This is a genomic window from Janibacter sp. Y6 (assembly GCF_040900765.1).
In the GTDB taxonomy this organism is placed as follows: Bacteria; Actinomycetota; Actinomycetes; order Actinomycetales; family Dermatophilaceae; genus Marihabitans; species Marihabitans melonis.
This window is the reverse complement of the sequence record NZ_JAKLYZ010000007.1, coordinates 1-54016: the sequence shown is the minus strand read 5'-3', so window position 1 is coordinate 54016 and position 54016 is coordinate 1. Positions and strand designations below refer to the sequence as shown.

General features: G+C 72.4%; 61 protein-coding genes (1 of these 61 cut by a window edge). 29 read left to right on the top strand and 32 right to left on the bottom strand.

All coding sequences use genetic code 11. The annotated features are described in order from the left end of the window. Positions 1 to 1141 carry the 3' portion of an amidohydrolase gene (locus tag L6241_RS14800; protein ID WP_368246883.1) on the top strand. Its footprint begins 53 nt before the window's first position, so 1141 of the gene's 1194 nt are visible here — the last part of the coding sequence; the start codon falls outside the window, past its left edge; its stop codon occupies positions 1139 to 1141. 88 nt (positions 1142 to 1229) lie between these two features. Continuing rightward, positions 1230 to 2477 carry a glucose-1-phosphate adenylyltransferase family protein gene (locus tag L6241_RS14795; protein WP_368246882.1) on the top strand — a complete coding sequence of 416 codons (1248 nt, stop codon included), beginning with the start codon at positions 1230 to 1232 and terminating at the stop codon, positions 2475 to 2477. Between the two features lie 277 nt (positions 2478 to 2754). Here L6241_RS14795 and L6241_RS14790 read toward each other — a convergent pair whose 3' ends face one another. Both L6241_RS14790 and L6241_RS14785 read right to left on the bottom strand, forming a co-directional pair. Then, positions 2755 to 3255, bottom strand: coding sequence for an N-acetyltransferase family protein (locus tag L6241_RS14790; RefSeq protein ID WP_368246956.1), 501 nt, complete (start codon positions 3253 to 3255; stop codon positions 2755 to 2757). Next, on the bottom strand, positions 3252 to 4121 hold the full coding sequence (locus L6241_RS14785) for an SMP-30/gluconolactonase/LRE family protein (protein ID WP_251719596.1): 870 nt from the start codon (positions 4119 to 4121) through the stop codon (positions 3252 to 3254). Before L6241_RS14785 ends, L6241_RS14790 begins: the two co-directional genes overlap by 4 nt. A gap of 80 nt (positions 4122 to 4201) precedes the next feature. On the opposite strand from L6241_RS14785, the gene L6241_RS14780 reads away from it, so the two are divergent. Next, positions 4202 to 4390, top strand: coding sequence for a hypothetical protein (locus tag L6241_RS14780; RefSeq protein WP_368246881.1), 189 nt, complete (start codon positions 4202 to 4204; stop codon positions 4388 to 4390). 206 nt (positions 4391 to 4596) lie between these two features. Continuing rightward, positions 4597 to 6291: an ABC-F family ATP-binding cassette domain-containing protein gene (locus L6241_RS14775; protein WP_368246880.1), complete on the top strand. Its 1695-nt coding sequence runs from the start codon at positions 4597 to 4599 to the stop codon at positions 6289 to 6291. A 46-nt stretch (positions 6292 to 6337) separates the two neighbouring features. On the opposite strand, the gene L6241_RS14770 is transcribed toward L6241_RS14775, so the two are convergent. After that, entirely contained in the window at positions 6338 to 6682 is a 345-nt protein-coding gene (locus tag L6241_RS14770) for a TraR/DksA family transcriptional regulator (protein WP_368246879.1), read from the bottom strand. A 101-nt stretch (positions 6683 to 6783) separates the two neighbouring features. Here L6241_RS14770 and L6241_RS14765 point away from each other — a divergent pair, with 101 nt between their 5' ends. From L6241_RS14765 to L6241_RS14745, 5 genes are all read left to right on the top strand, one after another. Further along, a complete protein-coding gene (locus tag L6241_RS14765; RefSeq protein ID WP_368246878.1) occupies positions 6784 to 6975 on the top strand; it encodes a hypothetical protein in 192 nt (63 codons plus the stop codon). A 64-nt stretch (positions 6976 to 7039) separates the two neighbouring features. Further along, positions 7040 to 7819, top strand: coding sequence for a histidine phosphatase family protein (locus L6241_RS14760; protein WP_368246877.1), 780 nt, complete (start codon positions 7040 to 7042; stop codon positions 7817 to 7819). Next, on the top strand, positions 7812 to 8732 hold the full coding sequence (locus L6241_RS14755; RefSeq protein ID WP_368246876.1) for an NAD(P)H-hydrate dehydratase: 921 nt from the start codon (positions 7812 to 7814) through the stop codon (positions 8730 to 8732). Before L6241_RS14760 ends, L6241_RS14755 begins: the two co-directional genes overlap by 8 nt. Positions 8733 to 8943: 211 nt before the next feature. Beyond that, positions 8944 to 9441 carry a hypothetical protein gene (locus L6241_RS14750; RefSeq protein ID WP_251719603.1) on the top strand — a complete coding sequence of 166 codons (498 nt, stop codon included), beginning with the start codon at positions 8944 to 8946 and terminating at the stop codon, positions 9439 to 9441. Between the two features lie 118 nt (positions 9442 to 9559). Continuing rightward, positions 9560 to 9901 carry a YciI family protein gene (locus L6241_RS14745; RefSeq protein WP_368246875.1) on the top strand — a complete coding sequence of 114 codons (342 nt, stop codon included), beginning with the start codon at positions 9560 to 9562 and terminating at the stop codon, positions 9899 to 9901. A gap of 16 nt (positions 9902 to 9917) precedes the next feature. Here L6241_RS14745 and L6241_RS14740 read toward each other — a convergent pair whose 3' ends face one another. Next, positions 9918 to 10784 carry an endo alpha-1,4 polygalactosaminidase gene (locus L6241_RS14740; RefSeq protein ID WP_368246874.1) on the bottom strand — a complete coding sequence of 289 codons (867 nt, stop codon included), beginning with the start codon at positions 10782 to 10784 and terminating at the stop codon, positions 9918 to 9920. A 92-nt stretch (positions 10785 to 10876) separates the two neighbouring features. Here L6241_RS14740 and L6241_RS14735 point away from each other — a divergent pair, with 92 nt between their 5' ends. Further along, on the top strand, positions 10877 to 11599 hold the full coding sequence (locus tag L6241_RS14735) for an IclR family transcriptional regulator (protein ID WP_368246873.1): 723 nt from the start codon (positions 10877 to 10879) through the stop codon (positions 11597 to 11599). 51 nt (positions 11600 to 11650) lie between these two features. Here L6241_RS14735 and L6241_RS14730 read toward each other — a convergent pair whose 3' ends face one another. The 3 genes from L6241_RS14730 to L6241_RS14720 all read right to left on the bottom strand — a co-directional run bounded on the left by L6241_RS14730 (position 11651) and on the right by L6241_RS14720 (position 13137). Next, positions 11651 to 11944 carry a hypothetical protein gene (locus L6241_RS14730; protein WP_368246872.1) on the bottom strand — a complete coding sequence of 98 codons (294 nt, stop codon included), beginning with the start codon at positions 11942 to 11944 and terminating at the stop codon, positions 11651 to 11653. A gap of 31 nt (positions 11945 to 11975) precedes the next feature. After that, the gene (locus L6241_RS14725; protein WP_368246871.1) at positions 11976 to 12212 is read right to left on the bottom strand and encodes a hypothetical protein; all 237 of its coding nucleotides are present in this window, start codon (positions 12210 to 12212) and stop codon (positions 11976 to 11978) included. Between the two features lie 331 nt (positions 12213 to 12543). Further along, on the bottom strand, positions 12544 to 13137 hold the full coding sequence (locus L6241_RS14720; protein ID WP_368246870.1) for a hypothetical protein: 594 nt from the start codon (positions 13135 to 13137) through the stop codon (positions 12544 to 12546). 346 nt (positions 13138 to 13483) lie between these two features. Here L6241_RS14720 and L6241_RS14715 point away from each other — a divergent pair, with 346 nt between their 5' ends. The 4 genes from L6241_RS14715 to L6241_RS14700 all read left to right on the top strand — a co-directional run bounded on the left by L6241_RS14715 (position 13484) and on the right by L6241_RS14700 (position 17490). Continuing rightward, positions 13484 to 14044, top strand: coding sequence for a SigE family RNA polymerase sigma factor (locus L6241_RS14715; RefSeq protein ID WP_368246869.1), 561 nt, complete (start codon positions 13484 to 13486; stop codon positions 14042 to 14044). Next, positions 14041 to 15156, top strand: coding sequence for a hypothetical protein (locus tag L6241_RS14710; protein WP_368246868.1), 1116 nt, complete (start codon positions 14041 to 14043; stop codon positions 15154 to 15156). The genes L6241_RS14715 and L6241_RS14710 overlap by 4 nt, the downstream gene beginning before the upstream one ends. Before the next feature lie 658 nt (positions 15157 to 15814). Continuing rightward, positions 15815 to 16297, top strand: a complete 483-nt coding sequence (locus L6241_RS14705; protein ID WP_354587971.1) for an RNA polymerase sigma factor — start codon at positions 15815 to 15817, stop codon at positions 16295 to 16297. After that, a complete protein-coding gene (locus L6241_RS14700; RefSeq protein ID WP_368246867.1) occupies positions 16294 to 17490 on the top strand; it encodes a hypothetical protein in 1197 nt (398 codons plus the stop codon). Before L6241_RS14705 ends, L6241_RS14700 begins: the two co-directional genes overlap by 4 nt. Before the next feature lie 209 nt (positions 17491 to 17699). Here the strand turns inward: L6241_RS14700 and L6241_RS14695 are convergent, their stop codons facing one another. Together L6241_RS14695 and L6241_RS14690 are read right to left on the bottom strand one after the other, a co-directional pair. Further along, positions 17700 to 18392: a hypothetical protein gene (locus tag L6241_RS14695; RefSeq protein WP_368246866.1), complete on the bottom strand. Its 693-nt coding sequence runs from the start codon at positions 18390 to 18392 to the stop codon at positions 17700 to 17702. Then, complete coding sequence (locus L6241_RS14690) at positions 18389 to 18910, bottom strand: SigE family RNA polymerase sigma factor (protein WP_368246865.1); 522 nt, start codon at positions 18908 to 18910, stop codon at positions 18389 to 18391. Before L6241_RS14690 ends, L6241_RS14695 begins: the two co-directional genes overlap by 4 nt. 232 nt (positions 18911 to 19142) lie before the next feature. Here L6241_RS14690 and L6241_RS14685 point away from each other — a divergent pair, with 232 nt between their 5' ends. Both L6241_RS14685 and L6241_RS14680 read left to right on the top strand, forming a co-directional pair. Continuing rightward, entirely contained in the window at positions 19143 to 19478 is a 336-nt protein-coding gene (locus L6241_RS14685; RefSeq protein ID WP_368246864.1) for a hypothetical protein, read from the top strand. A gap of 38 nt (positions 19479 to 19516) precedes the next feature. Next, positions 19517 to 20020: a hypothetical protein gene (locus L6241_RS14680; RefSeq protein ID WP_368246863.1), complete on the top strand. Its 504-nt coding sequence runs from the start codon at positions 19517 to 19519 to the stop codon at positions 20018 to 20020. A 183-nt stretch (positions 20021 to 20203) separates the two neighbouring features. On the opposite strand, the gene L6241_RS14675 is transcribed toward L6241_RS14680, so the two are convergent. Beyond that, positions 20204 to 20407, bottom strand: a complete 204-nt coding sequence (locus tag L6241_RS14675; protein ID WP_368246862.1) for a hypothetical protein — start codon at positions 20405 to 20407, stop codon at positions 20204 to 20206. A gap of 15 nt (positions 20408 to 20422) precedes the next feature. Here L6241_RS14675 and L6241_RS14670 point away from each other — a divergent pair, with 15 nt between their 5' ends. Continuing rightward, on the top strand, positions 20423 to 21163 hold the full coding sequence (locus tag L6241_RS14670; protein ID WP_368246861.1) for a DMT family transporter: 741 nt from the start codon (positions 20423 to 20425) through the stop codon (positions 21161 to 21163). On the opposite strand, the gene L6241_RS14665 is transcribed toward L6241_RS14670, so the two are convergent. After that, entirely contained in the window at positions 21120 to 22331 is a 1212-nt protein-coding gene (locus L6241_RS14665; RefSeq protein ID WP_123093145.1) for an ATP-binding protein, read from the bottom strand. The two genes, L6241_RS14670 and L6241_RS14665, sit on opposite strands and share 44 nt — an antisense overlap. A 126-nt stretch (positions 22332 to 22457) precedes the next feature. On the opposite strand from L6241_RS14665, the gene L6241_RS14660 reads away from it, so the two are divergent. Both L6241_RS14660 and L6241_RS14655 read left to right on the top strand, forming a co-directional pair. Then, the gene (locus tag L6241_RS14660) at positions 22458 to 23990 is read left to right on the top strand and encodes a DUF222 domain-containing protein (protein ID WP_368246860.1); all 1533 of its coding nucleotides are present in this window, start codon (positions 22458 to 22460) and stop codon (positions 23988 to 23990) included. A 236-nt stretch (positions 23991 to 24226) separates the two neighbouring features. Further along, on the top strand, positions 24227 to 25309 hold the full coding sequence (locus L6241_RS14655; protein WP_368246859.1) for a winged helix DNA-binding domain-containing protein: 1083 nt from the start codon (positions 24227 to 24229) through the stop codon (positions 25307 to 25309). Between the two features lie 116 nt (positions 25310 to 25425). Here L6241_RS14655 and L6241_RS14650 read toward each other — a convergent pair whose 3' ends face one another. Beyond that, the gene (locus L6241_RS14650) at positions 25426 to 25971 is read right to left on the bottom strand and encodes a GNAT family N-acetyltransferase (RefSeq protein ID WP_368246858.1); all 546 of its coding nucleotides are present in this window, start codon (positions 25969 to 25971) and stop codon (positions 25426 to 25428) included. A 174-nt stretch (positions 25972 to 26145) separates the two neighbouring features. Between L6241_RS14650 and L6241_RS14645 the strand changes: the two genes are divergently transcribed. From L6241_RS14645 to L6241_RS14635, 3 genes are all read left to right on the top strand, one after another. Further along, the gene (locus L6241_RS14645) at positions 26146 to 27627 is read left to right on the top strand and encodes an NAD-dependent malic enzyme (RefSeq protein ID WP_368246857.1); all 1482 of its coding nucleotides are present in this window, start codon (positions 26146 to 26148) and stop codon (positions 27625 to 27627) included. A 176-nt stretch (positions 27628 to 27803) separates the two neighbouring features. Further along, a complete protein-coding gene (locus L6241_RS14640; protein ID WP_068271185.1) occupies positions 27804 to 28295 on the top strand; it encodes a MarR family winged helix-turn-helix transcriptional regulator in 492 nt (163 codons plus the stop codon). A gap of 34 nt (positions 28296 to 28329) precedes the next feature. Next, positions 28330 to 29121 (top strand): fructosamine kinase family protein, encoded by a 792-nt coding sequence (locus tag L6241_RS14635; RefSeq protein WP_368246856.1) that lies wholly within the window; start codon positions 28330 to 28332, stop codon positions 29119 to 29121. Positions 29122 to 29166: 45 nt separating this feature from the next. On the opposite strand, the gene xylB is transcribed toward L6241_RS14635, so the two are convergent. The 7 genes from xylB to L6241_RS14600 all read right to left on the bottom strand — a co-directional run bounded on the left by xylB (position 29167) and on the right by L6241_RS14600 (position 37926). Beyond that, positions 29167 to 30621 (bottom strand): xylulokinase, encoded by a 1455-nt coding sequence (xylB, locus tag L6241_RS14630; RefSeq protein WP_368246855.1) that lies wholly within the window; start codon positions 30619 to 30621, stop codon positions 29167 to 29169. Continuing rightward, the gene (locus L6241_RS14625; RefSeq protein WP_368246854.1) at positions 30618 to 31862 is read right to left on the bottom strand and encodes an alcohol dehydrogenase catalytic domain-containing protein; all 1245 of its coding nucleotides are present in this window, start codon (positions 31860 to 31862) and stop codon (positions 30618 to 30620) included. Before L6241_RS14625 ends, xylB begins: the two co-directional genes overlap by 4 nt. After that, positions 31859 to 32929: a zinc-binding dehydrogenase gene (locus L6241_RS14620; RefSeq protein WP_368246853.1), complete on the bottom strand. Its 1071-nt coding sequence runs from the start codon at positions 32927 to 32929 to the stop codon at positions 31859 to 31861. The genes L6241_RS14625 and L6241_RS14620 overlap by 4 nt, the downstream gene beginning before the upstream one ends. 470 nt (positions 32930 to 33399) lie before the next feature. After that, positions 33400 to 34887, bottom strand: coding sequence for a mannitol dehydrogenase family protein (locus tag L6241_RS14615; protein ID WP_368246852.1), 1488 nt, complete (start codon positions 34885 to 34887; stop codon positions 33400 to 33402). Next, positions 34887 to 35750, bottom strand: coding sequence for a carbohydrate ABC transporter permease (locus L6241_RS14610; protein WP_123093151.1), 864 nt, complete (start codon positions 35748 to 35750; stop codon positions 34887 to 34889). Before L6241_RS14610 ends, L6241_RS14615 begins: the two co-directional genes overlap by 1 nt. Continuing rightward, the gene (locus L6241_RS14605) at positions 35747 to 36688 is read right to left on the bottom strand and encodes a carbohydrate ABC transporter permease (RefSeq protein ID WP_083968307.1); all 942 of its coding nucleotides are present in this window, start codon (positions 36686 to 36688) and stop codon (positions 35747 to 35749) included. The genes L6241_RS14610 and L6241_RS14605 overlap by 4 nt, the downstream gene beginning before the upstream one ends. Beyond that, positions 36685 to 37926 (bottom strand): sugar ABC transporter substrate-binding protein, encoded by a 1242-nt coding sequence (locus L6241_RS14600; RefSeq protein ID WP_368246955.1) that lies wholly within the window; start codon positions 37924 to 37926, stop codon positions 36685 to 36687. The genes L6241_RS14605 and L6241_RS14600 overlap by 4 nt, the downstream gene beginning before the upstream one ends. Positions 37927 to 38165: 239 nt before the next feature. Here L6241_RS14600 and L6241_RS14595 point away from each other — a divergent pair, with 239 nt between their 5' ends. After that, a complete protein-coding gene (locus L6241_RS14595) occupies positions 38166 to 39095 on the top strand; it encodes a sugar-binding transcriptional regulator (protein WP_368246851.1) in 930 nt (309 codons plus the stop codon). Here the strand turns inward: L6241_RS14595 and L6241_RS14590 are convergent. The 6 genes from L6241_RS14590 to L6241_RS14565 form a co-directional block, all read right to left on the bottom strand. Then, positions 39088 to 39948, bottom strand: coding sequence for an Fpg/Nei family DNA glycosylase (locus tag L6241_RS14590; RefSeq protein WP_123093153.1), 861 nt, complete (start codon positions 39946 to 39948; stop codon positions 39088 to 39090). The two genes, L6241_RS14595 and L6241_RS14590, sit on opposite strands and share 8 nt — an antisense overlap. Further along, on the bottom strand, positions 39941 to 41017 hold the full coding sequence (locus L6241_RS14585; RefSeq protein WP_368246850.1) for an App1 family protein: 1077 nt from the start codon (positions 41015 to 41017) through the stop codon (positions 39941 to 39943). Before L6241_RS14585 ends, L6241_RS14590 begins: the two co-directional genes overlap by 8 nt. Before the next feature lie 32 nt (positions 41018 to 41049). Continuing rightward, a complete protein-coding gene (locus L6241_RS14580) occupies positions 41050 to 41586 on the bottom strand; it encodes a hypothetical protein (protein ID WP_368246849.1) in 537 nt (178 codons plus the stop codon). Positions 41587 to 41746: 160 nt separating this feature from the next. Further along, positions 41747 to 42457 (bottom strand): ANTAR domain-containing protein, encoded by a 711-nt coding sequence (locus L6241_RS14575; RefSeq protein WP_368246954.1) that lies wholly within the window; start codon positions 42455 to 42457, stop codon positions 41747 to 41749. Between the two features lie 5 nt (positions 42458 to 42462). Further along, on the bottom strand, positions 42463 to 43866 hold the full coding sequence (locus L6241_RS14570; RefSeq protein ID WP_368246848.1) for an MFS transporter: 1404 nt from the start codon (positions 43864 to 43866) through the stop codon (positions 42463 to 42465). 17 nt (positions 43867 to 43883) lie between these two features. After that, entirely contained in the window at positions 43884 to 44708 is an 825-nt protein-coding gene (locus tag L6241_RS14565; protein WP_368246847.1) for a DUF3152 domain-containing protein, read from the bottom strand. A 36-nt stretch (positions 44709 to 44744) separates the two neighbouring features. Here L6241_RS14565 and L6241_RS14560 point away from each other — a divergent pair, with 36 nt between their 5' ends. Continuing rightward, positions 44745 to 45692: an aldo/keto reductase gene (locus tag L6241_RS14560; RefSeq protein WP_368246846.1), complete on the top strand. Its 948-nt coding sequence runs from the start codon at positions 44745 to 44747 to the stop codon at positions 45690 to 45692. A gap of 77 nt (positions 45693 to 45769) precedes the next feature. Here L6241_RS14560 and L6241_RS14555 read toward each other — a convergent pair whose 3' ends face one another. Continuing rightward, positions 45770 to 46018: a DUF4287 domain-containing protein gene (locus tag L6241_RS14555; protein ID WP_123093160.1), complete on the bottom strand. Its 249-nt coding sequence runs from the start codon at positions 46016 to 46018 to the stop codon at positions 45770 to 45772. 122 nt (positions 46019 to 46140) lie between these two features. On the opposite strand from L6241_RS14555, the gene L6241_RS14550 reads away from it, so the two are divergent. Beyond that, positions 46141 to 46359, top strand: coding sequence for a hypothetical protein (locus tag L6241_RS14550; protein ID WP_191564600.1), 219 nt, complete (start codon positions 46141 to 46143; stop codon positions 46357 to 46359). Between the two features lie 63 nt (positions 46360 to 46422). Here L6241_RS14550 and mgrA read toward each other — a convergent pair whose 3' ends face one another. Continuing rightward, on the bottom strand, positions 46423 to 47493 hold the full coding sequence (gene mgrA, locus L6241_RS14545; RefSeq protein WP_368246845.1) for an L-glyceraldehyde 3-phosphate reductase: 1071 nt from the start codon (positions 47491 to 47493) through the stop codon (positions 46423 to 46425). 158 nt (positions 47494 to 47651) lie between these two features. On the opposite strand from mgrA, the gene L6241_RS14540 reads away from it, so the two are divergent. Continuing rightward, a complete protein-coding gene (locus L6241_RS14540) occupies positions 47652 to 48239 on the top strand; it encodes a hypothetical protein (protein WP_368246844.1) in 588 nt (195 codons plus the stop codon). 17 nt (positions 48240 to 48256) lie between these two features. On the opposite strand, the gene L6241_RS14535 is transcribed toward L6241_RS14540, so the two are convergent. Beyond that, complete coding sequence (locus L6241_RS14535) at positions 48257 to 49180, bottom strand: exodeoxyribonuclease III (protein WP_368246843.1); 924 nt, start codon at positions 49178 to 49180, stop codon at positions 48257 to 48259. Positions 49181 to 49235: 55 nt separating this feature from the next. On the opposite strand from L6241_RS14535, the gene yaaA reads away from it, so the two are divergent. Both yaaA and L6241_RS14525 read left to right on the top strand, forming a co-directional pair. After that, positions 49236 to 50012: a peroxide stress protein YaaA gene (gene yaaA / locus L6241_RS14530; RefSeq protein WP_368246842.1), complete on the top strand. Its 777-nt coding sequence runs from the start codon at positions 49236 to 49238 to the stop codon at positions 50010 to 50012. Between the two features lie 53 nt (positions 50013 to 50065). Beyond that, entirely contained in the window at positions 50066 to 50419 is a 354-nt protein-coding gene (locus tag L6241_RS14525) for an ArsC/Spx/MgsR family protein (RefSeq protein ID WP_368246841.1), read from the top strand. A gap of 5 nt (positions 50420 to 50424) precedes the next feature. On the opposite strand, the gene gdhA is transcribed toward L6241_RS14525, so the two are convergent. From gdhA to L6241_RS14510, 3 genes are read right to left on the bottom strand one after another with little or no spacing between them, the layout of a single operon-like run. Then, positions 50425 to 51765 (bottom strand): NADP-specific glutamate dehydrogenase, encoded by a 1341-nt coding sequence (gene gdhA / locus L6241_RS14520; RefSeq protein WP_368246953.1) that lies wholly within the window; start codon positions 51763 to 51765, stop codon positions 50425 to 50427. 17 nt (positions 51766 to 51782) lie between these two features. Continuing rightward, positions 51783 to 52442: an SDR family oxidoreductase gene (locus tag L6241_RS14515; protein ID WP_368246840.1), complete on the bottom strand. Its 660-nt coding sequence runs from the start codon at positions 52440 to 52442 to the stop codon at positions 51783 to 51785. A gap of 43 nt (positions 52443 to 52485) precedes the next feature. Next, on the bottom strand, positions 52486 to 53100 hold the full coding sequence (locus L6241_RS14510; protein WP_068271126.1) for a hypothetical protein: 615 nt from the start codon (positions 53098 to 53100) through the stop codon (positions 52486 to 52488). 62 nt (positions 53101 to 53162) lie between these two features. On the opposite strand from L6241_RS14510, the gene L6241_RS14505 reads away from it, so the two are divergent. After that, positions 53163 to 53867: a M50 family metallopeptidase gene (locus L6241_RS14505; protein WP_229300049.1), complete on the top strand. Its 705-nt coding sequence runs from the start codon at positions 53163 to 53165 to the stop codon at positions 53865 to 53867. Between the two features lie 40 nt (positions 53868 to 53907). Here the strand turns inward: L6241_RS14505 and L6241_RS14500 are convergent. Beyond that, positions 53908 to 54016: integrase core domain-containing protein (locus tag L6241_RS14500; protein WP_368246952.1), on the bottom strand; the 109-nt coding region annotated here is incomplete at its 5' end.

Genomic DNA, 54016 nt, shown 5'->3' with positions numbered 1-54016 from the left:
AGAGCTCTACCGCGACCTCCACGTCCACCCGGAGCTCTCCCACGAGGAGCACCGGACCGCCGGGCTCGTCGCGCAGCGGCTGCGGGCCGACGGCTTCGAGGTGCACGAAGGGGTCGGCGGCACCGGCGTCGTCGGGGTCCTCGCGGACGGCGAGGGCCCCGTCGTCCTGCTCCGGGCCGACATGGACGCGCTCCCGGTGCTCGAGTCGACCGGTCTCGACTACGCGAGCACGGCGACGTCTGCCGACGGCGAGCCGGTCATGCACGCCTGCGGGCACGACGTGCACGTCACCGCGCTCCTCGGGGCGGCCCACCTGCTCGCCGAGGGGTCGCAGCACTGGTCGGGCACGCTCGTCGCGCTCTTCCAGCCGGGCGAGGAGCACGGCGACGGGGCGCAGCGGATGGTCGACGACGGGCTGGCCGATCTCATCCCTTCGCCCGACGTCGCGCTCGGGCAGCACGTCCTCGTCGCCCCGGCGGGCCACGTCGGCACCCGGTCCGGCCCCGTGCTCAGCGCCGCCGACAGCCTGCGGGTGACGATCCACGGGCGCGGCGCCCACGGGTCGATGCCTCACGTCGCCGTCGACCCGGTCGTCGTCGCCGCGACCGCGGTCGTCGCGCTGCAGCAGGTGGTCTCGCGGGACGTCGCGCCGACCGAGCCGGCGGTGCTCACCGTCGGGTCGATCCGGGCCGGCACGACGGCGAACGTCATCCCCGACACCGCCGAGCTGCTCATTAACATCCGCACCTACGACGACGACACCCGTCAGGTCGTCCTCGACGGGATCGACCGGGTCGTCCAGGGCATCTGCGCGGCGGCCGGGACCCCGCACCCGGCAGACGTCGAGCGCTACCAGAGCCATCCGCTGACCGACAACGACGCCGCCACGACGCAGCGCGTCCACGAGGCCTTCTCGGCGGTCTTCGGCGACGCGGTCGTCGAGCTGCCGCTGCAGTCGGCGAGCGAGGACTTCAGCGACGTCCCACCGCGCTCGGGGTCCCGTACACGTACTGGGGCATCGGGGGCACCGACCCCGAGGTCTACCGCCGGGCGCAGGAGGAGGGCCGCCTCGGCGAGCTGCCGGTCAACCACTCGCCGGCCTTCGCCCCCGTCGTCCAGCCCACCCTCGACACCGGGGTGAGCACCCTCGTCACCGCGGCGATGGCGTGGCTGGCGAAGGGGGAGCCACCCGCCGTGTGACGGCGGTCCGCGCGACTAGGTTGAGCCGCATGTCGAGCGTCGTCCCCCTCTCCCGTGTCCCGAAGATCGTGGGGGTCGTCCAGGCGGGTGGTCAGGGCTCCCGCATGGACGTCCTCACCCGTGAGCGCGCCAAGCCCGCCCTCCCCTTCGCCGGCAGCTACCAGCTCGTCGACTTCGCGCTGAGCAACTTCGGCAACAGCGGCATCCCTGACGTGTGGGTCTCGGTGCAGTACGCGGCGTCCTCGCTCGACCGCCACCTCGCCGGCGGGCGCCCGTGGGACCTCGACCGCACCCGCGGCGGCTACCGCCGGCTCGTGCCGGAGGAGGGGCAACCCAGCGGGTCCGGCGGCTTCAGCGCCGGCAACGCCGACGACCTGCTGAAGATGGGGGCACAGCTGCGCGAGGCGGGCGCCGAGGTCGTCGTCGTGACGAGCGCAGACCAGGTCTACCGCCTCGACATGCGCGCCGTCGTCGCCCAGCACCTCGAGCGAGGGTCCGAGGCGACGATCGTCACCGTCGAGGTGCCGCTCGCACAGGCGAAGCACAAGACGGTCGTCGACATCGGACGTGACGGCGTCGTGCAGGGGCTCACCGACAAGCCGACCACCCCGCCGCACGGGACGATCGCCGCCGAGGTCTTCGTCTACGACGTCCCGGTGCTCCTGCGCACCCTCGACGCGATCCGGCACGAGCGGGCGCAGGCCGACCCGGGTCTGACGGAGGGGATCGGCGACTTCCCCGACCGCCTGCTCCCGCGGCTCGTCGAGGGCGGGAAGACCCACGCGTACCCGCTGTCGGGCTACTGGCGCGACCTCGGCCGGCCCTCTGCCTACCTCGCCGCGCACCGCGAGCTGCTGCGTGGACGGGTCGACGTCTTCGACGACCCCTCGTGGCCGATCCTCACCCGGTCGCCCGAGATGCCGCCGCCGATGATGCACGCGGGCAGCGTCGTCGAGGACTCGATGATCAGCCCCGGGTCGCACGTGCACGGCACGGTGCGGCGCAGCGTCGTCGGACCGGGCTGCGTCGTCGAGGCGGGGGCGGTCGTCGAGGACTCGGTGCTCATGCACCGGGTCCGGGTCGCGTCCGGCGCGCAGGTCTTCGCCGCGGTCGTCGACGACTCGTGCCGGGTCGGCGAGGACGCGCAGGTCGGGGCCCAGCCGAAGCGCTGGCCGCCCTCGGACTCCGCCGTCGTGCTCGTCGGTCGTGAGTCGCACGTGGCGAAGGGGGTCGTCCTCGAGCCGGGCGCCCGCCTCGAGCCCGGCACCACCGCCTGACGTCTTCGCTGGTCGAGGTGCGAGGGCATCGTGCCGGGCGAGACCACCCGGGACGATGACCGAGGTGCCGAGGGTGGCTTCAAAGCTCCTTCGTCGCACCTCAACACCGAGGTCGTTGGTCGCGGTCACCTGGTCGCCGCTCCCGCCTTCGCGACCGAGTGAGCGCGAAACGCCGCTACGCCCGCGACGTAGCGGCGAGTTGCGCTCACTCGACCCGGCCGGCTCCCTGTCGGGGCTCGCTGGCGCTCGGCGCCCGAGCCTCGAGACCACTTCCCCTCTACAGCTCGCGGATGTAGCAGAGCATGAGGTCGCCGGTGCCGGGGTCGACGCAGGAGAAGCCCCACCGCTCGTAGAAGCGGCGGGTGTCGATGTCGACGGCGTCGACGTTGATGTCGAGCTCGACGGCCCCGGCGGCGACGGCGTCGTCGAGAGCGCGACCCAGCAGGGCCGCACCCACCCCTTCGTCGCGCAGCGCCGGTCGGACGTAGAGCTCCTCGAGCTGGACGAGCGGGCCGTCGCCGTACGGGGTCGGGCGGTAGGTGAGGTAGGCGAAGCCGATGTCCTCGCCGCCCTCCCGCGCGAGCAGCACGACGACGTCCTCACGCTCGAGCAGCCGCTCGAAGCGTGCCGCGAGGACCGCGGCGGCCGGTGTAGGCGTGACGAACTCGGTGTTGAAGTCGAAGAGGAGCAGCCCGACGGTGCCCGCGTCGGAGGGACCCGCCCGACGGACCTCGAGGTCCGCCGGGCCGGGTGCCGGGCTCTCTCCCCCTTCGCTCAGAGCGTCGCCGCCTCGATCGTGCCGGCGCTGCGGCCGTCGACGTGCACGGGCTCGCTGCCGGGAGCGGTCATCGCGTAGAGGGTGCGGCCGTCGGGGCCGCCGACGGCGCAGGCGAAGGCGTTCTGCGTGGTCTGGACGGTGCCGGTGACCTCGCCGCCCTCGGCGTAGCGCACGACGGCCGCGCCGAGCGCCGCGGCGACCCAGATCCCGCCGTCGGGGTCGGCCGCGATGCCGTCGGGGGCGACCATCTGGGGGGCGGTCGAGGCCCAGACGCGGCGGTCAGTGAGGGAGCCGTCGGGCTGGACGGTGAAGGCCGTGAGCTGCAGGCGCAGGGTCTCGGCGAGGACGAGTGTGCGACCACCGTCGAGCAGCACCATGCCGTTGGGGAAGCGCACGTCGGGCGCGGCGACGCTCACCGTGCCGTCGGGGTCGACCCGCACGAGGGTGGTCAGCCCGGCCTGCTCGTCTCCGAGGATCGTCTCGACGTCGCGCTCGTCCATGTCGGCGTGCAGGTCGTAGCCGAAGTTGCCCACGTAGGCGCGGCCCTGGTCGTCGACGACCATGTCGTTGGCGTGGAAGCCGCAGTGCTGCGAGATGTCGGCGTGCTCGACGAGGCTGCCGTCGGGCTCGAGACGCAGCACCCGGTGGTCGGTCATCGACACGACGAGCATCCGCCCGTCGGGCAACCAGCCCAGCCCGGAGGGCTGCCCGGGCACGTCGACCACCTTCGTCTCGTCACCCGTCTCCGGGTCGAAGGTGTACACCGCGTGCCGGTAGAAGTCGCTGAACCACAGCAGACCACCCCGCCAGCGCGGACCCTCTCCGAAGTCGAGACCGTCACGGACCACCAAGGACGTCGTCGTCATGGCCGCAGCCTCGCACCAGGGGGCCGTTCGCGGAAGGGAATCGCGACGGTGACCTCTCCGGAGCCCTCGGCCGGAGGCCCATGGCGACCTTCGTCGCCCACGACCAGCACGCCCCGATGGCCCGCGCGTCCGGGCGGGCGATGCGAGGCATCGGGCTGCTCGGCGCCCTCGTCGTCGTCGTCCTGCTCCTCACCGGTGTCCTCGACGTCGACGACGACCGCTCGCAGCAGGACGTCGAGCGGGCCGAGACCGAGCTCTCCCGCCGCTGACTCCCCCTTCGCCCCCCGGATACAAAACCCTGCTGGCTGGGTCTTGATGTGCCAGGACCCCTTCGAGACCCTGCTGGCTCGTCGAAGGGCTGCCAGCAGGGTTTTGTCAGATCGGGGTCGCGACGGGGGACGCCGAAGGGGGGCGACTCAACCGTCGCCCGAAACCCGGGTGACTCCGCCGGCCGGCTCGACCAGACTCCTGCCCCGTGGGACACGTCGACGTCAGCAACATCCGGTACTCCCTGCCCGACGGCAGGCCGCTCCTCGGCGACGTGAGCCTGCGGGTGGGCGAAGGGGCGAAGGTCGCGCTCGTTGGGCCGAACGGCACCGGCAAGACCACCCTGCTACGGATCATCTCCGGCGAGCTCGACGCCCACGACGGGGCGATCACCCGCACCGGCGGGCTCGGCGTCATGGCGCAGCACGTCGGCGTCGTCGGGCGCGGCGACGACGAGCAGACGAGCGTGCGCGACCTGCTCGTCAGCGTCGCGCCGCCCGCCGTTCGTGAGGCCGCGCGGGCGATCGACGAGTCCGAGCTGGCGATGATGGAGCGCGACGACGAGCCCGCCCAGATGGCCTACGCGCAGGCGCTCGTCGACTGGGCCGACGCCGAGGGCTACGAGTGGGAGGTGCTCTGGGACGTCTGCACGACGGAGGCGCTCGGAATGCCCTTCGAGCGGGCGCAGTGGCGCGACGTGTCGACCCTGTCCGGCGGCGAGCAGAAGAGGCTCGTCCTCGAGGCGCTGCTCCGCGGGCCCGACGAGGTGCTCCTGCTCGACGAGCCCGACAACTACCTCGACGTGCCCGCGAAGCGCTGGCTCGAGGAGCAGCTGCAGACCTCGCCGAAGACGGTGCTCATCGTCACCCACGACCGCGAGCTGCTCGGGCAGGTCGCGACGCGGGTGGCCACCCTTGAGCCAACCGCCGCGGGCAGCGTCGCGTGGGTGCACGCCGGCCGCTTCGCGACGTACCACCAGGCGCGTGCCGAGCGGATGGCGCGGCTCGAGGAGCTGCGGCTGCGGTGGGACGAGGAGCACGCGAAGCTCAAGGCCCTCGTGCAGATGTACAAGCAGAAGGCCGCCTACAACTCCGACATGGCTGCGCGCTACCAGGCGGCGCGCACGAGGCTGCGCCGCTTCGAGGACGAGGGCCCGCCCGAGGCGACGCCGTACGTCCAGGACGTGAAGATGCGGCTCACGGGCGGTCGCACCGCGAAGCGTGCCGTCGTCGCCGAGGGGCTCGAGCTCACCGGTCTCATGCGGCCCTTCGACCTCGAGCTCTGGTACGGCGAGCGGGTCGCGGTGCTCGGGTCGAACGGCTCGGGCAAGAGCCACTTCTTGCGGCTGCTCGCCACGGGCGGGTCCGATCCCGACGTCGAGCACCAGCCAGTCGGTGACGTACGCCCGGAGCCCGTCGCGCACAGCGGTGTCGTGCGGCTCGGGTCGCGGGTGCGGCCGGGGTGGTTCGCCCAGACCCACCAGCACCCCGAGCTGCTCGGGCGCACGCTGCTGGAGATCCTGCACCGCGGCGACGAGCACCGGGCGGGCATGGGCCGAGAGCAGGCGGCACGCGCCCTCGACCGCTACGGGCTGGCGCGGGCGTCCGAGCAGACCTTCGCGTCGTTGTCCGGTGGGCAGCAGGCGCGCCTGCAGATCCTCCTGCTCGAGCTGAGCGGCGCGACGATGCTCCTGCTCGACGAGCCCACCGACAACCTCGACCTGCACTCGGCCGAGGCACTCGAGGAAGGGCTCGACCGCTTCGAGGGGACGGTGCTCGCGGTGACCCACGACCGGTGGTTCGCGCGCCGCTTCGACCGCTTCCTCGTCTTCGGCGCGGACGGCCGGGTCTACGAGTCGGACGAGCCGGTCTGGGACGAGGGACGGGTGGCCCGCTCGCGCTGACCCGACGAGCTGCCGGGCCGCAGGGCGAAGGGGGACCGAGCTCCCGTCAGCGCTGGGCCGAGGCGCACCGGATGCACAGCCGCGCGGTCGGCTTGGCCTCGAGCCGAGCCTCGCCGATCGGCTCGCCGCACCGCTCGCACGTGCCGTAGCCACCGCCGTCGAGGCGACGCAGGGCTGCGTCGATCTCGTCGAGGTGATCCTGCGTCTGCCGGATGAGCGAGGTGACCTGCGCCCGCTCGAAGGCGATGGTCGCCCCCTCGGGGTCGTGCTCGTCGTCGGCGTTCGAGTCGCGCGAGGCGTCGACGACCATGTCGAAGTCGCCGGTCAGCGCCGCCAGCCGGCGCCGGGCCTCGGCCTGCTCGGCGTCGAGCCGCTCTCTCGCACCATCCATGCGGCCATGCTGCCACCGCTCACAGACAGCCCACCTCCTCTCGACAGCCGACGCGCAGCCAGCAGCGACACTGTGGCTGCACCCCGACCTGAGGAGCGGCCATGAGCACGATCGAGATCCCGATGAAGCCGGACGCGGACCGCACCGTCCGCGAGCTGATCTTCGAGCTGGGGCAGGTTGAGGAGGCCGAGCGCACGGTGCAGCCGCGGTCCACCGATCCCGCAGATCACCGCCGTCGGGCCACCCTGCGCCGCCGCGAGCGTCAGCTCGTCGCCGAGCTGCGCCGCCGCTGATCTGTCCTGCGCACCCCTCATCGGGGTGAGTCCACGCCCCTGCCCCGGTCCCTAGGGTGGACGGATGCCACTGCAGCAGGTCATCCTCGTCCGCCACGGCCAGTCCGAGGGCAACGTCGCCGCCGAGCTCGCCCAGCGCGACGGCCTCGAGCGCATCGACGTCCCCGCCCGCGACCCCGACGTCGAGCTCTCCGCGACGGGCCGTGAGCAGGCCGCTGCGGTCGGTCGGTGGCTCGGCGAGCTCGCCGAGGCCGACCAACCGGGGGTCGTGTGGTCCAGCCCCTACCGCCGGGCACGCCAGACCGGCGAGATCGCCCTTCGCGAGGCGGACGTCGACCTCGCCCTGCGGGTCGACGAGCGGCTGCGCGACCGCGACATGGGCATCACCGACATGCTCACCGCCGACGGGATCACCAAGAAGTACCCGGAGGAGGCCGAGCGCCGGGCCTGGATCGGCAAGTTCTACTACCGGCCGCCGGGCGGCGAGTCCTGGGCCGACGTCGCCGGACGGGTCCGCGCCGTGCTCGCCGAGCTCGCCACGGTCGAGGGTCACGAGGTCGCCCTCGTGACGGCGCACGACGTCGTCGTGCTGCTCTTCTGCTACGTCGCCGAGGGGCTCGACGAGGAGGCCGTCCTCGACCGGTCACGCTCGAACCCCCTTCGCAACGCCGCCATCTGCCGACTCGTGCGCGACCCCTCCTCCCCCACCGGGTGGGCGGTCACCGACTACAATCTCGACGACCACCTCCGGCGCGAAGGGGTCGAGGTCACCGACCAGCCCGGCGCGTCTGACGAGGTCGGCGGCGGCTCCCGCGACGAGCAGAGCGAGGACGTCGATGCCTGAGCAGATCCCCGACGAGGTCAGCGGCGGGACCCTCGCCGACCCCCGACTCGTGACACCCGACGTCCTGCGGCGGTGGCCGCTGCCCGAGCCCACCGGCTCGAAGTACGGCCGCGGCCAGGCGGTGGTCGTCGGCGGCTCCTGCTCGACCCCCGGGGCGGTCCTCCTCGCCGGGGTCTCGGCGCTGCGGATGGGTGCCGGCAAGCTGCACCTCGGGGTGGCCGAAGGGGTGGCCCCTCACCTGGCCGTGGCCGTGCCGGAGTCCGGGGTCACCGCGCTCGCGCAGTCCGCGTCGGGCTCGGTGACCGGCACCGGCGCCGGGGCGGCTCTCGAGCGCGAGACCGGCCGGGCCGACGCCGTGCTCGTCGGGCCCGGTCTCGACGACCCCGAGGGATCGGCCCGGCTCGTCGCCGAGGTCGTGCCGACCCTCGCCCCGGACGCCCCCGTGCTCCTCGACGCCTTCGGGCTCACGGTCCTGCCCGACCTCGACGACGACGTCCTGGGCTCCCTTCGTGGGCGTCTCGTCGCGACCCCCAACCCCGGCGAGCTCGCCCACCTCCTCGACCGCGACGAGGTCGAGGACGACGACGTGGCCGAGGCGACCGTCGAGGCGGCCCGGCGCTACGACGCCGTCGTCGGCTGCGGTGACTGGGTGGCCTCCGCCGACGGCGCCCTGTGGCGGATGACGACCGGCGACACCGGTCTGGCGACCTCCGGCAGCGGCGACGTCTGCGCGGGCGCCGCGCTCGGGCTGCTCAGCCGAGGCGCCGGCCTCGTGCAGGCGCTGGTCTGGGCGAAGTCGGTCCATGCCGCGGCCGGCGACACCCTCGCCATGCGGCTGGGGCGGGTGGGCTACCTGGCCGGCGAGATCCCCTCCGAGCTGCCCCTCGTGCTGCGCACCCTGCGGGGCGACTGACGAGCGGTGTCGACACCCGTGCCGACGAGGGGACGGCCGTCGTGCACCGGCAGGTTGAGGCCAACGTCCTCTCGGCCCGCCCGGGGCAGGGTGGCGAAGGTGCCGCAGTCGAGTCGTTCGCAGGCCCACCGCCGACCAGCCGTCGGTGCGTCGTGCTGCGTCCTGTGGATATGTCGCACTCGCGATCTGGCGACTTCTCTAGCGTCGACGGATGCTCAGACCACAGCGCCGTCGTCATCCCCATGGCCTCATCCCGGTCGAGGGCCTCGTCCCCGCTCCCGGGTGCCCCGAGAAGACCCTCGCCGACCTGGTCCTCGGCCTCGCGATGGATCAGCGCGCCTTCGGCCCGAGGCAGCTCATGGTCGCCTTCGGCGCTGAGGACGGCCGCTTCCTCGGTCTGCACTACTGCACGCGCACCGATCCCCCCGACGACGCTCTCCGCGCCTGCCTGTGGCACTTCGACTACAACGGCCGGGGCGGTGAGCGACGGGCGGCGGCTGTGGTCCTCTGCGACGAGGCCGTCGTGGTCGGCCCCCCGACGGCCGCCTTCACCGCCCGGTTCGAGGCGGGTCGGCTTGTCGCGGCTGAGCACGACGTCCACCTCGTCGACTGGGTGGCGTGCGACGACGAGCAGTTCCGCTTCGCACGCATGCGCCCGTCGGGCCCGACCCCTGAACCAGGCTGGTGGGATGTCCCGCAGGCATCGTGATGATGGGCCCGACCGGACTCGGACGACGCTCGTGACCCCTTGACGTGACCTGCCTGGCTTCCCCTTCGCTACCCTGGTGGTTGCAGATCGCAACCACTACGGACGAAGGGGTCCGGCCATGACGAAGTACCTCATCTCCTTCCCGAGCTCGGCGATGCGCGTCAGCGCCGAGGAGCTGCGGGCGGTGTCGGAGGACTCCCACGCGGTGATCGAGGAGGCCAAGGCGGCGGGCGTGTACGTCTTCGGCGGGGGCATCGACGAGAGCGTCCCCCCGGTGATCGTCGACGCGGGCGGGGTGGTCACCCCTGGCACCTACCCGCAGACCAGCCAGATCGACGGGGGATACCTCGTGCTCGAGGTGGCGTCCCGCCGCGAGGCCGAGGAGTGGGCCGCGAAGGTCGCCGCCTCGTGCCGGTGCAGCCAGGAGCTGCGCGAGTTCGGCTACGACCCGGCGAGCTGAGCCCCCTTCGCCCGGCCTACGGGCAGACTCGCGCGACGTGGCCGGGTGACCCGGCAGGCTCGAGGGCGCGGTCTCGCAGCACCGTCGAGCGGGGCGAGGTGTCGTCAGCGCACATCGCGGCGAAGGTGCGCGGCAGGTTGTCCGTGTACTCGATGTCGAGCACGCGGTCGCCGTAGACCTGCTCGTACGTCGAGCACTCGCGGTAGGCCGCGCACTCCTCGACGACCGCGAAGTCGAAGCCCGCACGCTCGCGCAGGACCTCGGAGTCCGCGGCCGCGTTCTTCTGCCCCACCGCCAGGCCCTCCGCATGGGCTGCGTCGACGAGCCGCCGCGCGAGCGCGACGTTGTCCTGCTGCTCCAGGGCCCCGCCCGAGCGGGTGTAGCTGTCGAGGTTGTCGAGCTCGACCGCGTCGTACCCGTCGTCCGCGCACCCCTCGACCCACGGGACGAGGACGGCCGCGATCTGCTCGCGCCGGGCCTCGCTCGAGGTGTCGAGCAGCACCTCGTCGGGCCAGTCTGGGTCGGTGACCACCCGGCCGTCGCGCCGCAGCAGCGTGTCGTCCGGCCACAGCTCGCGATCGCCCGGCTGGGTCTGGAAGGCGTTGACGTAGCAGACCGAGTACCGGTCGGGATCGGGTCGGGCGGCCCGGTCGCGGACGACGGTCTGGACCGGTCCCGCCGGCGGGTAGGCCCCGCCGAGCTGGTAGTCGAGGCGACCCCCGGCCGGCGGCAGCGCGACCGCAGACGTCGACTGGGACGACCGACCGGAGGGCGAAGGGGTGGAGCGCGCGGCGTCGGCACAGCCGGCGAGCGCGAGCGCGGCGGTGAGGGCGAGTGCCAGGTAGTGGTGGTGCCGGCGATGCCGGTCTGACCTGGACGACATGGGGCGAGGCTATCCAGGGGTCCTGCGAGCGCCGGGTCGCCGTGGCAGGCGGCCCTCCCTTCGCTGAACTATCGTGTTCACATTCCGCACACATGGGACGAGGGGCTGACGAGATGGCCGACCAGGCGCCGACCGGTGCTCAGACGATCGACCGCGGGCTACGGGTGCTGTGGCACCTCGCCGAGCAGCCGGGCGGGGCGAGCCTGGCCACGCTGAGCCGCGACCTCGACATGAACCGCACGGCGCTGCACCGGCTCATAAAGACCTTCTGCGTGCACGACATCGTGCGGCGCGACGAGAACAAGCGCTTCCACCTGTCGTACGGGCTCGTGCAGCTCGCGTCGCACGTCGACAACGACCTGCACCGGCTGGCCTACCCGGTGATGGCGCAGCTGGCCGACGCGACCGGCGGCACCGCGCACATCATGGTGCCGACGAGCGAGGTCGAGGTGCAGGCGATCAGCGTGGTCGAGCCGCGCAATGCCGCGGTGCACCTCGCCTTCCGCACCGGCCACCGTCACCCGATCGACCGGGGGTCGGGAGGGGTCGCGATCCTCGCAGCGCGTCCGCCCCGTGACGACGACTCCGAGGAGGTCCGCGAGGCGCGACGGCTCGGGTACGCACTGTCCTTCGAGCAGATCATCCCGGGCGTCGCCGGGGTCTCCGTGCCGCTGTCGACCCCGACCCCCATGCCCGAGGCCTGCATCGGCATCTCGCTCGTCGACCGCAACGCCGCCGGTCGCGCCGCCCCGCTCGTCGTCGAGGCCGCCCGCGAGCTCAGCTCGCTGCTCTACGCGCACGAAGGGGGTCGCTGACCCCTTCGCCCCTCCCGCGGGCTCGCCCGGGCGAGGGTCAGGCGGTGCGGCTCATCGCTCGAAGGCGATGGTGTGCGAGGTGTACCTGCCGACGTCCTGCGTGCCGTGCACCAGGAGCAGGTCGGCCTCGTCGTCAGCCGCGACGAAGACCGCCAGATCGGCACCCGGCCACCGCTCCCGCGCGGCGGTGAGGACGCTCGTGACGTCGGGCGCACCTGCCCAGTCGTAGTAGTCGACGCAGGTGTCGAGAGTCTCCGGATGCTCGACCGCCACTCGGACCACGAACCGCGGTGCATCCAGGGCGAGGCGGCCGTCCGGTGAGTCAGTCCACCGGAAGTCCTCCATCAGCCCTCACCAGCGGTCCGACCCGACCCCATCAGCGCTCGCCAGGGCCGATGCGCAGGCTGCGGAAGGCGGCGCGCTGCTCGCGGGTGGTGAGCGCGAGGAGGCCGGACCCGCGCAGCTCACCCTCGAGCCGGTTGAGCGTGCGCGTGACGTGGTCGCGCTCGTCGTCGGCGACGACCTCCCAGAACCTCGGGTCACGCCGGAGGACCTTCACCACCCCGTGCATGTACTGCGCGGATCGTGACGCTCGCAGACCGTTGCGGCTCATCGTGGGGTCCTCCCGCTTCGGGCCCTGGCCGGAGCGGTTCGCGGGCCGGGTGCTGTGCTCGTCGCGAACTCTGCCAGGGCGGACGGCTCGTCGCTGGGGAATGCCGTGATTGCTCCCCCCCCCCCCCGGATCCTGGTGACGGGCGCGTCCGAAAGTCACCGTGCGTCGCACTTTCGAGCAGGGCCCTCAGTGAGCAGGGATTTCGAACGCTCCCGAGGCCGGCCCAGGAGGGTGGGTGATGGCTGCTCGAAAAGGATCGGTTGTGAGTAGCTCTGGCCGGTTGTAGCAGGCGCAAGTGACCGGGATGAGCGGCGCCGCCCGTGGGGGGTTGCTACGTGTCGCTCTCCAGCAGTGATACCGGGTCGATCACCTGACGCAGGTCGCCGAGGGAGGCGATCTTCCTGGGGAACTTGTCGGGCGCGTACTCGGTGCGGTGCAGCGATCCGTCTGCGCGCACCTCGTAGACCCCGACCCCTCCGACGGGGATGAAACGTGCCTCGCCCCGCAGACTGGTCTTCTCCAGGAACGCGACGTAGGTCTTTCCCGGCTTGAGCACCGCGATCTGGCCCTCCATCCCACGGACCGGCAGGACACTGACGTCGATGATGGCGCCAGTGGGTGTCTTGCCCTCGAGGTTCTCGGTGACGGTGAATGGGGAGGTGGAAACCATCAGCCCGCTCTTGCCTTCGTCGTCGGCCGGCTCTTTGGAAGTTTGCCCGTCAATGTGGCCCACGACCACCGCGTCTGATCTCAAGATGAGCTCCTCCAGAGTTTCCACCGTGTAGGCACGGCTTGCGCTCCGCACCTGATCGGTGGCTTGCGACGAGGTCTGCTGTGACGGGATAGGGGCTGCACTGTCGGTTGAGCATCCACCCACCAGCAAGAGCACCCCGCCGATCCCCGCCGCGATTACGTGCTCTCTCATGTTCATCCTCCAAGCTGCCGCCATCCAGTTGGACGTTGGACGCCGATCGGCACAGTGAGGTTCCTTTGCGGCAGACACTGGTTCCGGGCGGCTGCCTAGACGGAGCTTCAACCCCCACCCCCTGGGCAGTCCCGCGCGGACTTTCTAACCATCACTGAGCAGGTAGCGGTCGGTCTCGTGCAGCCGTTCGAAAACCATCGTTTTCGAACGGCGCCACGAGGCCGACCAGAGTCTGCTCAGTGATGGTTCGAAAGTCGGCGCTGGGCGACTCGAAAGGCCACCGAGGGGAGTTTCGGGCACGTGTGCTGGCGCTTGGCGCGGGGACGGTTTGATTCGCGCACCACGGTTGGCTGCAACGGAGCGGCGGTGTTGCTCCGTTGATCGAGAGACGGGGAAGACTGCGAGCTCAGGAGGTGGTGGCGTGGTCGGCTTCGAAGACTTCGTGCGAACCCGGCACGCGGGGCTCGTGAGATACGCGTACGTGCTCTGCGGCGACGCGCATCTCGCCCAAGACCTCGTGCAGCAGGCGCTGTCACGTTCCTACCCCCGCTGGTCTCAGGTCTCGGCCGGTCGACCAGAGGCGTACGTACGCCGAGCGGTGACGAACGCCTTCATCGACGAGACCCGTCGTCCGTGGCGCCGTGAGACCCGAGACGTGCTGCCCGACCGTCCCGACCCGACTGACCACGTCCGTGGTGTCGAGGACCGCGACGCTCTGCTGATAGCGATGACTGGTCTGCCACCAGTGCGCCGCGCAGTCATCGCCATGTCCTACCTCGAAGACCTGCCCGACGACGAGATCGCCGAGGCCCTCGACCTGCCCCGCGCGACGGTGCGCTCCCACCGCGCGCGCGGCTTGGCTGCCCTTCGTGACGTGCTGACCGCCCAGGAGGTGGAGACCCCATGACTCACCCGACCATCGACCCTGACCTTGAAGAGCTGCTGCGTGCGCGCCTGCGCCACATCGCCGAGCAGGCACCGGCCAGTGACAGCGAGGCCGTCCTAGAAACCATCGCGGCACAGCAGACGCGGCGCCCCTGGCGAGCAGCGCTGATCGGGTCGGCCGCCGCCGCTGCTCTCGTCATGGGGTGGCTGTCTGTTGCTGCACGTGATGCCACACCGCCGCCGTCAGATCGCTACACGGTCGGCACCGCTCGGGGTCCGCTCCCCGCGATCCCGGACGGGTGGAGGTGGGAGGCGTACCACGACGTCGCCGTCGCGGTCCCGGACACCTGGGGGTACGGCACCAGCGGCGTCCCCTACTGCGCGGTCAAAGACGTCGCCGAACGCACCACGGTCGGACGACCGGGGGCGGTGCCGCTCATGGGTTGTAGCGGGGGTCTCCAGCCAGACACGGTCGCAGTCGCCGGCACCTTCGTCGACATCAGCCCGAGTCGAGATCTTCGCTACCGGGTACCGAAGGTCACCGACGGTGACACCACCGGTGACCGCACGACGCGGGTCGTGGGTCAGACAGCCATCGAGGTGCAGGCCGCCCAACCCCTTCGCAACCAGATCCTGGCGACCATCACACCGCTGCCCGCCTCGGGCATCAACGGGTGCCGACGCGACGTCCCCCTCATCGACGACCCTTCCTGGCGACCGGCCGCGCAACCGATGCCGGACCCCGACACCGTCGCTGACGTCGCGGTCTGCACCTATGACCTCGGCACCGGCGGAGGCCTACGGGCAGCCACACAGCTCCCCGACAGCGCGATCCGGCGCACCGCCGACGCGATCGCCGCTGCGCCGATCAGTGGGATCCCCGATCGTAAGAACTGTCGCGATGACTACGGCGATCGGATCACCCTGCTGCGGATGGGCGACACCAGCGGCCGCACCCACGAGGTCGTGCTGCGCTACTCCGGATGCGCCCACCGCGGCATCGATGACGGTTCGACCATCAAGTCCCTGACTAAGCAGGCTCCTGCTGACACGCTCTCCGGCGCCCACCAACCCGACGGGTTCGGCATGGAGCTCAGCGACGTCATGCCTGAAGCCGCGCCCAAGACCCGTTAGGTACGGCCAGCGAGCCGCTCGGTGACGAATCGTCAGTGGACCGAGGTTGGGCCACGCCCCTCAATACAGTTGAGAGCGCTCGTACTGTCCTTGCATGCACTCCTCGACGGATCAGCAGCCACCGCAGGAAGATCCAGCGGTCGTTGCGGTCGAGAGCCTGCTCGCGTCCGCTAGTGCTCTGCACCCAGCCGGCCCTTGGCGAGGGCGCGCCCGCCATGTGATTCACATCTGCGCGTGCTGCACCGCGAACGCTTCCCCGGACTGGGTCATCTACGACACCGACGAGGGCATCGGCTGGCGCCGCCGACCCGACGACCTACCGACTGAGGATGAGATCGATGCTCCACGCAGGTTTGACGGCCACGCTGACCCGGCCGACGTCCTCGAATGGCTACGGGGAGAACGGGATCACCCTTGGACGGGCGACCTCGCAGGCGATTCAGACAGCCAGGCTGCCGTCAGGGCGCTACGACGATGGATTCGGACCACCTCGCCGACGGGATGAGACCAGACGCTCATCGACCATCGTTCCCACCGGCGACATTCCACCCGCGGAAGTTCGACTCCTTGAAGATCGTCTCGGGTCGGGCGGTCGTCGAACCAGAGGGTGATGTCAGACCTGATGAGAACTATCGGCTCCCTGCAGCGTCTATAGAGCGTGAGACTGCACGATCGCGACCGCCTAGAGGAGATCTACGCGGCCTTTTACCCCCGCCTGGTGGGTGAGCTGACGGTGGTGGCGGGTTCCCGCTCCTCCGCTGAGGACTGCGCGAACGAGGCGTTCACCCGCTTGGTCCTGCACTGGAACAAGGTGTCCAAGCACGACAGCCCCGTCGCCTGGCTACGCACCGTCGGGTACCGGCTGGCAGTAGACGAGCATCGTCGCTCTCGACGCCAGACACCCACGTCCGAGGCGACAGACGGGGCCGGTCCCTTTAGCCAGCAGTCCACGAGGCACGAGATCTGGCAGGCGATCCAAAACCTCCCCGCAGCACAACGCGAGGTCGTGGTGCTCCGCGCTGTCCACGACCTGACCGACGCCCAGATCGCGGAGGACCTGGCTGTCCCGGTCGGCACCGTCAAGTCCCGCCTGTTTCGGGCGCGGCAAACACTTCGCACCCGTCTGGGAGATCCCTCATGACCCCTTCGACCCGTGACCAGATCCAGGCCCTCATCGACGAGGAGAGCGACCGCGCCCGAGCAGACATGCCGCCGCTGGAGCACTTCATCTCCCGCGCCCGCTCACGTCAGCAGCGTCGGCGCGCTGCGGCCTGCGCTGCCGTGGCTGGCACGGTGCTCGTCATCGGTGGCATCGGGTGGGCTCAAGGGGCCGGGGCACCGACCGGCGAAGCCCCTGCCGCCAGTAATGCGCCCACCCCGGCTGTGCAAATCGACGTCTCGACGTTGCCCGATCACCCAAGACAAGACCACGTGGCTGACCTGTTCGCCAAGGCGTTGAGCTCGCAGGGGCGTTATGGCGGTGGCACCTGGATCGCCGAGGAGAAGACCTTGAACATCTACGTCGCTGGACCAGTGGCTGGAAGGGCTGAAGCGACCGCAGATGCCGAGCGTGCCGCTGAGGAGATCACCCGCGAGACGAACTTCGACGTCGTCGTGCACGAGGGCGGAGCTCGCACCGAGACCGAGCTGGTCGCGACGATGGACGCGGTGTCCGACACCACAAACTACGACCCGGACGGCGTGGTCCAGGTCCGGGGTCAACGCATCGACTTCAGCACGGGCCGGGTCGACGTCGACGTCACCAGCGCCGCCGCCGCCCAGCTGGTGGAGAAGGAGTTCGGCGACGCAGTGCAGGTGCACGTCAAGAAGCCCTACACCCAAGACGAGCTCGACCAGATGTTCGGCATGCCCAACGCCCCGGCGGCCCCGACCGGCTCCAGCACATCACGTCGAGGAAGCCAGCCACCACCGTCCGCATCCGGGACCGCTACCAGCCCCCAAACCGCCACCAGGGTTGCGCCGTTCCCATCGGCAACCCCCGGCTCTGCCTACCTCGCGACAATCGGCGGACCCCTGTCGGTCACCGACTCCGGATGCGCGTACGTCAAGACCGTCGATCCCAGCTACCGCAACGTCGGTCGCCGGTACGTCCTGGCCGAGACCATCGCCGGCTCGTGGACCACCGAGCTGGTCGACGGCACGTGGGTGATCAAGGACGCCGCAGGTACCCAGATCGCCGTCGAGGGCCAGGAAGTCACGATGGGACTGGGGATAGGCCCCGGGACCGTCGACGGCACAGAAGCCTGCAAGGAGCTCCTTGACGATGCACAGCTCGTCGTCCTCCTGCCGCAGGGCCAAGCAGAGGCGGAATAGCTAGACACGGCCCCCAGTCCCACGTCAGCCTCGACCGACCGCGTCGGACCTCACCACCGTGTAGGTGCATGAGCCTGTCCACTGACGATCGTTTTCGAACGGCGATGCGACGCGCGCGAAGACCTGCTCAGTGATGGTTCGAAAGTCGACCAGCAGCGGCTCGAAAGGGACCCTTACGGAGTTCTGAGCGGCCCGCCTTGGGCAGGTACTCAGCGCCCGGTCAGGCCGGCGATCAGGTGGGTGACCTCGTCGTCGGTGGGCATGGCTCCGGCCGAGCGCCAGATCACCAAGATGCCCGGCTTACTTCGCGGGCCGGTGCTCCACGCAGCCCAGGTGGTCATTCCGGCTTCTGCCCAGCCCCCGGTGGTGGGCAATGGTCCCTCCCATCGTCGTAGACCACCAGACACCACGACGGGCTCTCCTCGAGCTGGGTCGAAGAAACCGTCGAACAGGTCGTCCCCTTGCTCGTTGGGGCCTACCACGATCGCCATCTCTCCGCTGCTGGTGACCGGACGGTAGTAGGTCGCGGCGACCGGCATCTCTGTCGGGGCGTTATCGAAGGTCCCTGGATCGGTCACCTCAACACCGGTGGCTGACTCGATCCACCGGTCTACCTCCTCGCTCGAGCAGGTCTTCGGGTCGGCCGCGCATTGCGAGATCTGCACCTCGCCCGCAGCTGGCGGCGCCACGGCATCCTGAAATGTCTGCGTCCCAACGGTCAGCCCGACCGCCAGTGCTGCGGCCGCGCCGAGCCCCGTCGTCGCGGTCCGCCGCCGACGAATGGTGCGGCGACCGGAAGTGACGACAGCGTCGACGTCGACGTCGCTGCTCCCGGCCCTTTCCTCCTGGTCGTCGATGAGCCCCGCGATGAGGTCGTAGTTGCTGTCCTGGGTCGTGTTCATGATGATGTTCCCCTCCGCGCCGACGGCGCGTGCTCTTGCAGGTGCGACCGCAGCCGCGACAGCGCATCGCTCGTCGTGCTCTTTATGGTTCCCTCGCTGATCCCGAGAATGCGGGCGCTCTCAGCTACCGACAGGCCCTCGTAGTGCCGAAGGACAACGCAGGCGCGCTGTCGGTCGGTCAACGCGGTCAGGGCGTTTCGAACGTCGTGACTGGTGTCAGATCGGCTCACGGCGTCCGGCGCGGGTGAGTCGTCGATCTCCGCCACAGAGGTCTCACGCCGCCAGCGACTCGTGCGTCGCTCGTCGATCAGCGCCCTGACCAACGTGGTCCTCGCGTATGCATAGGGAGACTCAACACCGCCCATTCGTGGCCATCTGACGTACAGCCGCTCCATCGCGAGCTGGACGAGGTCGTCCGCTTCGTGGGGGTCTCGACAGATCCCCAACGCCACCCGTCGTAGCCTCGGCATGGCCTCGCCGGCGAACTCGCGGAAGCTCTCCTCCTGCGCACCTCGCACGGCTGCCCCTTCTCATCTGCTCCATCCAGGCGTCACCCGGCCTCACCTAGTAGACGGGCTGACACCGCCTGAGGTTGGGCCGCGCCCCCGATCTTCTCGAGCGCGCCGACTTAGTGACGATCGTCACTGAGCGGTTGTCGAGGGCGGTCGGGCTGTCGAGCCCGACGATCGGACAGGATGGGCCGCTAGTAAACCGGCAGCCAGGCCGCACGACGGCCCGAGGGACGCAGAGATGGTCTTCCACCACCACCGGTACGCCGGCGAGCAGCTGACACGAGACGCCCTCGCGGCGCTGCTGGCGAACCTGAAGCGCCCCTCGTGCGTCCTCGTGGTCGCGACGGTGAAGGGCCCCTACGGGCACGACGAGGTCCGTGCGGCCCCGAACGCCGTTCTCGAAGCCGTTGCTCAGCCGGGGAACCCCGGCTGCCAGCCGCCGTTTGTGAACATCTCCTCGGGCGGGACCTTTGTCGCGCGCGTCGAGCACAACAGCCTCACGGTGCTGGAGCCGGGACCCTGGGTCGACGAGCTGGCCCACCTCCCACATGAGCGGGTGCCCTGGCCTGGCTGAGCACGTACTTCGGCGGTGAGGGCTACCCGCCTCCACAGATGAAGCGCGCGGAGCAAGCCGTCATCGAACTGGCCAAGAGCGAGGGCGAGGCCGTCGCGATCCGACGTCTCGGGGTGGGCGATGTCGACCGCGACGTCGAGGCCTACCTCGAACTACCTGGGTCGCGTGCCTACTGGGTCGCGCACAGCAAGCGTCGCCTGGGGTACTCCCAGCCTTGGGTCGACACCGGCGACCTCGACGCCGACGCTAAGACGTGGTGGGAAGCGTTCGTGAAGAAGGTCAACCCCTCCGCCGATACCGCTGAGCCCAGCGAGTACCTCCTTCGCTACTCGCTCACGGAAGCAGACTCGCTGGGCCTGACCCCCGATGACGTCGAGGACGCCGTCGACGACGCAGTCGCCGCTCACGGCGGAGAGACTGACAACCCCACCGAGACCGGGGACTTCCTCGAGATCCCCGTCGTCGGCAGCACCACCGCCGGGCTAGCGGCGGCGATCAAGGCGCTCCACGACCTGGGCTTGACCTCAGCCCACGCCGCATAACCGAGGCTCGTCGTCGAAGACTGCGCGGCGATCTGCTCGGAAAGATCAACCCACCCTCACTGAGCGGCCCCACCCCGACTTTCGAACCATCACTGAGCAGTCCCACGCCCCGTCGGTCGTCGCCGTTCGAAAACCATCGTCACTGAGCGGACTAGCAACAGCGGTGCGCGGCGCTAGGAACAACTAAGCCTCGCGAGCCAGTTCGGGTCGCAGCCCCAGCAGCGCGAGGAGCGACGCCAGGACTTGAGCGGTGATCAGCGAGCAGATCAGCGCGAGCATGACGATCCAGGGTGGGTTGATCTGAGTGCCAGAGAGTCGCAGCAGCATCGTGGCCGCCGCGACCACGGTGATGGAGCACGGTGCGATGGTGGCCAGGCTGGTGATCACGGTCTAGGTCACGAGTTGCACTCGTCGCACGACATTGCGGTCGGCGCCGATGGCGACCAGTGGCTGCCCGTCCTCGGTCTCGCCGCGGTCTTCGGCGTCATGAACCTCGGGCTGTACGGCGCGATCGAGCGGATCGGGCTCGGGCTGGCCGTGACGCTGGAGTTCGTCGGCCCGCTCGCCGTCGCGGTCGTCGACTCGCGCCGCTCCGGGGGCCTGCTCGCCGCTGCCCTCGCGGGCGTCGGGGTCGTCGTCCTCACCGACCCAGGTCCGACGTCGGACCTGCTCGGGATCGCGATGGCCCTCACCGCGGCGGCCGCGTGGGCCGCCTACATCGTGCTCAACCGCGCCGTGGGGGGAGCGCTGCCCGGCCTGACCGGGACCGCGCTCGCCAGCCTGACGTCGGCCGGGCTGTGGCTGCCCGTCGGTCTCGTGTGGTTCGTCGTGCACCCGCCGACGACGCAGGCCATCCTGCTCGCCGCGGCGTGCGGGGTGCTCGCCTCGCTCGTGCCCTACGTCGTCGACCTGCTCGCGCTGCGCCGGGTGAGCGCGGGCAGCTTCGCCGCCCTGACGAGCGCCAACCCGGTCGTCGCGGCTCTGGCGGGCCTGGTGCTGCTCGACGAGCGCCTCGGGCTGCAGGCCTGGGTGGGGATCGGTCTCGTCGTGACCGGCAACCTCCTCGTGACGATGCGAGGACTGGGCGGTCCCCCTTCGCTCAGGTCTGCTCGCGCAGGTACCGGCCGAAGTGCGGCACGGTGAAGGCGATGCGGCCGCGCTCCCCCGAGTAGATGAGGCCCTTCTTCAGCAGGGCGTCTCGAGCCGGCGAGAGCGACTGCGGCTTCTTGCCGAGGTGCGAGGCGACCTCCGCGGTGGCGACGGACTCGATGTCGTCGAGCTCCTCCCCCTTCGCCGCGGTGTCGGCAGCCAGGTCGGCCATCGCGCGCAGGTACTCGCGCTCCCCCGGCGTCGCGCGCTCGAAGCGCGATCCGAAGAAGCCGACGGCGAGCTCGCTCTCCGCGTCGGGAGCCGCGACGGTGACGTCGTCGGGGGTGATGGGTGACCGGGGAGCCTTGTCCCACACCGACTTCCCGTACGCCTGGATGAAGTAGGGGTAGCCGCCCGTCGCCGCGTAGAGACGGTCGAGGGCCTCCTGCTCGAAGGCTGCGCCCTCGAGCTCGGCGGGCGAGGTGAGCGCCCGGTCGGCGGCCTCGCGCGGCAGCCGGTCGATGCGCACGTAGCGGAAGAGCCGCTCCGAGTAGGACTTGCTCGCCGAGAGCACGGCCGGCAGGTGCGGCAGCCCGGCGCCGACGACGATGACGGGCAGACCGGACTGGCTGATCTCGTGGCAGGCGGCGCACAGCGCGGAGATGTCGTCGGGCCCGAGGTCCTGCATCTCGTCGATGAAGACGGCGACGCCGCGGCCGAGGTCCGCCGCGAGCCCGCCGACGTCGGTGAGCAGCTCGACGAGGTCGATCTCGATGTCGCCGGAGTCGGCGCGCCCCTTGATCGCGGGCGCGTCGATGCCGCCGGTCCACATCTCGCGCAGCTTCGTGCCGGGCGCGGAGTCGCGCTGCCCGAAGGACTTGATGACGCCGAGCACGTGCTCGACCTCCTCGGCCTGGCTGTGGCCGAGCTCGCGGACCGCCTGGTGCAGGGCGCTGGCGAGGGGGCGGCGCAGCCGCTGGTCCGGGCGGGCCTCGATCTTGCCGGTCCCCCACCGCGCGCGGACGGCAGCGCTGCGGAGCTGGTTGAGGAGCACCGTCTTGCCCACGCCGCGCAGCCCGGTGAGGACGAGGCTGCGGTCGGGACGGCCGGCGGCGACTCGCGCGAGGACGACGTCGAAGGTCTGCAGCTGCTCCTCACGACCCGCGAGCTCGGGCGGTCGCTGGCCGGCGCCGGGCGCGTACGGGTTGGTGATCGGGTCCATGAGATCGGACGGTATCCCGATGTCTAGGCGTGTCCCGATATCTCGGTAGCGAGTCGCAGCGAAGGGGTGATGGTCGGGTCTCGCCAGGGCGGCAGCGTTGTCGGTGGTCGAACGTATGTTCTACTCATGGCTCTCGCACCAGCCCTTCGCCCCTCTCCGGACGGTCCGCGTCCGGGTGGGGCCTGCGGTGAGGTGCACGCCGGTCTGGACCGGCTCGAGGCCGACCTCGACGCGCTCGGGCGAGCGTCGGGCGTCACCGCCCGCGAGATGGGCGAGGTGATGCGTGAGCTGACCCGTCTGCTCAACCGGATGCAGGCGCTCACCGACAAGGGCGCAGCCGTCGCCGCGTCGATCGACGTCGCCGGACGGACCGGGGCGCGGTCGACGGGGCAGTGGCTGGCCCAGGTGACGAGCAGCGACCCGCGGGCGGGCTACCGGCAGGCCCAGCGGGCCGAGGGCGCGGGTCTGGCCGCCGTGACGTCGAGCGGGAGCGGGGCGACGGGATCCGGGGCGGTGAGGGTCGGGGCGCAGGGGTCTGGGGCGCCAGGGGTCGGCACGGCGGGCGAAGGGGTGGACGGGGCTGAGCCGCGCGGGCCCGAGGTGAGCCTCACGGGGCGCGCCCAGCTCGCCGGCGACCTGTCGCGCGAGCAGGTCGAGGTCATCCAGACCAGCCTGTCCGCGCTGCCCGACGGGCTGGCGCCGGAGACGGTCCTCGGGTGCGAGCGCGGGCTCATCGAGCTCGCGCAGGGGCACGGACCACGAGACCTCCGCCGCCTCGCGGCACGGGTGCTCGAGCAGGTCGGGCAGCCGGTCGAGGTTGTCGACGCCCACGAGGAGCACCAGGTGCGCAGCGCCGAGGACCTCGCGTGGGAGCGCGCCTCCTTCTGGATCCGCGACAACGGCGACGGGACGATGCACGGTCAGTTCACCGTGCCCACCCTCGCCGGGCAGACGCTGAAGAAGATCCTCGACGCGATGTCCTCGCCGCGACGACGTGGCGCCGCAGGTCCTGACGGCAGCACCGGGGCGGGTGACGAGACGTCGCCCGGCTCGGGCCTCTCAGGGGCGGGCGCGTCAGGGGCCAGCGTGCTGCCGCTCCCGGCGTGGTGCGACCCCGGGCTCAGCCCGCGCGACCGGCAGGTCGCCCGCCAGCAGCGCCAGGGCCAGGACCTCGCCGTGCTCCTCGGGCACCTGCCCACCGACCACCTCCACGAGAAGACGGCGGCCACCGTCGTCGTCACCACCCGGCTCAGCGACCTCGTCGGGGAGACACTGCGCGTCGGGTCCACCGACACGGGCGACACGCTCAGCCCGGGCGAGGTCCGTCGGGTCGCGTGCCAGGCCGGCATCGTCCCCGCGGTCCTCGACGGCGACTCCATCCCGATCGACCTCGGCCGGCAGACCCGCTTCTACTCCTCGACGCAGCGCGTGGCGCTCGCGACCATGTACGACACGTGCGCGGCGCGAGGGTGCGACATCCCCTTCGCGTGGACCGAGATCCATCACGCGCACCCGTGGAAGCTCGGCGGGAGCACCGACCTGAAGAACGGCATCCCCCTGTGCGGCAGGCACCACCGCATGCTAGACCGGGGCTTCGAGCACCGGGTGCTGCGTGAGGGCAGCCGTGTCGTCGTCGAGCTCGCGAGACGACGGACGTAGGGGATGCCGTGGTCCCGAGGCGCGAGGAAGTCACGAAGCGGGGCGACGAGCCTCGACCCGCCGTGGTGCGAGGAAGTGACGAAGCGGGGCGACGAGCCTCGACCAGCCGTGGCCCCTGAGGTACGGAGCGAAGCGGCGAGCCCCGACGGGCCGTCCACCGGCACGTGCGACGAGACAGGAGGGGTCCGCATGACCGAGGTCGTGACGGCGGGGCCGCAGAGGCCTAGGTTCGTGCCATGACGCGCTGGACGGTCGAGGACGTCGCCCGGATGAGGCTGCTCTCGCAGCGGCTCGTCGACCCGATGGGGTCGCCGACGGAGGTGGTGCGGCACCTGACGTGCACGCAGGCGCAGGACTTCCCCGGGTCGACCATGTCGATCGCGCTGCGGACGACGGGGCGGTCGCTCGCCGAGGTCTACGACGCCTACGACGCGCGCGAGATCGTGCGGTCGTGGCCGATGCGCGGCACCCTCTTCGCCGTGGCGGCCGAGGACCTCGGCTGGATGCTCGACGTCATGGGCGAGCCGACCCTGCGCTCGACGCAGCGTCGTCGTCTCGAGCTGGGTCTGCCCGACGAGGTGATCGAGCGCTCCGAGCAGGTGGCCCGCGAGGCGATCCCGGCCGAGGGGCTCAGCCGGTCCGAGCTGCTCGAGGCATGGACCGGGGCCGGGGTGCCGGTCGACGGCGGCCGGGGGTACCACCAGATCGCGCACCTCGCCCTGAGCCAGGTCATCTGCCTGGGCCCGACCCGTCGCGCGGAGGGGCGAGCGGTCGAGCAGCTCTTCGTGCTCAGCGAGGACTGGCTGCCGGCGACGGAGCGGTTGACGCGCGAGGAGGCCGTGACCCGGTGGTTCACGCGGTACGTGCTCGGGCACGGCCCGGTGGCCGAGGCCGACTTCATGTGGTGGAGCAAGTTCCTGCGCCGCGACCTCTCCCCCGTCGCCGACCCGCCGACCACGCTGACGTCGATCGAGGTCGACGGGGTGAGGCACTGGGTCGACCCCGAGGTGCTCGAGACGTACGGCTCGCGCAAGCGGGCGACGGCAGCGCCCCTGCTGCTGCCCGGCTTCGACGAGGTCGTCCTCGGCTACGGCGACCGCTCGCCGGTGATGACCGACGAGCAGGAGCGGGTGCACGTCGTCCCGGGCAAGAACGGCGTCTTCCGCCCCACCGTCGTCCAGGCCGGGCGCGCGCTGGGCACGTGGACCCGGCCGAAGGGCAAGGCCACGACGGTCGACGTCGTCGTCTTCGACGAGGACGGGCTACCCGGGCCGGTGGAGCGAGCGCTCCCCCGCCTCACCCAGGGGTTGCCGCGATGAGCCCGGTCCGACGCTGACCCGTGGAGGCCGGGCTACCTGAGACGGTCGATGAGCCCTTATGACGCCGTCTAGCGGTCAGGACATACGAGTGGAGACGGCGTCATCGACTCGGGTGGTCAGCCACCCGGGCGGTCGGCGACGAAGAGCGTCGTCTCCTCGTCATAGTAGTCGCGGCTGAGGCCGACGCGGGTCATGCCGATGCGCTCGCAGACGGCCTGAGAGGCAGAGTTCGCGGGGTCGGTGACGGCCACGACGCGCGGGAGCCCGGAGGCGAGGACGTGGTCGAGGACGGCACGGGCGGCCTCGGCGACGTAGCCGTGACCGGTGTGCTCGGGGTGGGCGCGCCAGCCGATCTCGACGTCCTGCAGGTCGACGCCCGTCGAGGCCGGGATGGGCTGCAGCATGATGAGGGCGACCGGCACGGCCGGTGCGTCGTCGACGGGCATCGTCTCGACGAGGACCACGCCGAGCACAGGATCCGCGTCGTACCTGCGGAAGCGCTCGATCCGCGCGGGCACGGCCTCGGCCGCGTCGGCGTCCTCGATGACCTGGCGCGGGATGAAGCGGCGCAGCCCGGGGTGCTGGTGCACGGCGAGGACGAAGTCGGCGTCGTCGGGCGTGAAGTGGCGCGTCCGCACGCGCTGGGCCGAGAGGGGGATCACCGCCCCATCGTCACCCAGCCGCGGTGCCAGCGAGGTGGCACGAGGCACGACGCGCGCGAGGGGCCCGACCGGCGAGCGAGGTGGGGCTCGGCCGGCGGCTCGACACGCCCGCGAGACCGCGTGAGACATGAGACCGACTACGCCCCGAGCCCCCGGTGGTGAGACCCTACTCACATGGCCGCCGCTACTCCCTCGTCGTACTCGATCACCGTCCGCCTGCACACTGCGCCCGACCACGCCGTCGTCGGCCAGGTCGCCACCGTCATCGCACAGCAGGGCGGCATCGTCACCGCGATCGACGTCGCGGACTCCCGGCACGACCGCCTGGTCGTCGACGTCACGTGCTCCGGCATCGACGCCTCGCACACCGACCAGCTCGTCGCCGCCGTCGAGGAGGTCGAAGGGGTCAAGGTCCACAAGGTCTCCGACCGCACCTTCCTGCTCCACCTCGGCGGCAAGATCGAGGTCAAGTCGAAGGTCCCCCTTCGCACCCGTGACGACCTCTCGATGGCCTACACCCCCGGTGTCGGCCGGGTGAGCATGGCGATCGCCAAGCAGCCCGAGGACGCGCGTCGCCTCACCATCAAGGGCAACACGGTCGCCGTCGTCACCGACGGCTCGGCCGTCCTCGGCCTGGGCAACATCGGGCCCGAGGCCGCGATGCCGGTCATGGAGGGAAAGGCCGCGCTCTTCAAGCGCTTCGCCGACATCGACGCCTGGCCGATCTGCCTGGCCAGCCAGGACCCCGACGAGATCGTGCGCGCCGTCGAGATGATCGCCCCCGGCTTCGGCGGCATCAACCTCGAGGACATCGCCGCGCCGCAGTGCTTCGAGATCGAGCGTCGGCTGCGCGAGAGCCTCGACATCCCCGTCTTCCACGACGACCAGCACGGCACCGCGATCGTCGTGCTCGCCGCGCTGCGCAACGCCCTGCGCGTCCTCGGCAAGGAGCTCGACACCGCTCGTCTCGTCGTCTCCGGCGCCGGCGCCGCAGGCAGCGCCATCGTCACCCTGCTCATGGCCGCGGGCGCCAAGGACGTCGTCATGTACGACCGCGAGGGCTGCCTGTCCGCCGACGACGACTCGCTGCCGCCGGCCAAGCTCGAGCTCGCGCAGCGGACCAACCCGCGTCGGGTCCGCGGCGACCTCACCGCCGGCCTCGAGGGCGCCGACGTCTTCATCGGCGTGAGCGCCCCGGGCATCCTCAAGTCCGAGTGGATCCGCGACCACATGGCGAGCGACCCGATCGTCTTCGCGCTGGCCAACCCCGACCCGGAGATCGACCCCGCCGAGGCCGCGCAGTACGCCGCGGTCGTCGCCTCGGGCCGCTCGGACTACCCGAACCAGATCAACAACGTCCTCGCCTTCCCGGGCGTCTTCCGCGGTCTGCTCGACGCGGGCGCTGAGGACGTGACGATCGAGATGCTCATCCGCGCGGCCGACGCCATCGCCGGCGTCGTCACCGACGAGGAGCTCAACCGCAGCTACATCATCCCCAGCGTCTTCCACGCCGACGTCACCGACGCGGTCGCCACGGCAATCGCGGGCGACGGCAAGACCACGACCGGCTCGGGCGCCGGCGGCAGCGACGGCCCGGCCGTCACGCGGCCGGCCGTGGACCCGATCGAGGAGGTCGGCACCACGCCGACCGCCTGACCCGCCTGAGCGCCGCCGCGTCCGCCACCTCCACACGCCGACGCGCTGACCGGGCACGACGTGCGCCCCGCCCGGGTCGAGGGCGGGGCGCACGTCTGCCGGCAGGGTGACCACGAGCGACCGCCCCGTCGCCCGCGTCATTTGTTGACAAGACAACTTTTGCGTAGACTGCACGCATGACGACTCCCTGGCTCAGCACCCCGCAGCTGGCCACGTGGGTCCGCACGGTGGCGGTCATGGAGCTGCTCCCCGCCGCGCTCGACGCGCAGATGCGCCGCGAGAGCGCGATGACGAGCTTCGAGTACCAGGTCCTCGCGATGCTCTCCGAGGCGACCGACCGCACGTTGCGGATGACCGCGCTGGCCGCGCAGACGAACTCGACCCTGCCCCGCCTCAGCCACGTCGTGAAGCGTCTCGAGGACCGCGGGCTCGTCGAGCGCAGCCGCTGCCCCAGCGACGGCCGGGCGACGAACGCCTCGCTCACCGACGACGGCGTGCGCGCGGTCGAGGCCGCCGCGCCCGGTCACGTCCGCGCCGTGCGCGAGTACGTCGTCGACGCCCTCACCGAGGAGCAGATGACCCAGCTCGGCGAGATCACCGACGCGATCCTCGGCCGGATCGACCCCGACGGGAAGATGACCTCGCTCTACCACCGGCACGACAGCTGACCGGGGGCGCGCTCCCCCTTCGTAGGCTGGTCCGGTGAGCACCGAGGACCCAGAGATCTTCCGCAAGGACGCCGGCGAGGCGCCCGCCGGCTACACGGCCTGGGAGGCCAGCGGCCTGCTCTGGCTCGAGGAGGCCGAGGAGAGCGGCGGCGCGCGGGTGGTCCGCGTGTACGACGTGCAGACCGACCACCTCGACCTCGAGCGGCTCTCGCCGGTGCCGCCGACGAACTTCCAGGCCGACGCCTTCGGCGCCGCGCTCGCCGCGACGCACGCGGCCGGGGCGCCGGCCTTCGGCTCTCCGCCCGCTCGGTGGACGACCCACGGGTTCCTCGGGCCGTCGATCCGACCGCTGCCCCTGCCGCTGCAGGAGACCTCGACGTGGGGAGAGTTCTACGGCGAGCAGCGGGTGCTCCACACGTACCGGCTCGGTCGCAACCAGGGCACCTTCGACACCGACGGCGACCGCGCCCTCTTCGAGGCGGTCGCCGCGCGGCTGGCGACCGGCGAGCACGACACCGACGACGCGCCCGCGCGCCTGCACGGCGACCTGTGGGCGGGCAACGTCATGTGGACCCGCTCCGGCGGGGTGCTCGTCGACCCCGCCGCCCACGGCGGCCACCGTGAGAGCGACCTCGCGATGCTCATGCTCTTCCGCGGGCCGCACGTCGCGCGCATCGTCGCGGCGTACGACGAGGCGGCACCTCTCGCCGACGGGTGGCAGGAGCGCGTCCCGCTGCACCAGCTGCACCCGGTGATGCTCCACGCCGTCCTCTTCGGCGGGGGCTACGTCGAGCAGGCCCGGTCGATCGCCCGCCGGTACGTCTGAGCCGCAAGGCTGCTGCGCCGCTGGGCTGCTGGGCCCCTGCTACCGCTAGAGCGCCTGGGCGCCCGCGGCGCCCGCGGCGACCTCGCCGAGCTCGGGGTGCCGCGTGCGGAGCAGCTCGGTGTATCGCTCGCGGACCTCAGCGTGCGCCTGCGCGGCAGAGCCATCCGGCTCCCGGGTCACGTCGTGACGCACCGACCACGTCGGCGGCGCCTCTCCCCCGTCGAGGACCCACGCGGCCTGACGCGCGGCCCCGAGGGCGACGTACTCCCCCGACGCCGGGACGACGACGGGCAGGCCGATGAGGTCGGCGGTGATCTGCGGGACGAGCGGTGAGGCCGAGGCACCGCCGATGAGCAGCACGCGTCGCGCCTCGATGCCCGCCTCACGGATGCGGTCGACCCCCTCGGCGAGGTTGCACAGCATCCCCTCGTGCGCGGCCCGGGCCATCCCCTCGCGGGTCATCGCCGCCCGGGTCAGACCACCGAGCGTGCCGGTGGCGGTCGGGAGGTTCGGGGTGCGCTCGCCGTCGAGGAAGGGCAGGAGCGTCAGCCCGCCCGACCCCGGCTCGGCCCGGCCGGCCAGCTCGGCCAGCTCGGCGAGGTCGACGCCGAGCAGCTGCGCCGTCGCGACGAGGACGCGGGCGGCGTTGAGGGTGCACACGAGAGGCAGGAAGCCGCCTTCGGCGTCGGCGAAGCCGGCGATGTCGCCGCTCGGGTCGGCGACGGCGCGGTCGTGCCGGGCGAAGACCGTGCCGCTCGTGCCGAGCGAGACGACGACGTCGCCGGGCTCGAGGCCAAGACCGAGGCCGGCGGCCATGTTGTCGCCGGTGCCCGCGCCGACGAGGAGGCCGTCGGGGGTGCGGCCCGCGGCCTCGCCCGGGCCGAGCACGCGCGGCAGCTCGGGCACGTGGCCGAGCGAGCGGCGCAGGAGGTCGGGCAGGTACTCACCGCTCGCGGGAGAGTAGTAGCCGGTGCCGGAGGCCTCGCCGCGGTCGGTGACCGCGGGGGCGACCGGCTCGCCGCCGTCGAGCATCCGGCCGGTGAGCCAGTCGTGCGGCAGCTCGACCCGGGAGGTGCGCGCTGCGTGCTCGGGCTCGTGCTCGGCCAGCCACCGCAGCTTCGTCACGGTGAAGCTCGCCGTCGGCACCGACCCGGCGCTGTCCACCCAGGCCTGCGGGCCGCCGAGCTCCTCGACGAGGGCGCGGGCCTGGGGCGCGGAGCGGGTGTCGTTCCACAGCAGGGCGTCGCGCACGACCTCGCCGGACTCGTCGGTCGCGACCATGCCGTGCTGCTGGCCGCCGACGGCGATGGCCTCGACGCCGTCGAGCAGCCCACCGCGGGTCGCCTCGCACCACGCGTCCCACCAGCGCATCGGGTCGACCTCGGTGCCGTCGGGGTGGGCGGCGCGGCCCTGCCGCACGACCTCACCGGTCGCGGCGTCGCAGACGACGACCTTCGTGGACTGGGTCGAGGAGTCGACCCCGGCGACAAGACGGGTCACGAGCGGTCCTCCGTGTCGGGGGTGGTGCGGGAGCCGGGCGAAGGGGGCTGCCCGGGCCTGGACGTCGAGGTGTCGGGCGAAGGGGGCTGCCCAGGCGTGGACGACGAGGTGCCGGCCGACGGGGTGCCGGGCGACGAGGTGCCGGGCGACGAGGTGCCGGGCGACGGGGCGTCGGGCGACGGGGCGTCGGGCGACGTGCGGGCCTGCCCCGGCACGACGAGCGCCTTGACGAGGCCGGGGTCGTCGCGACCCGCGGTGAGCGCGGCGGCGGCGTCGTCGAGGGCGAAGGTGCGCACCGGCAGCGCGTCGAGGACGACGGCGCCGGATGCCGCGAGCGCGACGGCGGTCGGCCACGTCCCGGCGTAGCGGAAGGTGCCGGTGACGCTCACCTCGCGGTCCTGCAGGATCGAGAGCGGCACGCTCACCTCGTCGCCGCCCATGCCGACGAGCACGGCGCGGCCGGCGGGCGCGAGCGCCTCGAGCCCGGAGGCGACGGCCGAGGGGTGACCGGAGCACTCGAGGAGCACCTCGACCGGGCCGGGACCCGCGCCCGCGGTCTCCTCGGCGGGGTCGTGGACCCTCAGGCCGAGCGCCGCGGCGACGGCCCGGCGCTGGGGGGCGACGTCGCTGACGACGACGTCGGCACCGGACGCACGGGCGACCTGGGCGGCGAGCAGCCCGACCGGCCCCGCGCCGGTGACGAGCACGCGGTCGCCGAGGGCGACCTCGGCTCGGCGGCAGGCCCAGATGCCGACCGACAGCGGCTCGAGCATCGCCGCGGCGACGTCGCTCACCTCGTCGGGCACCGGGTGGGCCATCGAGGCGTGGATCGCGACGTGCTGCTGCATCGAGCCGTCGACGGGCGGGGTGGCGTGGAAGACCATCTGCGGGCACAGGTTGTAGCGGCCCGACCGGCAGGTCGGGCAGGTGCCGCAGGGCACGCCCGGCTCGAGGGAGACGCGCTCGCCGACGCGGGCCGGGTCCACCCCTTCGCCCACCGCGACGACGCGACCGCTCGCCTCGTGGCCGAGGACGAGGGGCTCGCGCACGACGTGCGGGCCGATGCGCCCGTGCAGGAGGTAGTGGGTGTCGGAGCCGCACACCCCGACGGCGGCGATCTCGACGAGGACCTCGCCGAGCCCGGGGGCGGGCACGGGTCGCTCCTCGACGGCGATGTCGCCGACACCTCGCAGCACCGCCGCGCGCATCGTCTCCGGCACCGCGGCCGCCGCGGCGCTCATCGCTCGTCCCACGTGATGACGACCTTGCCGGCGGCGCCGGCCGCGGCGAGCTCGTAGGCCCGGTCGGCCTGCGCGAGCGGCAGCCGGTCGGTGACCACCCGCTCGGGGTGCTCGCCCCATCGGTCGAGCAGGGTGAGCAGCTCGGCCATGTGGTGCAGAGAGGTCACCCACGAGCCGTGGACCTCGAGCTGCTTGTGGATCATGAGGTCGGAGACGGCGAAGTCGACCGTGCCGCCCTCGCCGACGAAGACGCAGCGTCCCCGCACCGCCGTGCTGCGCAGGGCGGCATGCCGGGCGGCGGGGTGCCCGGAGCAGTCGATGCTCACCTCGACGCCGTGGCCGCCGGTGTGCTCGGCGACGACGTCGTCGAGGGTGCTCGCGTCGGTGATCGCCGCGTCGACCAGACCGAGCTCGAGGGCGAGGGCGGCCCGCTCGGGCGAGGGGTCGGAGCCGATGACGGTCGTCGCGCCGAGGTGGCGACCGAGCATCGCCGCGGCGAGGCCGACCGGGCCGAGCCCGGTGACGAGCAACCGGTCGCGACCGCTCACCCGGCCGCGCAGCAGGCCCTCGTAGGCGGTGCCGAAGCCGCACGAGACGAGCGCGCCGTCGACGTGGGTGAGCGAGTCCGGCAGCGGCAGGCACGAGACGGCGTCGGCGAGCATGTAGTCGGCGTGGCCGCCGTCGCGCTGCCACCCGTGGGCGGCGCGCTGCGCGGAGGTGCACCCGATGGGGTACCCGCGGCGGCACTCGTCGCAGCGCTGGCAGCCGGCGATGTGGTAGACGACGACGCGGTCGCCGACGGCGAGGTCGACGACGCCCGGCCCGAGGAGGGCGACGTCGCCGCACGGCTCGTGGCCACCGACGACACCCTGGTAGGCCTCGGCACCGTGCCCGAGGTGCTCGCGGTAGATCGCCCGGATGTCGCTGCCGCAGATCGAGGACGCCCGCATCCGGAGCAGGACCTGGCCCGGCCCCGGCTCGGGGACGGGCAGGGTCACGTGCTCGACCGTGGAGTCCCCGGGCAGACGCACGCCGGGCATGCTCGTCGGGATCGTCGTGGTGCTCATCTCAGTCATGCTCTCGTGCTCGGCGGGTGGGGAGTGGTCCTGGGGGTCGGTGGTCTCGAGGCTCGCGCCCTGGCGGGCGACTCGCACCTCGACCAGCGAAGGGAGCGAGCAGTCTCGAGGCTCGCTGACGCTCGCACCTCGACCAGCGAGGGGCTGAGGTGAGCGAAGGGGCGGGAGGGTTCGCGGAGCATCAAGCGGACCGGACCGGAGCCGAGGGCGCGCAGCGCCCGAGCGGAGGGAGGACCAAGGCTCCGCGAGCCCTCTCGCGCCGGAGCGGCGGCGGCAGGTGGTCTCGAGGCTCGCTGGCGCTCGCACCTCGACCAGCGAAGGGCAGGTGGTCTCGAGGCTCGCTGACGCTCGCACCTCGACCAGCGAGGGGCGGGTGGTCTCGAGGCTCGCTGACGCTCGCACCTCGACCAGCAACGGCGCTCGCACCTCGACCAGCGAGCCCTCCCCCCGCACCCCGACCGTCACTGCTGGGTGTTGACGCGGCGGACCGCCTCGCGGGCGCCGTCGCGGTGGAGGACCTCGAGGTGCTCGAGGTAGACCGACGTGAAGCGCTCGTCCTGCACGAGGTCGCCGAAGAGCTCGTCGTCGCGCAGGAAGGCGAGCGGGTCGTCGCCGAGCTGGGCCTGGGCCGCGGCGAGCACGCGGTCGCGGCGGTGGTCGACGACCTCGATCGGCTCACCCTGCTCGTCGACACCCTCGGCGTACCGGGCCCAGGCGGCGACGACGAGCGCGCTGCGCGAGACCTCGCCGCCGTGCTCGAGGTTGTGCCGCACGACGGGGAGCAGCCACTTCGGGATCCGGTCGGAGGACTCCGCGCACAGCCGGGCGAGGGTGTCGCGGATCTGCGGGTTGGCGAAGCGCTCGACGAGCGTGTCCGAGTACTCCTGCAGGTCGACCCCGGGCACCTCCGGCAGCGTCGGGCGGCCCTCGTCGCGCATGTACCCCTGGAGGAAGGTGACGAAGTCCCCGTCGCTGCACACCTCGTGGGCGTACCGGTGCCCGGCGAGGTAGCCGAGGTAGCACAGCGCCTGGTGGCTGGCGTTGAGCAGACGCAGCTTCATCAGCTCGTAGGGCTCGACGTCGTCGACGAGCTGGGCGCCGACCTCCTCGACCGGCGGTCGCCCGTCGACGAAGTGGTCCTCGAGCACCCACTGGGTGAAGGGCTCGCACACGACGGGCCAGCCGTCGTCGACGCCGAGCTGCTCGCGCACCGTCGTACGGTCCTCGTCGGTCGTCACCGGGGTGATCCGGTCGACCATCGCGTTGGGGAAGGCGACCTCCGCCTCGATCCAGCCGGCGAGCTCGGGGTCGCGCTGGGCGGCGAAGGTCGTCACGGCGTGCCGGGCGACGTCGCCGTTGCCGGGCAGGTTGTCGCACGACATGACGGTGAAGGGCGCGGTGCCGGCGTCACGTCGTCGGCGCAGGGCCTCGAGGAGGTACCCGAAGGCGGTGCGCGGCGGGCCGTCGCCAGCGAGGTCGGAGGCCAGGCTCGGGTGAGCCGGGTCGAAGCGGCCGGTCACCTGGTTGATGAGGTAGCCGCCCTCGGTGATCGTCAGCGAGACCACGCGGGTCGTCGGCGCGGTGAGCCGGTCGAGGACCGCCTCGGGGTCGTCGGGGGCGAGCAGCGCCTCACGGATCGAGCCGACCACCCTCCCCTCGAGCTGCCCGTCCGGGTGCTTGACGACGAGCGTGTACAGGCCGTCCTGCGCGGTAAGGGTCTCGACGACCCGGCGGTCGTGGTCGAGCAGGCCGACACCGGTGACCGCCCACTCCTGCGCGTCGGTGGCTCCCCCTTCGAGCAGCCGGTCGAGGTACATCGCGAGGTGCGCCCGGTGGAAGCCGCCGATCCCGAAGTGCACCACCCCGGTCCGCAGCGCGGACCGGTCGTACGTCGGCACCGAGACCCGGCCCAGCTGCGGCAGCGCGGACTGCGTGAGAGCCACCGCCATCAGCGCACCGCACCCATCGACAGGCCCTGGACGAGCTTGTCCTGCGCGGCGAAGCCGGCGATGAGCACCGGCAGCGAGACGACGAAGGAGGCGGCGCACACCTTGGCGAGGAAGAGGCCCTGGCTCGTGACGAAGCCGGTGAGGAAGACCGGGGCGGTCTGGGCGACCGTGCTCGTGAGCACCCGGGCGAGGAGCAGCTCGTTCCAGCTGAAGATGAAGCAGATGAGCGAGGCGGCGGCGATGCCCGGCATGACGACCGGCGCGATGATCCGCGTGAGCGTCCGGATGAGCCCGGCGCCGTCGATCTGCGCGGCCTCGAGCATCTCGACCGGCACCTCCGCGAGGAACGAGCGCAGCATCCACACCGCGATCGGCAGGTTCATCGCCGTGTAGAGGATCGTCAGCGCCCAGATGTTGTCGAGCACCTGCAGCTTGCTGGCGAAGAGGTAGATGGGCATGATCGCCGCGACGATCGGCAGCATCTTCGTCGAGAGGAAGAAGAAGAGGACGTCGGTCCACTTCTCCACCGGCTTGATCGACAGCGCGTACGCGGCCGGCAGCGCGAGGACGATGCACAGGACCGTGCTCACGACGCTCGCCGTCATCGAGTTGAGCAGCGGCGGCCACGGCCCCGCGTCGAGGAAGGTCTGGTAGCCCTCCGTCGAGATCGGCGCGAAGAAGCTCGGCGGGTTCGTCGCCGCGTCGGCCTCGCTGTGGAAGGACGTGAGGATCATCCACAGCACGGGGGCGACGAAGAGCAGGGCGATGACCCAGGCGGCGACGCTCAGCAGGACGCCCTTGCGGCTGGGCCCGCTCCGCGGCTTCTTCGTCCGTGCTCCGGGGGTGGCGGTCGCGGTGCTCACTTGTCCTCCTGGAAGATCGACAGGGCCGTGCGCAGGGCGAGAGAGGCGACGATCAGCGTGCCGATGACGGTGATGACGCCGGCGGCCGATGCCCGGCCGTAGTCCTGCCCGATGTAGAAGGTCTCGTAGATGTAGTACGGCAGGTTCGCGGTGCCGAGCCCGCCGCCGGTGATCGTGAAGACGTGGTCGAAGTTCTGCACGACGTAGATCGCGCCGAGCAGCCCGGCGAGCTCGATGTAGCGGCGCAGGTGGGGCAGCGTCATGTTGGTGAAGATCTGCCACGAGCTCGCGCCGTCGATGCGCGCCGCCTCGACGACGTCGAGCGGTCGGCTCTGCAGCCCGGCCAGCAGGATGAGCATCATGAAGGGCGTCCACTGCCACACGAGCGCGACGATGATCGAGATGAGCGGGTTGTTCGTGATCCAGTCCGGCTGCGGTGCGTCGTCGCCGAAGATCGTCGTCAGCATGCCGTTGAGCAGGCCGTACTCGGGGTTGTAGAGCGCGTGCTTCCACAGCAGCGCGGCCGCGACCGGCACGACGAGGAAGGGCGTGATCATCATCGTGCGCACGAAGCCGCGACCCCGGAAGGGCCGGTCGAGCAGCAGCGCGATGCCCAGGCCGAGCAGCAGGCTGAGGATGACGACGCTCGCCGTGAGGATGATCGTCACGACGACCGCGTTGCGCGCGTTGGTGTCGGTGAAGATGTCGACGAAGTTCTGCACCCCGGCGAAGCCGCGGTCGTCGGGGTAGTAGGAGTTCCAGTTCATGAAGGAGATCCCCAGGGCCACCACGAAGGGGAGCTGGGTGAGGATGATCGTGAAGATCAGCGCGGGCAGCAGCGGTGCCCGCCGCGCCCACCGACCGGCCTTGTCGAGGCGCCTGTCGTCCGTGGCGGGCCCCTCACGGTCCACCCGGCGCTCCTGCGTCGTCGCGCTCACTGCTCCTCCTCGCGTCTCTGGTACTTCGTGCTGACGTCCTCCGCGAGGACCTGCCCGTTGGCGAGAGCCTCGGGCACCGTCTGCTTGCCGGCGATCGCCGAGCTGATCTCCTGGCTCACCTGGGTCCCGAGGATCGGGAACTCGGGGATGTCGACGAACTGGATGCCCGGTGCGGGCCGGGGCTGGAGCCCGGGGTTCTCCGGGTCGGCGGACTCGATCGCCTTGAGCGTCGGCTCGGCGAAGGCTCCCGCGACCTCGAGGTAGTCCTTGTTCTCGTAGGTCGAGCGGCGCTTGCCGGAGGGCACGTTGGCCCAGCCGATCTCCGTGCCGACCGTCTCCTCGAACTCCTTGCTGCTCGCCCAGGAGATGAACTCCCACGCGGCGTCCTTGCGCGTGCTCGCCGACTGCATCGACCAGGCCCACGTGTAGAGCCAGCCCGAGCTCTTCGTCTCCTTGACCGGCGCGGCGGCGTAGCCGAACTTGCCCTTGTTCGGCGAGTCCTCGGCCTCGATCGAGCCGGCGGCGGAGGTCGCGTCGTACCACATCGCGGTCTGCCCCTGGACGAGGCTGTTGAGGCACTCGGCGAAGCCGGACTGCGCGGCGCCGGTCTGCCCGTGCTCGCGCACGAGGTCCACGTAGAACTGCACGGCCGCGGTGAACTCCGGGGAGTTGACCTTCGCCGTCCAGTCCTCCTCGAACCACGTGCCGCCGTAGGTGTTGACGACGGTCGTCAGGGGGGCGAAAACCTGGCCCCACCCGGGCAGGCCGCGCAGGCAGATGCCGTCCATGCCCGGCTCCTTGTCGTCGACCGCCGCGGCCGCCTCGGCGACCTCGTCCCACGTGGGGTTGGCCGGCATCGACACCCCGTGCTTGGCGAGCACGTCCTTGCGGTACATGAGGAAGGAGCTCTCGCCGTAGAAGGGCTCGGCGTAGATCGACCCGTCGGAGGACAACGACGTCGCCATCGACTCGAGGATGTCGTCCTGGTCGAAGTCGGGGTCGGCGTCGATGTACTCGTCGAGCGGGGCGATCCACCCGGCCTTGGCGTAGATCGGCACCTCGAAGTTGCTCAGCGAGGCGACGTCGTACTGCCCGGCCTGGCTGGAGAACTCCTGGCTGATCTTGCCGCGGACGTCGTTCTCCGGCAGGACGGTGTAGTTGACCTTGATCCCCGTCTCCTTGGTGAAGTACTCCTCGGTGAGGTTCTGCAGGTCGACCATCTGGGGGTTGTTGACCATGAGGACGTTGATGCTGTCCTGCCCGCCCTCGCCGGCCCCACCTCCCCATCCGGCGGTGCAGCCACCGACGAGGAGGACCGAGAGCGTGGCCCCGATCGTCCGAGATCTCTTGTGCGACACGTCAGTCCTCCGTCGTGGCGGGTCCGGCCCGATGGCCCCTCGTGGCGCTCTCCGTCGAGCGCGGGACGCTCATCTGAGCAGCCGTGGTGCTCAGATGAGTATTGGAGTACCGTGCATCCGTGTCAACCGGAAGCGCGCTGGAGCCGCTGAGCCCCGCGGAGCGGGCCTCGTGCGTCGCCGCTGCCCGGATGCACTACCTCGAGGACCGCAGCAAGACCGACATCGCCGAGACGCTCGGCGTCTCGCGCTTCAAGGTCGCCCGGCTCATCGAGCTCGCCCGGCAGCACGGGATCGTGCGCATCCAGATCGACGACGACTCGTGCGTCGACCTCGACCTCTCCGAGCGGCTGCGCTCCGAGCTCGGCCTGCAGCGCGCCGTCGTCGCGACCGGCGACGTCGCGCTCGCCGCGGCCGACCTGCTCCCCCAGCTGCTCTCCGACGGCGACGTCCTCGGGCTGCCGTGGTCGCGGACCATCGCCCGCATGGTCGAGCAGGTCCACGACCTGCCGGTCGTCGACGTCGTCCAGCTCACCGGCGCCCACCAGTCGCCCGGGATCGACACGAGCGCCGTCGCCATCGCGCGCGCCGTCGCCCGGGTGAGCGGCGGGAGCTCGACGCTCTTCTTCGCCCCCTTCGTCGCCGAGGACGCCGAGGCCGCCGCGACCTTCGCCCGCCAGCCCGAGGTCCGGGCGGCGCGCGCGCAGCTGCGCCGCGTCACCCACGCGCTCGTCGCCGCCGGGGCCTGGCAGGAGGGCTCCTCGACGGTCCACGACGCGATCTCGCCGACCGCCCGGCGCCAGGCCGCCCGGCAGGGCGTCGTCGGCGAGGTCGCCGGCGTGCTCCTCGACGCGCAGGGCCGCGCCGTCGCGAGCGCGACCTACGACCGGCTCGTCACCCTCTCGCTGCGCGACCTCGAGCGCATCCCCCACGTCGTCCTGCTCGCGGCGGGCGCGGAGAAGGCGCAGGTCGTGCGCGCCGCCGTCGCGGGCGGCTTCCCCGAGGCGCTCGTGTGCGACCGCGCGCTCGCGCAGGCGCTGCTGACTACTTGAGGAACTTGCTGCTGCGGCGGTCGGCGAGCGGCTTGCCGCCGGTCTGGCAGGTCGCGCAGTACTGCAGCGAGCGGTCGGCGAAGCTCACCTCGCGCACCACGTCGCCGCACACCGGGCAGGTCTCACCGGTCCGGCCGTGCACACGCATCCCGGCCCGCTTCGCGTCCTTGAGCTCGGCGGCCGGCTTGCCCGACGCCGCCTCGACGGCCTCGGCGAGGACGTGGCGCATCGCGTCGTAGAGCAGGTCGAGGTCGTCGTCGTCGAGCGAGGAGACGAGGGCGAAGGGGGAGAGCCGCGCCGCGTGGAGGATCTCGTCGGAGTAGGCGTTGCCGATGCCCGCGATGACCCGCTGGTCGCGCAGCACGCCCTTGATCTGACCCTTCTGCGCCCGGACGACCTCGCCGAAGCGCTCACGGGTGAAGTCGTCGGTCATCGGGTCGGGCCCGAGCGCGGCGACGCCCGGCACCTGCGCCGGGTCGCTCACGACGTAGGCGGCGAGCGACTTGCGGGTGCCGGCCTCGGTGAGGTCGAAGCCCGACCCGTCGGAGAAGCGCACGCGCAGCGCGATCGGCCCCTTGCCCGGGCGGGCCGTCGCGGCGGGTGCCTCCTCGTACCAGCGCAACCAGCCCGCCTTAGCGAGGTGGAAGACGAGATGCGTGCCGTCGCAGTCGAGGTCGACGAACTTGCCGTGCCGTCGCACGGCGTCGACCGGCAGCCCGGCGAGCGCCTGGGGCGGCGGGTCGTAGGTCTTGAGCACCGTGATGGAGGCGAGCTCGAGGCTGTCGACGGCCAGGCCGTCGAGGCGGTGGGCGAGGAAGTCGACGAGGCCGGTGACCTCGGGCAGCTCAGGCATCAGCGGTCCTCTCCTGGCCGGCGGCGATGGCGCGTCGCAGCACCGGCGCCATCGCGAAGCCGTCGGGCGCGCGCACGACGGGCAGGTCGACGCCGACGTGCTGCTCGAAGTCGTCGGTCGCCACGGGGGTGAAGTGCGAGAGCATCTGCTCGGTCGCGGTGAGCACCCGGATGCAGATCGCGCGGACCCGGTCGGGGCGCTGCTCGGCGAAGGCGCCGTAGATGCTCGGGTCGTGCTGCCCGTCGTCGCCGACGAGCACCCACCGCACCTGGGGCAGGTCGCGGGCCAGGCGGTGCAGGCAGGCCCGCTTGTGGTCCTGCCCGGAGCGGAACCAGCCGGTGTTCGTCGGGCCCCAGTCGGTCATGAGCAGCGGCCCGGGCGGGAAGCCGCTGCGGCGCATGAAGCGGGTGAGCTGGGGCACGGCGTTCCACGCCCCCGTCGAGACGTAGACGACGGGGGCGCCGGGGTGCTCCTCGAGCAGCGAGCGGTACATCGTCGCCATGCCGCGCACCGGCCGGCGCGAGCCCTCGTGCCGGAAGAAGGTGTTGTACGCGGCGATGAAGGGCCGGGGCATCGTCGTCGTGATGATCGTGTCGTCGATGTCGCTGACGAGCCCCATCGTCGTCTCGGGCGCGACGACGAAGACCGAGGCGGTCGTCTCGGCCGCCCGCGGCGACTCCAGGCGCACCTCGTGCCAGCCCGGCTCGAGACCGTGCCCGGTGACGGTGAGGTCGAGCAGGCCCGAGCGGTCGGCCCGGGCGCGCACCTCGCGGTCGCCGACGTGCACGGTGACCGGCTCGCCGATCGCCGGGGTGGTGAAGAAGGCGCGCCACCCGCGTCGCTCGACGTCGGCGTTGCGCAGCTCGAGCCAGGTCGCGCCCGCGTCGGCGGCCGCCGGCGCGTAGGGGCGGCGGGTCATGAGGACGCGCCCGAGGATGCGCACCGACGAGGTCGACCCGTACCCGGTGAAGGCGAGCACCCGGGTGCCCCAGCCGCGGCGGCGCATGACGCCGGCGAGCTGTCGGTGCCACGCGTCCTCGAGGAGGGCGGCGGTGTGCGGGCGCGCCATGGCGTCACCCTAGCCGCGGGCGGCGAAGGGGGTCAGCCCGCCGGGTGCACCTGTCGCAGGGCTGCGTACAGCTCGCGTGCCGAGCTGCCCGGACCGGGGAGTCGATGGATGTCACGGCCGGCGAGGTAGTACAGGGCGTGGTCGGCCGGGTCGCCGAGGCAGCGGGCGATGTCGCGGTCCTCGGCGACCATGCCCGCGACGGCGTCCGAGCCGACGAGGACGCGCACGGCCTCGGCGTCGAGACCGCGGCGGTCGGCGAGCTGGGCGACGACGCCGTGGTCGGCGAGGTCGAGGGCGTCGTCGAGGTGCGCGCGGCACACGTCCTCGACGACGCGCACGGGGTGCTCCGGGCTCGACGCGAGGAGGGCGAGCACGGCGGTGCTCGCCGCGGCGGCGCGCTCGTCCTCGCCGGTGACGACGACCTCGACGGGCAGCTGGCCCTGGACGGCGTGGGCGATGTCGCGCACGACCCCGAGGTCGGCGCGGGTCACCGGGCTGCTCGGGTCGACGACCCACAGCAGCGTCGGCTCGGCGCGACGGGCGCGTCGCGACTCCCAGGTGATCGACACCGGTGCGGCTCTCCTTCGCGGGACCGTCGCGAGGGCCGACCGGGGGGGCCGAGGGCAGGACCGACGGGGACGCTCGCGCGATCCCCGGTTGGCTTCAGGGCAGGGAGAGCATACGAAGGACGGGGGCCCTCGCGCGACTACCCGAAAGGATGTACCGGCGTCAGGACCGGCCGCTCGTGCCGGCGACGACGGATGCGGCGATCTCGCGGAGCTTGACGTTCGTGCGCGACGACTGCTCGCGCAGCAGGTCGAAGGCGCGTGCCTCGTCGACCCCGTGGCGGCCCATGAGGATCCCCTTCGCCTGCTCGATGACCGCCCGCGAGGCGACGGCCTGCTCGAGCTGGCCGACGAGCTCGGTGGCCTCGGCCAGCGCGATGCCGGAGGCGACGACCTCGGCGATGCGCCCCGCCGTCGCGCGCAGCACGGAGTCGTCGGCGTGCGCCACGGCCGACACGCTCGCAGCGTAGAGGTTGAGCGCGCCGTAGGACTCGCCGTCGACGAGGAGCGGGTAGGCGACGAGCCCGCGGGTCGGGGTGGGCTCGATCGCGGCGACGAAGCGCGGCCAGCGCTCGGCGGCCTCGTCGAGATCGGCCCGCACCGAGGTCATCGTGTCGTGGGCCTCGAGGCACGGGCCCTCGTCGAGCGAGTACTGCACCGCGTCGATCTGCAGGGTCATGGCGGTCGTGTAGGCCGCGGTGAAAGGACGCTCCCCGCACACGACGGTCACGCCGACGGCGTCGCACCCGGGGATCGCCGCCCGCACCGTGTGGACGACACCGCTGAGGTACTCCTGGAGGTCGTCGAGGGTGCGCAGCACCGCACCGACGCGCTCGACGAGCGGGGCGTCGGCGCTCGCCGTCTCGGTCTGCATCTCGCTCACAGTCCCGGACCGTACTCCGCGGACCCGCTGGCGCGCTCCCCCTCGCCGCCGTGCGGCCGGGCCGTCGCGCCGTCGGCCGCACGCCGTGCGCGCAGCAGCCGGGGCAGGTCGGCCTCCGGCACGTCGTAGCGCAGGAGGGGCAGCATCGCGGCGGCGCTGCTCAGGGCGGGGACGAGCGTGAGCCAGCGCCACAGCTCCTCGCGCATCGAGGCGGTCACCTCGACCCCCTTCGCGTAGCCGACGGCGCTCACCGCGACGCCGAAGACGAGGGTGGCCAGAGCTCCCCCGAGCTTCGTGACGAAGGTCAGCCCGGCGAAGGAGGCGCCGTCGACCCGCTCGCCGGTGCGGATCTCGGCGAGGTCGGAGGTGTCGGCGACGAGGAGGGTCTGGGTGACGGCATGCACGCCGTTGCACAGGCCGACGAGCGCGAAGAGCGCGGCGACGAGCGGCAGCGAGCCCGGTCCGACGGCGAGCAGGACCAGGCCTGTCGCCGACATCGCCGCGAGGGCGAGCAGGGCGGTGCGTCGACGGGTCGAGCGCCGCAGCACGCGGGGGGCGAGCGCGGCGCCGACGACGACACCGGCGACGAGCGCCCCGCCGAGCGTCGTGAAGACCTCGACCCCGCCGAAGACGACGCTCGCGACGACCGCGCCGCCCACCTGCACGACGAGCTGGCCGAAGCCGAGCACCCCGGAGAGCAGGACGAGGAGCAGCGGGCGGTTGCGCAGATAGCGGCGGGCGGAGGTGCGAAGGGGGACCGGCGCCCGGTCCTGCGCGACCCTCTCGGTCGTCGCGAAGAAGGCGAGGGAGTACAGGCCCATGCCGACGAGGGCGACGAGCAGCGCGGCCCGGCTCCACCCCTGCGCGGTGACCTCGGGCCCGGCGCTCAGGGCGAGGGCGAGAGGGGCGCCGGCGAGGGTCGCGACCGCGAGACCGAGCATCGCCGCCGCCCGGGCCCACGCGACGAGCCGGCTGCGGCTCTCGTCGTCGGTCGCGACGACCGCGGTGAGCGACCACAGCGGCACGTCGCACGCGGTGTAGGTGATGCCCCACAGCAGGTAGACGACGGCGACGAGGGCGACCTGGGCCCCCTCGCTGACGTCGGGGACGCTGAAGAGGGCCCAGGTGAGCAGCGCGACGGGCAGCGCGGTAAGCAGCACGTAGGGCCGGTAGGTGCCCCAGCGGGTGCGGGTGCGGTCGACGACGAGACCGACGAGGAGGTCGTCGACGGCGTCCCAGACGCGGATCGCGGCGATGGTCGCCGTGAGCACGACGACCGCGCGCTCGGAGAGCCCGACGGTGTCGTAGAGGTAGACGAGCAGGTAGAGCCCGAGGAAGGTGTAGACGAGGTTCTGCCCGGCCACGGCGACGGCGAAGCCGAGCCTCTCCCGCACCCCCATCGCGGCAGGCTAGCCGCTCAGCGCAGCACGGAGCCGTCGCCGACGGGGTAGGGCCAGGACCAGCAGCGACCGACGCCGAGGGTCTGCTGCATCATCACCGGGGCGCGGCGGCCGGCACCAGCGCACTCCTCGTGGCCGTAGCCCAGGCCGTGGCCGACCTCGTGGTTGACGAGATAGGTGCGGTAGTCGGCCAGACGACCCTCGTAGGCGGGCGCGCCGGTGAGCCAGCGACGGCTGTTGAGCACGATCCGGCCGCCCTGCCAGCACGACACCTCGCCGCGGGTCTGCAGCGGGGCGCACAGCCGGTCGGTGGTCTGCGGGCTGGCCAGGGTGATCCGGATCTGCACCGGCTCGCCACGGGCGACCCGCCAGGCCGGCACGTGGACGAAGCGGATGCCGTCGGCGCCCCGCCAGCCGCGCCGGTCGACGAGCGTGCTGCGCACGACCCGGGCGAGCTCGTCGAGGTCGACGCCGAGGCCCTGCTCGGCCTGCAGGCTCCACCGCACCACGCGACCGTCGCCGCCGGGGTCCGCCCCGCTCACGGGGACGGGGGCGAGGCGGCCGTTGCCGCTCTCGACGACCCGGGGGTCGGAGGGGGTGGGCGACGCGGTGGGCGGGGGGACGTCCTCCCCCTTCGGGCCCGAGGTCGCCGTCGAGCCGGCCGCCGAGGTGGACGACGACGACGAGGACGTCGAGGCGACCGGCTGCGCTCCCTGCCCCGGACCGGCGCTGCGGGACGCGAGGACGGCGAGGACGAGCCCGACGACGGTGAGGGCGACGAGGACGACCCAGCCCCGGTCCCGCGAGGGGGCCGGCGGCTCCTGCTCGGCCGGGGTCGTCACGCGTCGAGCCTAGGCGCTGGCCTCTACGGTGCGGGTATGAGCATCGACCAGCTGGTCCTCGGGACCATGTACTTCGGCACGCGGGTGGAGCAGGGCACGGCCCACGACCTCATGGACCGCTTCGTCGACGCGGGAGGGCGGATGATCGACACCGCCGACGCCTACTCCTTCTGGACGAGCGAGTCCGGGCGGGGCGGGCAGTCCGAGGAGTGCGTCGGCGAGTGGCTCACCTCGCGGCCCGGCATGCGCGCCCGGGTCGAGCTGGCGACGAAGGTCGGGGCCGAGCCGGACCACCCCTTCGACGGCGAGATCCGCCAGACCGTCGGGCTCGGGCGCGACCACGTGCGCTCGGCGGTCGAGGCCTCGTTGCGCCGGCTGCGCACCGACGTCGTCGACGTCTACTGGGCCCACGTGCCCGACGAGCGAACCCCGGTCGAGGAGGTCGCGCGCACCTTCGGCGAGGTCGTCGCCGAGGGCTCGGCCCGACGGGTGGGGATGTCGAACTTCCCCGTGTGGCAGGTCGAGCGGGCGCGTGCGGTCGCCGCGGCCGCCGGTCTGCAGCCGGTCGACGCGCTTCAGCTGCACACGTCCTACGTCTCGCCCCGGCCCGGTGCCGCCGTGCCGGGCAAGGACAACCCCTACGGCTGGGTGGGGGTCGACACCCTGTCCTACCTCGACGCGCACCCGGGCACCGAGCTGTGGGTCTACAGCCCGCTCGTCCAGGCGAGCTACACGCGGCGCGCCGAGCGGCCCTTCCCCGAGGCCTACGACCACCCGGGCACGACCGCCCGGCTCGCCGTGCTCGACGCGGTCGCCGACGAGAGCGGGCTCGACGCCGGCCAGGTCGTCCTCACGTGGATGCTCGCGCGCGGGTGGCGGCCCATCATCGGGGTGAGCACCGCGGAGCAGCTCGAGTCGGCGCTCGTCGCCGCGCGCGCCGAGCTCGCCCCGGAGCAGCTCGAGCGGCTCGACGCCCCCGCCTGAGCGGGGACGCGGGCCCGCGTGAGCGGGTGGACCCGCCCCGCCCCGCCCCTGGGACAGGACGCGGGCAGGTCGGCCGGTCAGCCGTCCTGGGCGGCCCGGACGTAGGCGACGACGGCGTTCGCGTGACCGTGCCCGAGACCGTGCTCCTGCTTGAGCATGCCGACGACCTCCATGTGGGTCCGGGTCTCGAGCGCGTCGGCGGCCATGTCGAGCCAGTCCTGCACGGGCCGGTCGTACGTCCGCTCGATCGCCGGGAAGTACGAAGCGGGGCCCGTGGGCTTCTCGCCCTCGCCGATGACGGGCGCCTGGACTCGATGAGTCGTCATGACGTGAGGCTAGCGAGCACCTCGTCGCGGCGTCACACGAAGCGCACAGCCGACCCACAAGCACCCGCCCCAGAGTCGGTCGTGCCGCCACCACCGGCGGACCGACCGATGAGGAGATCGTCATGGCCCACCGCACCGCCCGCACCGCAGCCCGGCTCGCCGGAGCCGTCCTCACCGCCTCGGCCGTGGCCGTCGTCGGCCCCGCGGCCGTCCCGGCCTCCGCGGCCGGAGTGGTCCAGCTGGGGCACTCGCCGACCCCGACCTACGCCACCGTCGCCACGGCGAGCGCCGGGCCGGCCGAGCTGCCGCGCTCCGACGTGCGCGTCGTCCGGGTCCGCTGAGCCGACCCCTTCGGGCCGTCAGAGGCGCGCCGTCAGAGGTGTGCTGTCTAAGGCGTGCCGTCCTCAGTGCGCGCTGCTCGGCGCCCAGAGGTTGATCCCGGCCTCGACGGCGTGCTGGTCGATCGCCGTGAGCTCCTCGGTCTCGAAGTCGAGCGACCCGAGCGCGTCGAGGCTGCTGTCGAGCTGCTCGACGCTGCTGGCTCCGATGAGCGCGGAGGTGACCCGCGGGTCGCGCAGCACCCACGACAGCGCGAGCTGGGCCAGGCTCTGGCCGCGATCCTGCGCCATGGAGTTCAGCGCCCGCACGTGGGCCAGCGCGGAGTCGGTGAGCAGCGAGGGGTCGAGCGACTTGCCCTGCGCGGCCCGCGATCCCTCGGGGATGCCGTCGAGGTACTTGTCGGTGAGCATCCCCTGGGCGAGCGGGCTGAAGGCGATGCAGCCCACGCCCTCGACGCCGAGGACGTCGAGCAGGTCCTCCTCGACCCAGCGGTTGAGCATCGAGTAGCTCGGCTGGTGGATGAGCAGCGGGGTGCCGAGGTCGCGCAGGATCGCGATGGCCTCGCGGGTGCGCGGTCCCGAGTAGCTGGAGATGCCGACGTAGAGCGCCTTGCCCGCGCGGACGACCGAGTCCAGCGCCCCCATCGTCTCCTCGAGCGGGGTCGTCTCGTCGAAGCGGTGGCTGTAGAAGATGTCGACGTAGTCGAGCCCCATCCGCTGCAGCGACTGGTCGAGGCTGGAGATGAGGTACTTGCGCGAGCCGCCGCCCTGGCCGTACGGACCGGGCCACATGTCGTAGCCGGCCTTGCTGCTGATGACGAGCTCGTCGCGGTAGCGGCGGAGGTCGCGCTCGAGGTGCACCCCGAAGTTCCGCTCGGCCGAGCCGTACGGCGGTCCGTAGTTGTTCGCGAGGTCGAAGTGGGTGACGCCGCGGTCGAAGGCACGCCGCAGGATGTCGCGCTGGCGATCCATCGGCACGTCGTCGCCGAAGTTGTGCCACAGCCCGAGCGAGATCGCCGGCAGGTCCAGGCCCGAGGCCCCGCACCGTCGGTAGACCATCCCCGTGCCGCTCGTCGCGGCGGCGCCGCGCGCGTAGCGGCCCGCAGCCGCCTGGTACTCGTCCACTCGGTAGGTCATGGCCGCCATCCTCTCGCCGTCGGCGCGGGCGAAGGGGGTGAGCGCCCCCCTTCGTCCAGGGTCACCCCGAACCCGTCGGCGACCTGCGACGTCGTAGGAGGAGAGCCCGCAGGGGGCTCGCGGCGCCCGCCCGGGCGCCGGAGAGGAAGGGGAACGCCATGCGTCATCACCTCATCACCGCCACGGCCGCGCTCGGTCTGCTCGCGCTCGCCGCGCCCGCCGCCACCGCCGCGCCGTCCGCCGCGGCCCCGTCGGCAGGCAGCGGCGCGACCGCGCCGACGTGCAGCGGCAGCGAGGTCACCTCACGGCTGCGCTCGGGCTGGGCCCTGCCCGACCGGGCCCGCCGCACCGCCGAGTCGATCCGCACCGACACCGTCGGCTGCCGCCAGGACGCCCTCGTGTGGCGCACGACCCGCGACCGGACGCGGCTGAGCTTCGGGATCACCACCCCGCGCCAGGCGTGGGCGCTGCCCGACGACCCGGAGCACCGCTACGGATGGACGGCCGTCGCCATGGGCACGCAGTGGGGCACGCAGAAGACCGCCTACGCGACCTACCGGGTCTGGCCCCGCGTCGCGACCCCGTACTGGGCCGACAGCGACGCCGCGTGGGACGAGGTCGTCGACGCCGGTCTGCTGACACCCGCCCAGGCGGAGCAGATGCGCGAGGCCGGCACCGGGTACATGGGCTGGCGGGTCGGCGTCAGCGACGGCGGGAAGTGGGTCTTCGGCATCGCCGGGGACTGACCCCCGGCCGTCCGGGGTCAGGTCGCGTAGTCGACGACGACGGGCGCGTGGTCGCTCACGCGCGCGTCGGCGGACGGCTCGCGGTCGACCCCGGCGGCCACGGCCGTGCGGGCCAGCCGCGGGGTCGCGAGGTGGTAGTCGATGCGCCAGCCGACGTCCTTGGCGAAGGCCTCGCCCATCCACGACCACCACGAGTACGGGCCGTCGGCCGGACCGACGTGCGAGCGCAGCACGTCGACGAGGGTGCGCGGCCCGATGATCGCGTCGATCCACTCGCGCTCCTCGGGCAGGAAGCCCTCGGACTGACGAGCCCGGCGCCAGTTGCGCACGTCGTGCTCGAGATGGGCGACGTTGAGGTCGCCCATGAGGAGGAAGTCGCGCCCGGCGGCGAGCGCCGCCTTGCGCGAGCGTGTGAGCTGGCGCGCGAAGGCGTCCATGAAGTGCATCTTGCGGTCATAGCGCGCGCCGCCGTCGGGCGCCTCGCGCATCCGGCCCGGCTTCTGCAGCTCCGCCGGCAGACCCCCCTTCGGCAGGTAGAGCGAGGCAACCGTGAGGGGACGGTCGGCGAGGTCGACCTCGACGTAACGGCCCTCTGTCGCGTAGCGCGAGATGCCGCGGGCGAGGGTGCCGGGCGGCGCCTCGACGACGTGCTGCTCCTGGCCGGGGGCGATGACGACGGCGGTGCCGTCCCACGTGCGCACCGCGGTCGGCGGCTCACGGGTGAGCACGGCGACGCCGTTGCGGCCGGGGATCTGGCCCGGCTCGTAGACGCAGTGGAGGTCGCCGAAGGCGCCCTCGGGGATCGCCGCGGCGGGTGCGCGGACCTCCTGCAGGGCGACGACGTCGGGGTCGCGGCGGGCCAGCCACTCGCCGAAGCCGCGGCGGTGCGCGGCCCGGATGCCGTTGACGTTGTACGACGCGACGCGAAGGGAGGAGCTCACCGCCCCATCCTCACCGACGTCGCCGACAGCCGGCCCGGCCGGGTAGCGTCGTGGCGTGCTCGCGCTGCTCTCCCCCGCCAAGTCCCTCGACCTCGACTCGCCGCTGCCGACGCGCAAGCACACGCAGCCGCGGATGCTCGAGCAGGCCGAGCAGCTCGTCGAGGTCATGCGCACGAAGTCGCCGGAGGAGATCGGCGACCTCATGGACATCTCCCCCGAGCTCGGGCGGCTCAACGCGCAGCGCTACGAGGACTTCGAGACGCCCTTCACGACGAAGAACGCGCGGCCGGCGATCTACCTCTTCGACGGCGACGTCTACCGCGGGATGGACGCGCGCGAGCGCTTCGACGCCCGCGACCTCACCGAGGCGCAGAAGGTCGTGCGCATCCTCTCCGGGCTCTACGGGGTGCTCCGCCCGCTCGACCTCGTCCAGCCCTACCGCCTCGAGATGGGCACGCGCCTGGCGACAGCGCGGGGCGACTCGCTCTACGCGTGGTGGGGCTCGCAGATCACCGACCTCGTCGCCGCCGACCTCGCCGAGTCGCCCGGTCCGGCGGTCGTCGTCAACCTCGCCTCGCAGGAGTACGCGGGCTCGGTCGACCTCGACGCGCTCGACGCGCGGGTCGTCACGCCTCGCTTCGAGGACCAGGACCGCTCCGGGCGGTGGCGCGTCATCTCCTTCCCCGCCAAGCGGGCCCGCGGCGAGATGGCCGCGTGGATGGTGCAGCACCGGGTGCGCTCGGTGCGGGCGCTGCGCGACTTCGACGGCGGCGGGTACCGCTTCGAGCCGTCGGTCTCGACCAGCGACGTCCCCGTCTTCCGCCGCGGCTGAGCCGGTCGCGGCCCGCCGCGCCGAAGGGGGTCCGCGGCCCTATCGTCGGTGCCATGGCTGAGATCACGCTCCTGCACAACCCGCGCTGCTCGACCTCCCGGCACGCGGTGGAGGTCGCCGAGGGGGCCGGTGCCGATGTCGAGGTCGTCCAGTACCTCAAGGACCCGCTCGACGAGACCGCGCTGCGCGAGCTCGCCGGCAAGCTCGAGGACCCGGTGACCGACCTCGTGCGGCGCGACAGCCACTTCAAGGAGCTGGGCCTGGGCGAGGACGACGTCGCGACGCAGGACCAGGTCGTCGCCGTGCTCGTCGAGCACCCCCGCCTGCTCCAGCGCCCCGTCCTCGTCCGCGGCGACCGCGCGATCATCGGCCGACCCAAGGACCGCGTGCAGTCCTTCCTCGGCTGAGCGGCTCAGACCACCCCGAGGGCGACCATCGCGTCGGCGACGCGGAGGTAGCCGCCGAGGTTGGCGCCCATGACGTAGTTGCCCGGGTCGCCGTACTCGTCGGCGGTCGCGACGCACTGCTCGTGGATCGAGGTCATGATCTCGCGCAGCCTGTCCTCGGTCTCCTCGAAGCCCCACGACTCGCGGCTGGCGTTCTGCTGCATCTCCAGCGCGCTCGTCGCGACCCCGCCGGCGTTGCTCGCCTTGCCCGGCGCGTAGAGCACGCCCGCGTCGCGCAGCACCTCCGCGGCGTCGGTCGTGCACGGCATGTTCGCGCCCTCGGCGACGAGCCCCACCCCGTGCTCGACGAGCCTCTTCGCGTCGCGCCCGGTGAGCTCGTTCTGGGTCGCGCACGGCAGGGCGATGTCGCACGGCACGTCCCAGATCGACCCGTCCGCGACGTGGTGGGCCGAGGCCCCCTTCGCGCTGACGTACTCGGTGAGCCGCTCGCGCCGCTGCTCCTTGATCTCCTGCAGCAGGGCGACGTCGATCCCGGACTCGTCGACGACGTAGCCACCCGAGTCGGAGACGGCGACGACCGTCGCACCGAGCTGCTCGGCCTTCTGCGCGGCGTACGTCGCGACGTTGCCCGAGCCCGAGATGACGACGCGCTTGCCGTCGAAGGAGTCGCCGCGGGTCGCGAGCATCTCCTGCGCGAAGTAGACGGTGCCGTACCCCGTGGCCTCGGTGCGCACCCGGGAGCCGCCCCACGACAACCCCTTGCCGGTGAGCACCCCGGACTCGTAGCGGTTGGTGATCCGCTTGTACTGCCCGAAGAGGTACCCCAGCTCGCGCGCCCCGACGCCGATGTCACCGGCCGGGACGTCCGTGTACTCGCCGATGTGCCGGTGCAGCTCGGTCATGAAGGACTGGCAGAAGCGCATGACCTCGCCGTCGCTGCGCCCCTTCGGGTCGAAGTCCGAGCCGCCCTTGCCGCCGCCGATCGGCAGACCGGTGAGCGCGTTCTTGAAGACCTGCTCGAAGCCGAGGAACTTGACGATCGAGATGTTGACGCTGGGGTGGAAGCGCAGCCCGCCCTTGTACGGCCCGAGCACCGAGCTGAACTCGACGCGGAAGCCGCGGTTGATCTGCACCTCGCCGGCGTCGTCGACCCACGGGACGCGGAAGATGATCTGCCGCTCGGGCTCGCACATCCGCTTGAGCACCGACCACTGGGCGTAGTCGGGCCGGCGGCCGGCGATGGGGCTCAGGCTGAGCATGAGCTCCTGGACGGCCTGGAGGAACTCGGGCTCGCCGGGGTTGCGCGCCGTGACGAGGTCGAGCTGGGTCTGGAGTCGGGGGTGCAGGTCGGGCACGTCGGACCTCAGCCCGCGCGGTGGGCGGCGAGCGCCTCGGCGACCGGGGTGTCACCGGTGTTGAACTCCACGGTGACCCCGCCCAGGCGCACGCCCTCGCGGACGGTCCCGGCGATGACGGCGGCGACGTCGGCCCGCGGGACCTGACCGCCCTCGGTCGCGTCGGCGTCGATCCGCCCCGTGCCGGGGTCGAGGGTGAGCCCGCTCGGGCCGAGGATGGTCCACGTGAGCCGGCTCGAGCGCAGGTGCTCGTCGGCCTCGGCCTTGGACTGGGCGTAGGCGTAGAAGCCGTCGTCCTCGGGGACGCCGTGGTCGAGCCCGGCGCCGTAGTAGCTGACCATGACGTAGTGCCCGACGCCGGCGCGGGCCGCGGCGTCCATGCTGCGCACGGCGGCGTCGCGGTCGACCGCGTAGGTGCGCTCCGGGCTGCCACCGCCGGCACCGGCCGACCACACGACGACGTCGACGCCCTCGAGCAGCTCGGCCATCGCGTCGGTGTCGAGCTCCTGGACGTCGGCGACCTCCGGGTCGGCGCCGGTGGCGGCGACCTCGTCGGCGTGGTCGGGGTTGCGGATGAGCGAGGTGACGCGGTGCCCGTCCGCGACGAGGAGAGGGGCGGCCAGCAGGGCGACCTTGCCGTGTCCGCCGATGATGAGCACGTGTGCCATGAGGGTCCTTCCGCAGGGGATCGGGTCCTCACGACCCTACGACCTAGCTGCGCACGATCGTCGTGCGCACCCTCGTCAGGCTCGGCGTGCGGGGGGTGCTGCTGAAGCCGAAGCGCGGCGGCGGGTCCACCGGGGCGAGTCGGCCGAGGTCGACGCCGCGCCAGCTGCCCGCGACGGCCTCGACGGCGTGCTGGTCTCGCGCGCCGTAGTACTCGCGGCGCCCGCCCCCGGCGGTGCCGACCGTGCGCACCCCGGGGTGGAGGAGACGGGCGAAGGGGTCGGCGAGGACGGCGACGGGACGGCTCGTCGCGAGCGCGGTGGGGATCGGGCGCAGCAGCCGGCCGGTCGCGGTGCGCCCGCCGAGGACGACGTCGAGGACGAGCTCGCCCGCGCTGACGTGCCACCTGCGGCTCGCACCGTCGCCGGTGTCGCGCACGGTCACCGGGCAGTGGACGACCTCGTCGAAGTTGTAGGTCTGCGAGACGTACTCGGCGACCGCCTCGTCCGGGGCGAGCAGCACCCGCTGGTCGTCGGCGGTGGCGAGCATGACGTCGGCGAAGGCGCCGAGCGGCGAGCCCTCCCAGCGCCCCACGACGACCCGGACCCCGGAGGTCGTGCCGACGCCGAGGATGGCGCCGTCGAAGCGATCGATGGCCATCTCGTCATCCTCGCACCGAGGGGCCCCAGGGAGCGGTCAGGGGGCAGCCCTACGGTGACCCCGTGGAGTGGGCCGATCTCGCGCAGCGCTGGTCCCCTGCGGCGCGCACCGAGCTGCTCGCGCCCCAGGGCGTCCTCGTCGTCCTCGCGGTGACCGCGCTCGCCGTCGGCTGGTCCCCCGCCTGGCGGGTCCTGCGGCTCGGCGTGACGCTCGTCCACGAGCTCGGGCACGCCGTCGTCGGGGTCCTCTCCGGTCGCCGCTTCACCGGCTTCGTCCTGCGCCCCGACATGTCGGGCCACACGGTGACCGTCGGGCGCCCGCGCGGCCCGGGCCTGGCCGCGACGACGTGGGCGGGGTATCCCGCGCCTGCCGTCGCGGGGGCGGTGCTCGTGCTCGCCGCCGCCCGTGGCTGGGCCGCACCCGTGCTCACCCTGACCCTCCTCGCCCTGCTCGTCTCCCTCGTCTACGTGCGCTCGGCCCTCACCGGTGTCGTCGTCCTCGCCGTCCTCGCAGCCGGCGGCTCGCTGTGGTGGTGGCGGGACGACGTAGTGCAGCAGCACGTGCTCGTCGGCCTCGGCCTGCTCCTGCTCGTCGGGGCGTGGCGTCACCTCGGCGCCACCGTCCGCTCCCGCGACGCGGGCAGCGACTCCTCGGCGATGGCCCGGCTCACCAGCGTGCCGGGGGCCGTGTGGCAGGGCAGCTTCGCGCTCGTGTGCGCCGGCGCCACCTGGGCGAGCGGCGCCGCGCTCCTCGCCGCCTGGGGCTGAGCCGCACCGACACCCCGTCCTGCCGACTAGGTGTACTCGGTCACGACGTTGGTGACAGGCGGCTGATGGGTGGGAGTCCGCCCAGAGCGGTGTGGCGTCGTCGAGTGTTGTACTGCTCGAGCCAGGGTGCAAGGGCGGCTGCGCGGTCG

What these genes read in the sequence shown, in the direction of transcription:
- L6241_RS14550 (WP_191564600.1), top strand. Translation starts at nt 46,141, where the DNA reads ATGGCCCACCGCACCGCCCGCACCGCAGCCCGGCTCGCCGGAGCCGTC.
- L6241_RS14745 (WP_368246875.1), top strand. Translation starts at nt 9,560, where the DNA reads ATGACGAAGTACCTCATCTCCTTCCCGAGCTCGGCGATGCGCGTCAGC.
- L6241_RS14785 (WP_251719596.1), bottom strand. Translation starts at nt 4,121, where the DNA reads ATGACGACGACGTCCTTGGTGGTCCGTGACGGTCTCGACTTCGGAGAG.
- L6241_RS14710 (WP_368246868.1), top strand. Translation starts at nt 14,041, where the DNA reads ATGACTCACCCGACCATCGACCCTGACCTTGAAGAGCTGCTGCGTGCG.
- L6241_RS14645 (WP_368246857.1), top strand. Translation starts at nt 26,146, where the DNA reads ATGGCCGCCGCTACTCCCTCGTCGTACTCGATCACCGTCCGCCTGCAC.
- L6241_RS14640 (WP_068271185.1), top strand. Translation starts at nt 27,804, where the DNA reads ATGACGACTCCCTGGCTCAGCACCCCGCAGCTGGCCACGTGGGTCCGC.
- L6241_RS14780 (WP_368246881.1), top strand. Translation starts at nt 4,202, where the DNA reads ATGGCGACCTTCGTCGCCCACGACCAGCACGCCCCGATGGCCCGCGCG.
- L6241_RS14680 (WP_368246863.1), top strand. Translation starts at nt 19,517, where the DNA reads ATGAAGCGCGCGGAGCAAGCCGTCATCGAACTGGCCAAGAGCGAGGGC.
- L6241_RS14655 (WP_368246859.1), top strand. Translation starts at nt 24,227, where the DNA reads ATGACGCGCTGGACGGTCGAGGACGTCGCCCGGATGAGGCTGCTCTCG.
- L6241_RS14720 (WP_368246870.1), bottom strand. Translation starts at nt 13,137, where the DNA reads ATGAGAGAGCACGTAATCGCGGCGGGGATCGGCGGGGTGCTCTTGCTG.
- L6241_RS14625 (WP_368246854.1), bottom strand. Translation starts at nt 31,862, where the DNA reads ATGAGCGCCGCGGCGGCCGCGGTGCCGGAGACGATGCGCGCGGCGGTG.
- mgrA (WP_368246845.1), bottom strand. Translation starts at nt 47,493, where the DNA reads ATGACCTACCGAGTGGACGAGTACCAGGCGGCTGCGGGCCGCTACGCG.
- L6241_RS14730 (WP_368246872.1), bottom strand. Translation starts at nt 11,944, where the DNA reads ATGGAGGACTTCCGGTGGACTGACTCACCGGACGGCCGCCTCGCCCTG.
- L6241_RS14740 (WP_368246874.1), bottom strand. Translation starts at nt 10,784, where the DNA reads ATGTCGTCCAGGTCAGACCGGCATCGCCGGCACCACCACTACCTGGCA.
- L6241_RS14590 (WP_123093153.1), bottom strand. Translation starts at nt 39,948, where the DNA reads ATGCCTGAGCTGCCCGAGGTCACCGGCCTCGTCGACTTCCTCGCCCAC.
- L6241_RS14620 (WP_368246853.1), bottom strand. Translation starts at nt 32,929, where the DNA reads ATGAGCACCACGACGATCCCGACGAGCATGCCCGGCGTGCGTCTGCCC.
- L6241_RS14540 (WP_368246844.1), top strand. Translation starts at nt 47,652, where the DNA reads ATGCGTCATCACCTCATCACCGCCACGGCCGCGCTCGGTCTGCTCGCG.
- L6241_RS14755 (WP_368246876.1), top strand. Translation starts at nt 7,812, where the DNA reads ATGCCTGAGCAGATCCCCGACGAGGTCAGCGGCGGGACCCTCGCCGAC.
- L6241_RS14725 (WP_368246871.1), bottom strand. Translation starts at nt 12,212, where the DNA reads ATGAGCCGCAACGGTCTGCGAGCGTCACGATCCGCGCAGTACATGCAC.
- L6241_RS14600 (WP_368246955.1), bottom strand. Translation starts at nt 37,926, where the DNA reads ATGGTCAACAACCCCCAGATGGTCGACCTGCAGAACCTCACCGAGGAG.
- L6241_RS14700 (WP_368246867.1), top strand. Translation starts at nt 16,294, where the DNA reads ATGACCCCTTCGACCCGTGACCAGATCCAGGCCCTCATCGACGAGGAG.
- L6241_RS14685 (WP_368246864.1), top strand. Translation starts at nt 19,143, where the DNA reads ATGGTCTTCCACCACCACCGGTACGCCGGCGAGCAGCTGACACGAGAC.
- L6241_RS14795 (WP_368246882.1), top strand. Translation starts at nt 1,230, where the DNA reads ATGTCGAGCGTCGTCCCCCTCTCCCGTGTCCCGAAGATCGTGGGGGTC.
- L6241_RS14735 (WP_368246873.1), top strand. Translation starts at nt 10,877, where the DNA reads ATGGGACGAGGGGCTGACGAGATGGCCGACCAGGCGCCGACCGGTGCT.
- L6241_RS14760 (WP_368246877.1), top strand. Translation starts at nt 7,040, where the DNA reads ATGCCACTGCAGCAGGTCATCCTCGTCCGCCACGGCCAGTCCGAGGGC.
- L6241_RS14515 (WP_368246840.1), bottom strand. Translation starts at nt 52,442, where the DNA reads ATGGCACACGTGCTCATCATCGGCGGACACGGCAAGGTCGCCCTGCTG.
- L6241_RS14615 (WP_368246852.1), bottom strand. Translation starts at nt 34,887, where the DNA reads ATGGCGGTGGCTCTCACGCAGTCCGCGCTGCCGCAGCTGGGCCGGGTC.
- L6241_RS14570 (WP_368246848.1), bottom strand. Translation starts at nt 43,866, where the DNA reads ATGGGGGTGCGGGAGAGGCTCGGCTTCGCCGTCGCCGTGGCCGGGCAG.
- L6241_RS14750 (WP_251719603.1), top strand. Translation starts at nt 8,944, where the DNA reads ATGCTCAGACCACAGCGCCGTCGTCATCCCCATGGCCTCATCCCGGTC.
- L6241_RS14770 (WP_368246879.1), bottom strand. Translation starts at nt 6,682, where the DNA reads ATGGATGGTGCGAGAGAGCGGCTCGACGCCGAGCAGGCCGAGGCCCGG.
- L6241_RS14575 (WP_368246954.1), bottom strand. Translation starts at nt 42,457, where the DNA reads ATGCAGACCGAGACGGCGAGCGCCGACGCCCCGCTCGTCGAGCGCGTC.
- L6241_RS14665 (WP_123093145.1), bottom strand. Translation starts at nt 22,331, where the DNA reads ATGGACCCGATCACCAACCCGTACGCGCCCGGCGCCGGCCAGCGACCG.
- L6241_RS14525 (WP_368246841.1), top strand. Translation starts at nt 50,066, where the DNA reads ATGGCTGAGATCACGCTCCTGCACAACCCGCGCTGCTCGACCTCCCGG.
- L6241_RS14660 (WP_368246860.1), top strand. Translation starts at nt 22,458, where the DNA reads ATGGCTCTCGCACCAGCCCTTCGCCCCTCTCCGGACGGTCCGCGTCCG.
- L6241_RS14560 (WP_368246846.1), top strand. Translation starts at nt 44,745, where the DNA reads ATGAGCATCGACCAGCTGGTCCTCGGGACCATGTACTTCGGCACGCGG.
- L6241_RS14510 (WP_068271126.1), bottom strand. Translation starts at nt 53,100, where the DNA reads ATGGCCATCGATCGCTTCGACGGCGCCATCCTCGGCGTCGGCACGACC.
- L6241_RS14555 (WP_123093160.1), bottom strand. Translation starts at nt 46,018, where the DNA reads ATGACGACTCATCGAGTCCAGGCGCCCGTCATCGGCGAGGGCGAGAAG.
- L6241_RS14585 (WP_368246850.1), bottom strand. Translation starts at nt 41,017, where the DNA reads ATGGCGCGCCCGCACACCGCCGCCCTCCTCGAGGACGCGTGGCACCGA.
- L6241_RS14765 (WP_368246878.1), top strand. Translation starts at nt 6,784, where the DNA reads ATGAGCACGATCGAGATCCCGATGAAGCCGGACGCGGACCGCACCGTC.
- L6241_RS14695 (WP_368246866.1), bottom strand. Translation starts at nt 18,392, where the DNA reads ATGAACACGACCCAGGACAGCAACTACGACCTCATCGCGGGGCTCATC.